The 51,093-nt window shown below is 73.2% G+C and carries 31 protein-coding genes; 14 read left to right on the forward strand and 17 right to left on the reverse strand.

The features are described 5' to 3' along the window. The first annotated feature begins 99 nt into the window (after positions 1-99). On the forward strand, positions 100-1,707 hold the full coding sequence (locus ACFWEE_RS10975) for an MFS transporter (protein ID WP_386888283.1): 1,608 nt from the start codon (positions 100-102) through the stop codon (positions 1,705-1,707). Between the two features lie 480 nt (positions 1,708-2,187). Here ACFWEE_RS10975 and ACFWEE_RS10980 read toward each other — a convergent pair whose 3' ends face one another. Further along, positions 2,188-2,553, reverse strand: a complete 366-nt coding sequence (locus ACFWEE_RS10980; RefSeq protein ID WP_386888284.1) for a YybH family protein — start codon at positions 2,551-2,553, stop codon at positions 2,188-2,190. 100 nt (positions 2,554-2,653) lie between these two features. Between ACFWEE_RS10980 and ACFWEE_RS10985 the strand changes: the two genes are divergently transcribed. From ACFWEE_RS10985 to ACFWEE_RS10995, 3 genes are all read left to right on the forward strand, one after another. Continuing rightward, entirely contained in the window at positions 2,654-3,625 is a 972-nt protein-coding gene (locus ACFWEE_RS10985) for a LysR family transcriptional regulator (protein ID WP_386888285.1), read from the forward strand. Between the two features lie 355 nt (positions 3,626-3,980). Further along, a complete protein-coding gene (locus ACFWEE_RS10990; RefSeq protein WP_386888286.1) occupies positions 3,981-6,038 on the forward strand; it encodes a phosphocholine-specific phospholipase C in 2,058 nt (685 codons plus the stop codon). Between the two features lie 336 nt (positions 6,039-6,374). Next, positions 6,375-7,319 (forward strand): endonuclease/exonuclease/phosphatase family protein, encoded by a 945-nt coding sequence (locus ACFWEE_RS10995; RefSeq protein ID WP_386888287.1) that lies wholly within the window; start codon positions 6,375-6,377, stop codon positions 7,317-7,319. Positions 7,320-7,404: 85 nt separating this feature from the next. On the opposite strand, the gene ACFWEE_RS11000 is transcribed toward ACFWEE_RS10995, so the two are convergent. From ACFWEE_RS11000 to ACFWEE_RS11010, 3 genes are read right to left on the reverse strand one after another with little or no spacing between them, the layout of a single operon-like run. After that, positions 7,405-8,094 carry a hypothetical protein gene (locus ACFWEE_RS11000; RefSeq protein WP_386888288.1) on the reverse strand — a complete coding sequence of 230 codons (690 nt, stop codon included), beginning with the start codon at positions 8,092-8,094 and terminating at the stop codon, positions 7,405-7,407. 29 nt (positions 8,095-8,123) lie between these two features. After that, on the reverse strand, positions 8,124-10,454 hold the full coding sequence (locus ACFWEE_RS11005) for a hypothetical protein (protein ID WP_386888289.1): 2,331 nt from the start codon (positions 10,452-10,454) through the stop codon (positions 8,124-8,126). 19 nt (positions 10,455-10,473) lie between these two features. Beyond that, positions 10,474-10,905 carry a hypothetical protein gene (locus ACFWEE_RS11010; protein ID WP_386888290.1) on the reverse strand — a complete coding sequence of 144 codons (432 nt, stop codon included), beginning with the start codon at positions 10,903-10,905 and terminating at the stop codon, positions 10,474-10,476. Between the two features lie 537 nt (positions 10,906-11,442). On the opposite strand from ACFWEE_RS11010, the gene ACFWEE_RS11015 reads away from it, so the two are divergent. Then, complete coding sequence (locus ACFWEE_RS11015; protein ID WP_386888291.1) at positions 11,443-18,153, forward strand: DUF3320 domain-containing protein; 6,711 nt, start codon at positions 11,443-11,445, stop codon at positions 18,151-18,153. A gap of 128 nt (positions 18,154-18,281) precedes the next feature. Here the strand turns inward: ACFWEE_RS11015 and ACFWEE_RS11020 are convergent, their stop codons facing one another. Both ACFWEE_RS11020 and ACFWEE_RS11025 read right to left on the reverse strand, forming a co-directional pair. Next, a complete protein-coding gene (locus tag ACFWEE_RS11020; RefSeq protein ID WP_386888292.1) occupies positions 18,282-19,598 on the reverse strand; it encodes an MFS transporter in 1,317 nt (438 codons plus the stop codon). 3 nt (positions 19,599-19,601) lie between these two features. Next, positions 19,602-20,705: a GNAT family N-acetyltransferase gene (locus ACFWEE_RS11025; protein ID WP_386888293.1), complete on the reverse strand. Its 1,104-nt coding sequence runs from the start codon at positions 20,703-20,705 to the stop codon at positions 19,602-19,604. Between the two features lie 380 nt (positions 20,706-21,085). Between ACFWEE_RS11025 and ACFWEE_RS11030 the strand changes: the two genes are divergently transcribed. From ACFWEE_RS11030 to ACFWEE_RS11065, 8 genes are read left to right on the forward strand one after another with little or no spacing between them, the layout of a single operon-like run. Then, entirely contained in the window at positions 21,086-22,438 is a 1,353-nt protein-coding gene (locus ACFWEE_RS11030; RefSeq protein ID WP_386888294.1) for a DegT/DnrJ/EryC1/StrS family aminotransferase, read from the forward strand. Beyond that, positions 22,435-23,364, forward strand: coding sequence for a transketolase (locus ACFWEE_RS11035; protein ID WP_386888295.1), 930 nt, complete (start codon positions 22,435-22,437; stop codon positions 23,362-23,364). Before ACFWEE_RS11030 ends, ACFWEE_RS11035 begins: the two co-directional genes overlap by 4 nt. Before the next feature lie 5 nt (positions 23,365-23,369). After that, complete coding sequence (locus tag ACFWEE_RS11040) at positions 23,370-24,467, forward strand: transketolase family protein (RefSeq protein WP_386888296.1); 1,098 nt, start codon at positions 23,370-23,372, stop codon at positions 24,465-24,467. Further along, positions 24,464-24,643, forward strand: coding sequence for a lysine biosynthesis protein LysW (locus tag ACFWEE_RS11045; RefSeq protein WP_386888297.1), 180 nt, complete (start codon positions 24,464-24,466; stop codon positions 24,641-24,643). Before ACFWEE_RS11040 ends, ACFWEE_RS11045 begins: the two co-directional genes overlap by 4 nt. Beyond that, positions 24,640-25,533 (forward strand): lysine biosynthesis protein LysX, encoded by an 894-nt coding sequence (lysX, locus tag ACFWEE_RS11050; RefSeq protein WP_386888298.1) that lies wholly within the window; start codon positions 24,640-24,642, stop codon positions 25,531-25,533. The genes ACFWEE_RS11045 and lysX overlap by 4 nt, the downstream gene beginning before the upstream one ends. Then, positions 25,530-26,552: an N-acetyl-gamma-glutamyl-phosphate reductase gene (gene argC / locus ACFWEE_RS11055; protein WP_386888299.1), complete on the forward strand. Its 1,023-nt coding sequence runs from the start codon at positions 25,530-25,532 to the stop codon at positions 26,550-26,552. The genes lysX and argC overlap by 4 nt, the downstream gene beginning before the upstream one ends. Further along, positions 26,473-27,483 carry a [LysW]-aminoadipate kinase gene (locus ACFWEE_RS11060; protein WP_386888300.1) on the forward strand — a complete coding sequence of 337 codons (1,011 nt, stop codon included), beginning with the start codon at positions 26,473-26,475 and terminating at the stop codon, positions 27,481-27,483. Before argC ends, ACFWEE_RS11060 begins: the two co-directional genes overlap by 80 nt. Beyond that, the gene (locus ACFWEE_RS11065) at positions 27,480-28,574 is read left to right on the forward strand and encodes a M20/M25/M40 family metallo-hydrolase (protein ID WP_386888301.1); all 1,095 of its coding nucleotides are present in this window, start codon (positions 27,480-27,482) and stop codon (positions 28,572-28,574) included. The genes ACFWEE_RS11060 and ACFWEE_RS11065 overlap by 4 nt, the downstream gene beginning before the upstream one ends. Positions 28,575-28,663: 89 nt before the next feature. Here ACFWEE_RS11065 and ACFWEE_RS11070 read toward each other — a convergent pair whose 3' ends face one another. The 4 genes from ACFWEE_RS11070 to ACFWEE_RS11085 all read right to left on the reverse strand — a co-directional run bounded on the left by ACFWEE_RS11070 (position 28,664) and on the right by ACFWEE_RS11085 (position 32,288). Further along, on the reverse strand, positions 28,664-29,533 hold the full coding sequence (locus tag ACFWEE_RS11070) for a BTAD domain-containing putative transcriptional regulator (RefSeq protein WP_386888302.1): 870 nt from the start codon (positions 29,531-29,533) through the stop codon (positions 28,664-28,666). A gap of 193 nt (positions 29,534-29,726) precedes the next feature. After that, positions 29,727-30,197: a cupin domain-containing protein gene (locus ACFWEE_RS11075; RefSeq protein ID WP_386888303.1), complete on the reverse strand. Its 471-nt coding sequence runs from the start codon at positions 30,195-30,197 to the stop codon at positions 29,727-29,729. Positions 30,198-30,290: 93 nt separating this feature from the next. Then, entirely contained in the window at positions 30,291-31,730 is a 1,440-nt protein-coding gene (locus tag ACFWEE_RS11080) for an MFS transporter (protein ID WP_386888304.1), read from the reverse strand. Positions 31,731-31,832: 102 nt separating this feature from the next. Further along, a complete protein-coding gene (locus ACFWEE_RS11085) occupies positions 31,833-32,288 on the reverse strand; it encodes a DUF3291 domain-containing protein (protein WP_386888305.1) in 456 nt (151 codons plus the stop codon). A 128-nt stretch (positions 32,289-32,416) separates the two neighbouring features. Here ACFWEE_RS11085 and ACFWEE_RS11090 point away from each other — a divergent pair, with 128 nt between their 5' ends. Continuing rightward, positions 32,417-33,097, forward strand: a complete 681-nt coding sequence (locus ACFWEE_RS11090; RefSeq protein ID WP_386888306.1) for a MerR family transcriptional regulator — start codon at positions 32,417-32,419, stop codon at positions 33,095-33,097. 61 nt (positions 33,098-33,158) lie between these two features. On the opposite strand, the gene ACFWEE_RS11095 is transcribed toward ACFWEE_RS11090, so the two are convergent. The 7 genes from ACFWEE_RS11095 to ACFWEE_RS11125 form a co-directional block, all read right to left on the reverse strand. Next, positions 33,159-34,460, reverse strand: coding sequence for an NAD(P)/FAD-dependent oxidoreductase (locus ACFWEE_RS11095; protein WP_386888307.1), 1,302 nt, complete (start codon positions 34,458-34,460; stop codon positions 33,159-33,161). Positions 34,461-34,580: 120 nt separating this feature from the next. Further along, a complete protein-coding gene (locus tag ACFWEE_RS11100; RefSeq protein ID WP_386888308.1) occupies positions 34,581-35,387 on the reverse strand; it encodes a 4'-phosphopantetheinyl transferase family protein in 807 nt (268 codons plus the stop codon). A 155-nt stretch (positions 35,388-35,542) separates the two neighbouring features. Then, a complete protein-coding gene (locus ACFWEE_RS11105) occupies positions 35,543-37,339 on the reverse strand; it encodes an acyl-CoA dehydrogenase family protein (protein ID WP_386888309.1) in 1,797 nt (598 codons plus the stop codon). Further along, on the reverse strand, positions 37,326-39,071 hold the full coding sequence (locus tag ACFWEE_RS11110) for an acyl-CoA dehydrogenase family protein (RefSeq protein WP_386888310.1): 1,746 nt from the start codon (positions 39,069-39,071) through the stop codon (positions 37,326-37,328). The genes ACFWEE_RS11105 and ACFWEE_RS11110 overlap by 14 nt, the downstream gene beginning before the upstream one ends. Further along, positions 39,068-40,717: a PfaD family polyunsaturated fatty acid/polyketide biosynthesis protein gene (locus ACFWEE_RS11115; RefSeq protein ID WP_386888311.1), complete on the reverse strand. Its 1,650-nt coding sequence runs from the start codon at positions 40,715-40,717 to the stop codon at positions 39,068-39,070. Before ACFWEE_RS11115 ends, ACFWEE_RS11110 begins: the two co-directional genes overlap by 4 nt. 23 nt (positions 40,718-40,740) lie before the next feature. Further along, complete coding sequence (locus tag ACFWEE_RS11120; protein ID WP_386888312.1) at positions 40,741-48,357, reverse strand: beta-ketoacyl synthase N-terminal-like domain-containing protein; 7,617 nt, start codon at positions 48,355-48,357, stop codon at positions 40,741-40,743. Between the two features lie 76 nt (positions 48,358-48,433). Continuing rightward, on the reverse strand, positions 48,434-51,093 hold a 2,660-nt coding region (locus ACFWEE_RS11125; protein WP_386888313.1), incomplete at its 5' end, for an SDR family NAD(P)-dependent oxidoreductase.

Consider the following 51,093-nt stretch of genomic DNA (forward strand, 5'->3'; position numbering starts at 1 on the left):
TCTGACTCCCCGCTCGCGAGCATGAACGGGGGACGAGAGAGCGCCGCCGAATTCCTTCCGGCGGCGCTTTCGTCCGCCCGACGAGCAGAAGGAGCGCCGATGCAGAAGAAGTGGTGGACGCTGCTGGGGGTGTGCGGCGGGACGTTCATGCTCCTGCTGGACACCACCGTCGTCTACGTCGTCATGCCCGACGTGCAGGAGGACCTGCACGCCGGGTTCTCGGACCTCCAGTGGGTGGTCGACGGATACGCCCTCGCGCTCGCGGCCCTGCTGCTGACGAGCGGGACCCTCGCCGACAGGTTCGGGCGTCGGCGCCTCTACGCCCTCGGTGTCGTCCTCTTCACGCTCGCCTCCCTGCTGTGCGGCCTGGCGCAGTCCCCGCTGACGCTGGTCCTCGCCCGGATCTTCCAGGGCATGGGCGGATCGGTGATGTTCGCGACGGGGCTCGCCCTGATCGCGGGCAGTTTCGAGGGCCGGGAGCGCGGCACGGCGTTCGGCGTGTGGGGCATGGTCACCGGCCTCGCCTCCGCGATCGGCCCGGTGGCCGGCGGCCTGATCTCCAGCGGCGTCAGCTGGCGAGGCGTCTTCCTGGTCAACGTGCAGATCGGCGCCCTGGTCGCACTGATCGTCGTGCTGCGGGTGGACGAGTCCCGCGCGCCGTTCGCCCGCCGCCTCGACTGGCCCGGCTTCGCCCTGCTGACCTCGGGTCTCGCCACCCTCGTCCTCGGTCTGATCCGGGCGGGCGAGGACGGCTGGGGCGAGAGCGCCGCACTCGCCTTCCTCTCCGTGGGCGGCGTGCTGCTGACGGCCTTCCTCCTCGTCGAAGCGCGGGTCGCGGAGCCGATGTTCGAGCTGCGGCTGTTCCGTATTCCGACCTTCGTCGGCGGGTCCGTCGCGGCGTTCGCGATGAACGGTTCACTGTTCGCGATGTTCCTCTTCCTCGCCGTCCACTTCCAGGAGGTCCTCCGCTACTCCTCGCTGGAGACGGGCGTGCGTCTCCTGGCCTCCTCGCTGGCGATGCTCCTCGCCTCGCTGCTCACGGGCCGTCTCGGCGCCAGGGTCCAGCCCCGTTTCCTGATCGGCGTGGGGCTGCTCCTGGTCGCGGCCGGTCTCCTGCTGATGGGCGGGGTCGACGCACGCTCCGGCTGGGAACACTTCCTCCCCGGGCTGGTGCTGGGCGGATTCGGCGCCGGGCTGGTGAACCCGCCGCTCGCCTCCACCGCCGTGGGTGTCGTGGACCTCTCCCGCTCCGGCACGGCCTCGGGCATCAGCGGTACGTTCCGGCAGCTCGGGGTGAGCGCGGGGGTCGCGGTGCTGGGTTCCACCTTCGCCGTCATCGTCGGCAACCGGGTGCGCGACGGTCTGGCGGCCGTACCGGGTGCGGCCGGCCGTACGGACAGGATCGTCTTCCTGGTCCGGGGAGGAGAAATCGACCGGGCCGCCTCACTGGTCCCCGAGGCGCGGCGGGGGACCGTCGAACGGCTCGCCGTGGACGGGTACGTCGACGGGCTGAACACCCTCCTCACCCTCTCGGCCGGCCTCGCGCTGGCGGGCGGCCTGGCGTCCCTGCTGCTGATCAGAGCGGCCGACTTCCGGGCCGCGCAGCCGCCGAAGGCCCCTGCCCCGGCCCCGGAGAGTCCCGAGCCGAACCACGGGCGGGCGAGCGGCGGTTGGCGGTCCTCCGGGACCGGCCGTACACGGGGGTGACGCTGCTCAACGCGGTCATGCTGCTCCACATGCCGTTGCTGAGCGTGGCGTTGCCGCTCTGGATCGTGGGGCGCACCGCGGCGCCGGGGCCGCCGTCGCGCGCCTGATCGGGCCGCTGCTGCTCACCACGTTGATCCTGTCCTGGGGCTTCACCGGCTGGCTGGTGCTAGGGCGTGTGTCGAAAGTGGCGCCGTCCGCCCGGAGGGCGGGTCCGGCGGCGTTCGGTGCGTGCGATCGCAAGGCGGAGGGTCGCCCCGATACTGGATGTATCGGGGCGATCCCGACAACGCGGCGAGCGTGCGTGCCGGACGCCGCCGGACAGGCGGGACTTTCGACACACGCCCTAGGCGGGCTCTTCCTGGCCGCCGGTACGGCGACGGGCCCGGCGGTACGCCGGGCCCGCGCTCGTACGGCACACCGGGCCCTTGGCACCGCCGCGGTGGTGGAGGGGAGTTGACCTCGCTCCCTCGCACATGCCCCTCAGCCGGCGGGCGGACGGAACTCCGGCTGGTCGATGAGGCGCAGCCAGCTTCCGTCCGCCTGGCGCCGGACCACCTGGGCACGGGCGCCGGAACCGTCCTTGGGCGGGGTGGAGGTCAGTGCGACATCACCGATGATCAACGTCGGAAGCGGCTCCTCCGCCTCGAACGTGGGTGCGTGGGACAGCACTTGCTCCCACAGCTGCCGGATGGCCTCCCGGCCGACCGTGGTGCTGCCGGGCGGGTACGCCATCACCGCGTCCTCCTCGTAGAGCGCCGCGAGTCCGGCGGCGTCGCCCGCGTTGGCGCGCTCCACGAAGAGGCGCGTGAGGTCCTCCGGCTTCAGGGCCTTCTCGTTTTCGGGCACGACGTTCCTTTCCGGTAGGCGATCACTGCCCTCTCATGCTCCTTCGCGGGCGCGGAAGAAGTCCAATCAATCGCCTCAACCATCCCTATAATCAGAGGTTATGGAACTCAGGCAGCTGAAGTACTTTCTCGCCGTGGCCGAAGAGTCCAACTTCACCCGGGCCGCCGAACGCGTGCACATCAGCCAGCCCGGGATCAGTGCCCAGATCCGCCAGCTGGAGCACGGACTCGGCGCCACCCTCATCGACCGGTCGGGCCGCGGCGCCGGGCTGACCGCCGTGGGCGAGGTGGCCTTCGAGCACGCGCGTGCGGTACTCGACGCGGTGGAGGCGCTGCGGCACGCGGTGGACGAGATGAACGGACTGGTCCGGGGCCGGCTGGTCGTCGGCATGGTGACGGCATGCACGGTGGAGCCGCTCTTCGAGGCGCTGTCCACCTTCCATCTGGCGCACCCGGGCGTCGAGATCGGCCTCGTCGAGGACGACTCCGCGCGGCTGGTCGAACGGGTCCGCGCGGGGGACGTCGATCTCGCGCTGATCGGCGCGGCGGGCCGGGCGCCGGATGACCTGGACGGGCACGAGGTGATCAGCGAGCCGATCGTCGCGGCCGTACCGCCCGGGCATCCGCTCGCCGCCCGGGCGGCCGGCGGGGTCACCCTCGCCGAGCTGTGCGCCCACCCCCTCGTCTGCCTGCCCCCGGGCACCGGCATCCGGACCGTTCTGGACCAGGTCTCGGCCGCCCGGGGCCTGACACCCACGGTGTCCCTGGGCGCCACCGCACCGGACGCGGTGATGCGGCTCGCGGAGCGGGGGCTGGGGGCAGCGGTGCTCTCCGCGTCCATGGTGGCCCGGCGGCCGGGGCTGGTGACCGTACCCCTCACCGACGCGGACACCCCTGCCGTACTGGCCCTGGTCTCCGCGCCCACCAAGAGCCCGGCACTGCGCGAACTCCTCGCGCACTGCCGGGAGTCGTTCGCGGCACCGGACGGCGACGCGCGGAACGACGACGCGCCGGACGACGCGTCGGGCGGGCGCTCGCCGGGCCGGCGTCCGAGACAGGCGAACCTCAGGTGACGGGGTACGACATCGTGAGACGTTCCGCAGCTCACGATGGCGGGGGTATCTCCGCCGGAGCAGGCTGACCACATGCCCTCGACGGTCACCTTGAGCTCAAAGCGAACCTCGGAATCGGCGAGCGGCAGCCGGGCGGCGGTTCGAAAACGGTGAACCTCGCACCTCCGGTGGGTACTTGGCGGACACCGGGGCGGACGGTCCTGCGGCCACGGCGATCCGCCCCGCGACGACGGGCCTCTTGCGTTCGCCAGGTGTACGCCGTCACGTCACGAACCCGCCCCCGCCTCGTCAAGGGGGACCGCTGTCCTTGGGGCGCCCCTCACCTCATCCCCCCTCACCCCCGAGGTCGTCACCCATGACTGAGCTGGACCGTCGCAGGTTTCTGCGGATCGCCGGAGGTACCGCGGCCTTCACGATGCTGAACGAGAGCATCGCGAGGGCCGCCGCCATACCGGCGCAGGGCAGGACCGGAACCATCCAGGACGTCGAGCACATCGTCGTACTGATGCAGGAGAACCGCTCCTTCGATCACTACTTCGGGGCGATGAAGGGGGTACGGGGCTTCGGCGACCCGCGGCCGGTGCTCCAGGACAACGGCACGTCCGTCTTCCACCAGTCCGACGGGACCAGGGACGTCCTTCCGTTCAACCCGCAGGTGGACGACCTCGGGATGCAGTTCCTGGAGGGGCTGAACCACGACTGGGCGGGCGGCCAGCAGGCGTACAACAAGGGCAAGTACGACAAGTGGGTGCCGGCGAAGACGGCCACCACCATGTCGCACATGACCCGGAACGACATCCCGTTCCACTACGCGCTCGCCGACGCCTTCACCGTGTGCGACGCCTACCACTGCTCCTTCATCGGAGCCACCGACCCCAACCGCTACTACCTGTGGTCGGGCCACACCGGCAACGACGGCACGGGCGGCGGCCCGGTCCTCGGCAACCAGGAGGCCGGTTACGGCTGGAAGACCTATCCCGAGCGGCTGGAGCAGGCCGGGGTCTCCTGGAGGATCTACCAGGACATCGGCGACGGCCTCGACGCCGCCGGGTCCTGGGGCTGGATCAACGACGCCTTCCGCGGCAACTACGGTGACAACTCCCTTCTGTACTTCAACAGTTATCGCGACGCCCAGCCCGGAAGCCCCCTCTACGAGAAGGCCCGCACCGGCACCGACGTCAAGTCGGGCGGCACGTACTTCGACCAGTTGCGCGCGGACGTGACCGCCGGGACCCTCCCGAAGGTGTCCTGGATCGCCGCCCCCGAAGCCTTCAGCGAGCACGCGAACTGGCCCACGAACTTCGGCGCCTGGTACATCTCGCAGGTCCTGGACGCGCTGACCGCGAACCCCGCGGTGTGGGCGAGGACCGCCCTGTTCATCACCTACGACGAGAACGACGGCTTCTTCGACCACGTAGTCCCCCCGATCCCGCCGTCGTCCGCCGCCCAGGGCCTCTCCACGGCGGATGTGTCGAAGGATCTGTACGCGGGCGGCGCGGACTACGCGGCGGGCCCGTTCGGGCTCGGTCCGCGCGTGCCGATGATCGTGGTCTCGCCGTGGAGCAAGGGCGGTTACGTCTGCTCCGAGACCTTCGACCACACCTCGGTGATCCGCTTCATGGAGAAGCGCTTCGGGGTGCGCGAGCCCAACATCTCACCGTGGCGCCGCGCCGTCTGCGGCGACCTGACCTCCGCCTTCGACTTCACCCGGGCGGACAAGGCCCCCGCCGCGCTTCCCTCCACGGACGGATACGTGCCGGCGGACAAGAACCGTCACCCGTCCTTCCACCCGACCCCGCCGTCCACGGGCACCCTCCCGGGTCAGGAGCCGGGCTCCAAGCCGACCCGCGCCCTCGGTTACAGCCCGTACGTGGACGGCCGGGCCACGGTCTCCACCGGCACGTTCACCCTGACCTTCTCTGGCGGCCCCACCCTCGGCGCCCATTTCCACAGCACCTCGGGCAACCGCACGGACGGCCCCTGGCCCTACACCGTCGAGGCGGGCAAGACCCTCTCGGACACCTGGAGCACCAGCGGCACCGGCAACCGGGTCGATCTCACGGTCTGGGGCCCCAACGGCTTCCTGCGCACCTGGCGCGGCCCCACGACGAAGCCCGGCCCCGAGGTCACCGCACGCCATGTGACGCCGGGCGGCAACCTGAAGCTCAGCATGACCAACTCCGGCCCGAACGCCGTGCACCTGACGGTCACCAACGCCTACGGCGGGGCGGCCCAGACCTTCAAGGTCAAGGCGGGCGCGACCGTCACCCACACGCTCGACCTGCGGGCGGCCTCCCGCTGGTACGACGTCACGGTCGTCTCGGACGCCGACGCCACCTTCCTGCGCCGGTTCGCCGGTCACGTGGAGAACGGCGAACCGGGTGTCTCCGACCCGGCGATCAGGACGGTGTGACGCGCCCCTTACGACACCACCCCTTCCAACGCCCCCCTGACGCCGCTCCTCCGGCGCCACTCCTCCGGCGCCACTTCTTCAGCGCCACTCCTCCGGCGCCACTTCCTCAGCGCCACTTCTCCGGGTGCGCGGCAGCCGCCGTCCCGGGACCGGCAGGTCCCCGGGCGGCGGCTGCGGGCGGCGGCTGCGGGCAGACCCCCGAGGCCGGGCTTCACCATTCCTCCACCCCTCGTTCACGTGCGTGTACCTGCCACGTACGATCATCCCGCGCCGACGCGGTGTTGCGGCATCCCGCCGCCGAGCGGTCGGTGCCAGGAACTGGGAGGGGAACCGACGATGCGACTTCACGGCATCCGACGACGTGGTGTCCGGCTCGCGCTGGCGGGGGTGCTGGCGGGGGTGCTGCTGCCGGTGACGGCGGCACAGGCCGGTGCGGCGACGTCCCACACGTACAACGTGTGGCAGTGGAACGTGGCGGGGGACACGATCCACGAGGGCTCCACGACCGACGGTCTGATCGACCAGGCGGCTGCCTCGATCGTGAACCGCTCGGCGGACTTCGCCTCGTTCAACGAGCTGTGCCGGGGACAGTACGACGCCCTCGTGACCGCGCTGCGCGCCAAGGACTGGCCCACGGACACGCAGAACTTCGCCCGCTTCGAACCGAGCCGCGAGGCCGGCAACTCCTCGGTGTGCAAGGGCGAGGCGTTCGGCAACGCGCTGTTCAGCAAGCGGGCGCTCGGCACGGCCGACCGGATCACGCTGCCGGACGACGGCACGGCCGAGAAGCGCAACCTGCTGTGCGCACCGCTGACCGACGGCTCCGGGACCCGGTTCTGCACGACCCACATCACCACCCAGGGGACGTACAACGTCGCCCAGCTGGAGGCGGTACGGGCGAAGCTGGAGGCCTACCACGCCGCGGGCGAGACGGTCCTCATCGCGGGCGACTTCAACGCGCAGCCGAGCTACGGCCGGCTGAACTCCTTCTACGCGCCCAGCCTCGACGTGCCGAACAATGGCAACAACACCGGCGCGTACCGGGAGCTGGACGACAACGACTCGGGCAACTGCCTCGGCTACGGGGAGTGGACCGCGGAAGGCACCCCCGGCTCGGAACCGCCGTGCGGGGGCAACGCGAAGCTCGACCTCATCTTCGTCCGCGAGAGCACGCTGGCCGGATCGTACAGCGGGGACTCGCTGGGCATCTCGACGTCCTGCACGGGCGTCACGGCCTGCTCGGACCACCGGATCACCATCGGCACGGTGACCGTCGGCTGAAGCGCTGCCGGTCGTCAGACGGCGGCCCCTCCTGCGGACAGGAAGGGCCGCCCCCGATCATGGCCGTTTCCGCGTACGGCAGCGGCTACGCCCGGTCCAGCACGACCTTCGCGGGGAGCCCGCCGTTCTCCGCGCAACCCAGCTCCTCGGCCATGGCCACGGAGATGGAGTGGGCCACGGTCGCGTAGGCGTCCTTCAACGCCCCGCTCTCGTCGTCGATGTCCTTCGGCATGCCCCAGCGCATCACTTCGACGCCGATGTGGGCAGGATTCGAACCGGCGAGCTTGTCGCTCCGGCACGCGAACTCGACGAGCGCCTTGTCGGGCGTGGTCCAGGCCGTCTCGCCCATCTTCAACTCGGTGTACTCCGGACCCATCGGGTCCGTCGAGGTCGGGGCATCGCGTGCCAGATCCCAGGTGATCCTGAGCTGGATCTCAGGCGTACCGACGGGTGTGAAGACCCGGCAGATGTCCCCCGTGCCGACGCTCTCGGTGATGAACTTCTTCCGCAGGGCGCTCGCGGCCTTCGTGATCGAGTACTCCTTCGCCGAAGCCTCCAGCCGCGACTCCCCCGTGATCACCTTCAGCGCCTCGGCCGCGTCGGCGGACACGGCGTCGCCGCCGCAGAGTTCCGTCCCCGCCACCGCCTTGTCGGCCGCTTTCGCGGCCGGGTCCTCGTCTCCTCCACAGCCGGTGGCCCCGAGAAACAACGGGCCGGCCATGGCCACCGCGAGGAGCCCCCCGCGTGCTGACCTACGACTGATCACTATCCGCATCCTTCTGTGTACTCGGCCGTCCAGCGACCTCAGTCGGTCTCCGGGTCGTTGCCCTGCTGGTTCTCCCGGTCGTTGCCGACCCCGTAACCGATCAGCATCGATTCCTTCAGGTCCTGCCTGAAGGTGTCCCGGTCTCCCACGCCGTGCCGATCCAGGAACTCCTCCGTCGGGGACTCGGCCATGCTCTCACCGCCGGCGTAGATCTTGGTCTTCTCCTCCCGGGTGAGGTCGTCCAGCTTGTCCGCGTTCGCGTCCACCGAGTTGTCGGAGAAGTCGCCGACCATCTGGCCCATGACCTGCTCGACAGCGCCGCTGGCGGTGTCGGTCGCCAGCGGGATGAGCACCGCGGCTGCGCCGACGGCCGCCGTCGCGGGCAGGAAGGCGACGCCCGCTGCGACACCGGCCGCGGCCCCGAACTCGACCCAGCCCGAACGCTTTTCGACCGCCTTCTCGTACTCCTCGTGGGTCTTGAGGTTCGTCGCCTCGACCTGGTCGGCCCGGGACTGGTCGAGCATGCCCTGCACTTCGGCACCCACGCGCACGGTCGCCCGGGCCGCGCCCTCGTCGATCTTTCCGTCCGGCCCCACCGTGTTCTCCAGGGCGCTGCTCGTGTAGGCCTGCTCCGCCGTCGAAACCGTCGCGTAGGCGTCCGGGTGCTGGCCCAGGGTGCTGAGGAAGCTCCGGGCGATGCTCCGCCCGTTCCCGTCCGCGGTGTCCGCGAAGTCGAGGTGCGCGCCCTTGCCGTCACCGGGCGCGAACACGCTGCCCGGGTCGTTCTTGTCCAGCGCCCAGTTGATGTCGTTGATGTAGCCGGCGCCCATGGTGCCCAGGCTGTCGGACATCGCCCCGTTGTCCTTGAGCAGCTTCGGGTCCGCGCCGTACTTCTCCATGACCTTTTCCATGACCGCGACGTTGTCCTCGTCGCGCACCACACCGGCGTCCGGCTGCCCGTCCGGATAACCGAGCGTCGCCGCCTCCAGGGCATGGCCGAGCGCGTCGGGCATCTGGTCGAGCGACGCCTTGAGCTCCTTGTCGTCCAGCGAGTTGACGTCGGGGAAGGACTCCCACTTCTCGTTGCCGAAGAAGTCGAGATAATTGTCGATGCCCTTGCCGAGGTTGGCCGTGGCGCCGGTGTTGACCGTGCCGTCCTCGTTGTACGCGGTCGGGGTGTCGGTGAAGAACTTCTTCGCCGCGTCCGGGCTGTTGCCGAGCGCCTCCAGCATGGCGGAGACCGGGTCGTATCCCGCCCCGTTCACGCCGGAGGGGTTGAACGGGTTCTTGAACGGGCTGTTCACCACCTTGTTGTCGGCGAACATGTACGGGTCCTTCTGGTGGAGCTGCGCCACGTGTTCGGCGATCGGGTTGAGGAACTTCGCGTCGTAGTTCCCGTACCGCATGATTCCGCCGAGCAACTGGTAGCCGTACGGGCCGTTGTAGTCACCCTTGGCCAGCGGAATACGCTCCGTACCCAGCTTGCGGAGTTCCGGGCCCCACTTCTCGGTGAAGTCCTTGTCGTGCGAGGCGGTGGCCAGGTTGAGGCCGAGGTTCTTCTGGAGTTCCTGGACGTCCTTGAGGCGCTCCGGGTCGACCTTGCCGTACTCGTACGTGTCCGTGGAGAGCTGGCCGAAGAACGCGAGCGACTTCTCGGGGCCGAGCTTCTGGTAGAAGTCCTTGGAGAACTCGACCGACGAACTGTTGTCCTTCAGCAGCTCGTTGAGCTGCTGGAGCTCGGTGTGCGTGATGTCGCGGCCCTTGGCGGCCAGGGCGGCGGCGCGGTCCGCCTCCTCCTGGTCAAGCTTCGTGTACTTGGGGGCGCTGAAGTCCTTGCGGTCGCCGACGTTGGCCTGGAGGGAGTTCTTGAAGGCGAGGTCGTCGTCGTTGCAGTTGTCGACGATGAGGTCGATCTTCTTCTGCCACGACGCGATGTTCTCCCGCTCCTGGTGAAGCAGGTCGGGATAGTCGGGGTCGTGCCGAGCCGCGTTGCTCTCGGACAACGGGTGCCGCGCCGAGACCTTGCCGGTCCCGTCCACCTTGACACCGGCCGCCGGGCCGTCGTGGTCCCGGATGGCGACCAGCTCGTCCTTGGCCTTCTTGATGGCCGTGCAACCGTCTTCGAGGATCGCCTTGATGCCCTTGGCCTCGGCCGCGGCGTCCGAGAACTCCTTGACCGTCTTGCCGATGAACTCCTTGGTGACCCCCGCGTTGACGCCCGCCCAGGACGCTCCGTCCGCCTTGGCCTTCATCCCGCTCGCGGCGTCGGCGGCGAGCTTGTCCAGCTTTCCCGCCATCTGAGACCAGTCGTCGGCGGCGGCCTTCAGCTTCGCCACCGGGGCGTCGACTATGTCCTCGTACTTCAGCATGTGCGTGCTCCCCCGAGCCCTAGTTCATGTATTCCGTGAGCACGGATATCTTCGTCAGATCCCCGTCGACCTTCACCTCGTCCTTGGCGTGCTGCGCCTTGGTGTAATCGAGGTGGTTCGAGATCTGCGCACAGGAATCCAGCAGCGTCTTCAGGTGGGTCTGCCAGGAGTCGTGCACCTTCAGCACGGCCGCACCACTCGTGAAGTTCCCGCTGGTCAGCGCGGTCGCCGCGTCGGCCGTCGAGTCACGGGCGATGTTGCCCTCCTTCGTCAGCCGATTCCGCAGCCCGAAAGCCTCATTGCCGATGGCACCGAGTTCGTCGTCATTGACGACCAGATCACCGTCACCACCGCCACCGCTGCCGCCGTCGGCCGGGATGTGGTCGATCTGCATGGCGGTCCGCTTGGCTGCCGCCGCGCGCAGTTCGGCCCATTCTTGCTCGAACGTCACGAATTCCCCCAAGTCCCTCCGGGCAGGCCGCTCCACCGTATTCGCGCGGCCACCGACGCAATCACCGTATCGTCTGAGTCCGCGCCCGCGCCCGGGCGGCTGGTGAGGATTCTCCGAATTCCGGACGAAAGCATCGACTCCTGCGCCGCCGGGCCCACTTCCACTCCTCCTTCCCGTCGGCCGGGACCCGCACCGCGTCGCCTCACCCCCTCGGGCCCACGGGACCGGCGCCCGCGACGGTCCCGGCCACCACTGGCTGTCCCTCCCGCCTCCGCCCGCACGGGCGGTGAACCGGCGAGTCCGGGAGAGCACATGCCGGAGCCGACGGTGGCCGTGGAGCCAGGAGGGGACAGAAGCCGCTCTTCACGCCGTCCGGCCCCAGCCCATAGAATTCTCGGTCAGGGGGGAACGGCGGGGCTGAAGCAGCAGGAGAACACCACTCTCCCAGGGCGGTTTCGCCTTGGGCGTGTGCGGCTTCATCAGGGCACGTCGCTTCTCGTATGCCTCAATGAGAGAACACGAGCAGCTAGGACGAGTGTGGCAAACCCGAGTGCTTTTGGCGGCGGCGGAGAACTGGAACTGTTCAAAGCGATTCTGGCCAACTGGCGGACATCGCTCGTGGACCTGAGTGGCCGCAATCGGCTTCTCAACTTCAGGCACACCAAAGCGGCCACCCTGGAGATCACGCATCCGCCCGCCGAGGAACTCGTCAAGGGTCTGGAACGCGGCTGGGACTTCGCACCGCTGCCCGACGAGGAACCCGGTGCCGAGGACTCCGACGAGGCCCGGCCGCGATCACGCTCCGTCGAACGGCTCGGCGCCGCGCACGGGATCGTCACCCAGAAGACGACGGGCCCGGCGCTCCTGCGCGCGCTGACGAGCCTGCGCGGCAAGTCCACCCAGCTCTTCAACGACTACGGTCTGTGGACCCTCCAGTTGGGCGTCGGCATCCTGCGCTGGCGTGAGGACGGCGCGACGACCAGCAGCGACGCACCGGTTCTCCTCCTTCCCGTACGCGTCGAACGGCTGGCCGGCGGACGTGTCCGTCTGGTGGCCAACGACGACGAGGAGCCGCGTCTCAACCCCGCGCTCAGGGTCAAGCTGGAGCAGTTCCACATCGACTGGGCGCCCGTCACGGAACAGGACCCGACGGACCTCGGTGCCGTGTTCGACGCGGTCACCGCGGCGGTGGCGGGGAAGTCGGGCTGGGAGGTGTCGAACCGCGTCGTGCTGGCGCTCTTCGCCTCCCACAAGGAGTCGATGTACCAGGACCTGCTGGACAACGAAGCGCGCATTCTGGACAGCGACCTCGTACGGGCGGTGGCGCTCGGTCCCAAGGCGGGGCTGGCGCCGGACCGCTTCGACTTCGAGGAAATCGGCACCGACCGGATCGACGAGCTGAGCCCGCCCGAGGACAGCCCGCTCGTCCTCGACGCCGACGCGTCGCAGCGCCAGGCCGTCGCCGCCGCTGTCGCCGGTCGGTCCTTCGTGCTCGACGGTCCCCCGGGTACGGGCAAGAGCCAGACGATCACCAACATGATCGCCGGGCTGATGCACGCGGGCCGCAGCGTTCTGTTCGTCAGCGAGAAGGCCGCCGCCCTCGACGTGGTGCTGGACCGGCTGAAGTCCGTCGGACTCGACTCGTACGCGCTTCCTCTGCACAGCCACAACACCAGCCGCCGAGCCGTCGCCCAGGAGCTGGGAAGGGCCCTGGAGGAGGAGCCGCGGGCCCTGCGGCTTTCCCCGGAGGCGGTCGCCCGGGCCCGCGAGGCACGCGAGGCCCTCAGCGCCTACGCGGAGGCGATGAACGAGATCAGCCGGCCGCTCGGCCGAAGCCTGCACGATGTGATCGGCAGGGTCGGGCAGCTGTCCGACGCGGACGTGGCGTTCCTGGCGTCGGAGGCGGACGGCGGCGCCCGGAAACAGAAGGTGTTCGACGCCGCCGCGATGAGCGGACAGGATCTGCACCTCGTCATCGAGGCGACGAAGGCCATTTCCGGTGCCTGGCAGGCGGTCGCCGATCCTTCGTTCCCCTGGCGGAACCTGCGGGCCGGAAGTCCCCACCCCCGCCCGGCACTCGATCAGGCCATGGCCGCGCGGGACGGGCTCGCCACGGCGGTGGCGCGCTACCAGGACCTCTCGGAGGACGGCACGCCTGTCGAGGCGGAGGACGGCGTCCGCAGGCTCGTCCAGCTCCTGGCTCTGATCGGGTCCCGCCTCCCGGTGCCCGAACCCTGGCTCACCACCGCCGACTTCGCCGACACGGTGGAGAGCCCGGTCGACGCGTTCGCGTCCGCGCTGAAGAAGGTCGTGCGGGCACGGGCCGCGGCCCGCTCCGCGGCGGGGGACCGCTGGGAGGAACTCTCGTCGCGGCTCGCTCCCGAGCCGGGCGAAGCCGAGAACGCCCTGGCTTCGCTCTCTCCGGCCGGTATCGATCCCTCCGAGCTGACGGAGGCGCGCGCGGACGAGCTGGCCCACGTGTTCGAGACGACCGCGGACGGTCTTGAGCGCACGCACCGCGGTCTTGCCGACATCGCGCAGCAACTGGGGCTGGACGTCCCGGGCAGCGCCTCGGCGGCGGAGGACCTCTGCGACGTCGTCGCGCTGGCAGGAGCCGGCCACCGCCCCCTCGCACAGTGGCTCGTGCCCCGAGGAGCAGCCGAGGCGGACCGGGCGGCGGTCGCCGTCGTGGCCGACCACCTGTGCGCTTTCTTCGCCCGCCGTGACACGGTGCTGTCCGCACAGGCGCGCGCGACCGTGGAGGCCGGACCCGGCTGGGCCTCGATTCCTGAGGCACTCGGCACGGAGCCGCCGGCGTCCGAGCGGGACCTCGCCGGGCTGGAGCCGGCCGGCCTGGACCTGGGCTCCCTGACGCGTACGCAGGCCGAGGAGGTCTCCGACCGGTTCGCGTCACTGGCGGCGACCCTCGAATCAGCCGAGCAGCACGCCGCGGCCACGGCCACGCTCCTCGGACGCGACCAGCCGAAGAGCACGCAGGAGGCCGAGGAGCTGTTCGCCCTCGGGCAGTTGGCCACCAACTCCCACCGGATGCTGGAGGCGTGGCTCGATCCGCAGGTCGTGTCCCGGGTGCGGGAGGCCTGCGCGGAGATCACCGAGGCCGCGGGCCGGCTCGCCGACGCCGAGCGGGCCGCGCGAGACGTGTTCCTGCCCGAGACCGCCGTCGCCCCCGGGCTGCCGGAACTGATCGGCCGCCTGTCCGAGGGCTCGCGCGGCATCGGCGGCCTGCTGTCCGGCGCGGTTCGCGCGGACCGCAAGGCACTCGGTGCGCTGACCGTCGCGCGCTCGTGGCGCGGCGAGCTGTACGACCGGCTGCCGCTCGCCCTCGCCTGGTACACGGCCCACGACCACCTGCGGTCCCTCGCCCGTACGCACACCGCGCTCCTCGGACGATACGCGGGGACGGAACTGCCCGACGCGCACGCGCTGGAAGCGGCCCTCGCGCACGCCGAGTCCGTCCACCGGCTCGCGCCGGACACGGTCCTGGACCCGCACCGTCGTGGCCTGCTGGCCGCCCAGGTCGCGGATGGCCGCACCCCTGCCCCGGAACTCCTCGAACACAGCGGTGCCCTGAGCGAAAAGCTCGGCATCTGGCGGAGGGATCTGGCAGGCCCTCTCCTGACGGCCGTCGCGGACAGGCTCGCGAAGCTCTCTCCGGCCGAAGCCGCCCGCTGGCTGCGCGCCCATCCGGATCCCCTCACCCGGGCCGCCGACGTCATCGGCACGGTCGCCGCCACCGGCCGTCGCGACGACGGAGGCGACTTCGCGTACACGCTTGCGGGGGCCCGGACGGCGATCGGCGCCGCCCGGGAGGCGCGGCGCGAGACCGCCGGGTTCGCGGCCGAGGAGGGCGCCCACCGTCGCCTCTGCGGCGCCTGGTACCAGGGGCTGGACACCGACCCCGCCGAACTGCGGGCCGCTTCCTCCGACGCGGCGGAAGGGGGCGACATCCCCGGCCTCCTGCGCCGGGCCTGGGGCACCCGCACGTCCGCCCCGGGGGCCCGCGCCGACGAGGGGCAGCGCACGCTGCTCGGCCGGTACGCGCCTGAGGGCGGGGTCGACACCGCCGCGCTGCAGGAGGCGCTGGAAGCCGCGCACACCGTGGAGCGGCTGGCGCCGGAGACACTCGCCGATCCCGTACGCCGGGCACGCCTCGCCGGATTCCTCGCGGACGGGGGTCCCGTTCCTCACGCGACTGTGCTGCGGCTGGAGCCGGGTCTCAGGACCGAGGTGCGCGCCTGGCGGGAGTTCGCCGGTCAGCCGCTTCCGGCGGCCTCGGGCGCGCACCTGCTCGACGGCCCGCTGGACGAGGCCGCCCGCTGGCTGCACGCGCACGTCGATCCCTTCGAGGAGGCGGCCGACCTGGTCCGTGCCGTGGCGCGCGTCGCCGACGCCGACAGCGGGCTGTCCCTCTCGCAGGCCCGCCGGGCCGTGGCGGCGGTGCGGGACGCGCGGGCTGCCGAGGCGCGGTTCACCGCGGATGCCGCAGCCCACGAGGCGCTGCTCGGCGACCTGTACCAGGGGGCGGCGACCGACAAGGGCGCTGTGCTCGACGCCCTGGAGTGGGCCCGGCGGGTACGCCGGGCGGCACACGGACGGCACGGAGCCCCTCTCAGTGCCCCGGCGGCCCGGCTGATGCTGGATGCCCCCGCCGACACGTCCGTGGCCGACCGCCACGAGGACTGGCAGCGCCAACTGGACACCCTCGTGGACCACTTCGAGGTACAGCGCGGCCGTCTTCTGCGGCGCGAGCTCCAGGAGTCACTGCCCGCCGCCGCAGCCTGCCTGTCCCGGCTGGACGACGACCCCTTCGGCCCCGAGGCGTGGACCACATGCTCCGGAGCGCTCCAGCAGTTGCGGCGGTACGGCCTGGACGGGCTGCCCTCCCAGCTCGCGCAGCGCGGCGTGTCCGCAGCCGATTTCCCCGCCTCCGTCGAACGTGCGGTCCTCACTTCGTGGATCGAACGGCGCCTCGCACTCGACGCCCGGCTCAGGCCCCTGCGCGCCGCGGACCGCGATCAGCTCGTCGAGCGGTTCCGGGACGCGGACCGCGCCCTCGTGGAAGCCGCCCACGCCGAAGTCATCGCGGCGTGCAACACCCGCCGCCCGCGCCGGACCAACATCGGCCCGGCGGCCGAGCTGCGTCGGCAGGCGCAGCTGAAGCGCCGCCACAAGCCGGTACGTCAGCTGCTGGGCGAGACCCGCGAGGTCGTGCGGCTCATCAAACCCTGCTTCATGATGAGTCCTCTGACGGTCAGTCAATTTTTGCCGCCGGACTTCCACTTCGACGTCGTCATCTTCGACGAGGCATCCCAGGTGCTGCCGCAGGACGCGGTGAACTCCGTCTACCGCGGCAGCTCGCTCATCGTCGCGGGCGACCAGAAGCAGCTCCCTCCGACCTCGTTCTTCAGCGCCGGAGGAAGCGACGACGGCGACGACGAGTGGGACGAGGAAGGCGCGGACAACTTCGAGTCGGTGCTCGACGCCTGCAAGGCCAGCGGTGTGCTGCGCGGACTGCCGCTGCGCTGGCACTACCGGAGCCGCCACGAGAACCTCATCGCCTTCAGCAACCACGACTTCTACGACAACACCATGGTGACCTTCCCGGGCGCGTACGAGCAGAGCCCGGACCTCGGTGTCGAGTTCTTCAAGGCCGACGGCGTCTACGACCGGGGCGGCCGGAGCAACAATCCGGGCGAGGCCGCGGCAGTCGCGCATCGCGTGATCCACCACTTCACCACCAGGCCGGGACTCAGCCTGGGCGTGGTCGCCCTGTCCAAGGCTCAGGCCGAGGCCATCGAGGAAGCCGTCCAGAAGGCGCGGACCGCCCGGCCGGACCTCGACGGCTTCTTCACCGAGGACCGCCTCGACGGCTTCTTCGTCAAGAACCTGGAGACCGTCCAGGGCGACGAGCGCGACGTCGTCATCCTGTCCGTCGGCTACGGCCGGGACCAACGGGGCAAGCTGCTCTCGTCCTTCGGCCCCATCAACAGGGACGGCGGCTGGCGCCGTCTCAACGTCGCAGTGACCCGCGCCCGGCGGCGCATGGAGGTCGTCGCCTCCTTCCACGGCTCCGAGCTGCCCGACAACTCCAACAAGAGCGTCCAGCACCTGAAGCGCTACCTCCAGTACGCCGAGCACGGCCCCCGCATCCTGGAGACGGCCGCGGCCGACCCGAACGCCGTGCCGGAGAGCCCCTTCGAGGAAGAGGTCCTGGACGTCCTGCGTGACTGGGGCTACTCCGTCCAGCCCCAGGTCGGCGTCGCCGGTTTCCGCGTCGACATGGCGGTTCGGCACCCCGCCGCCCCGGGCAGCTACGCCCTCGGCATCGAATGCGACGGCGTCATGTACCACTCCTCGCGTGCGGCCCGTGACCGCGACCGGCTGCGGGAGGCCGTACTGAGCGACCTCGGCTGGAAGCTGCACCGCATCTGGGGAACGGACTGGTACCGCAACCGCCGGGACGCGATGGCGCGCCTGCGCGCCGCGGTGGAGGAGGCGTGTGCGCGCGACCCGTTCCAGGTGGCGCCGCAGGAGCCTTCCGGTGAGGCGGCTCCCGCCGGAGACCCTGTCCTGCCGGAGCCCGCGGCGGACTCGGGGCCCGCGGTGACGTTCGTTGCGGTGGACGGCGGGCCCCCGGCGTGGAGCCGGGCCTACGAGGAAGCCGTCGACGCTCAACTGGTCCTCCTGCGGGTCGCGTCCGCCGAGCGTCGCGGCATGCGGAACGCGGAGCTGCAGGACCCGGACGCCGTGGGGCTCGTCGCAGAAGTCGCCCTCCACGTGATCAAGGCCGAGGGCCCGGTCACGGAGGACCTGATCCTCACCCGGGTCCGTTCGGCGTGGGGCATCGCGAGGGCGGGCGCGGTGGTCCGGGACTCGGTGCGTCGAGCGCTGCGGAAGACCGAGTCCGCGGGCCGGATCGTGCGGGTCGGCGAGGCGTACGACCTTCCCGGCCGGGAGACGGTCTTCGCCCGCACGCCGACACCGACGGTGGCACGCAAGGTCGGGCAGGTCCCGTCGGTCGAGCGGCGGCTCGTCGTACGGCACGTGATCGAGGAGAGTCCGGGCGTCGACCGTGAGGAGCTGCTCCGCGAGGTCGCGCGCTTCTTCGGGTGGACCCGGCTGGGCCCCGACATCAGGAACGCGCTCACGAGCGACCTGGACGATCTCGTCGCGACCGGAGTGGTCCGTGAGGCGGACGGCTTCCTGATGCCCGCGGACGGCGACTGACGAGTCGCGCACCGGTGGCCCCGGGGGGGGGGAGGGCCACCGGAGACGCGGCCGGCGAAGCCGGGACGGATCACCGCCGTGGCGTCGCACGGGTCGGGGCGGGGCGGCGGACGGCCCGCCCGGTGGGCTCAGGGCGCGGTGCCCGCGACGGTCGCCGGGGTGCGGGAGGGGCCGCCCTGGGCGGCGACTCGGCCGGGGAGCAGCCCCGGGCGGCGCAGCACGACCGCCACCGCCAGCAGCGCCACCCCGCTCGCCGCCCCCAGCAGGACGAACGTGAACCGGCCGGTCGTCTCGTACAGGGCCACGCCGATCAGCGGGCCGACGACGTTGCCGAGGTCGGAGACGAAGCCGAACAGGCCGTACGCCTTGCCGTCGTCGGCGTTGGCCGCCTTCAGCTCCACCACGCCCCGCCGCGCCGCCAGGAACAGCGTGGCGTAGCCGGCCATGTAGACGAGGAAGCAGGCGGCGACGACCTGGACGGAGGTGCCGGCGGCCAGCGCGCACAGGCCGACGGCGCTGAGCACCAGGCCCGTCACGGTCAGGCGCCGCAGCGACGGTGAGAAGCGGCCCATCAGCCACATGACGAACGCGGACACCGCCAGCCCCCCGACGAGGACGGCGGAGATCGCGGAGCGGGAGGAGGCGGCGTCGTCGACGGCGCGCAGGTGCATGGGGAGCAGCGGCTCCAGGGCCGAGTAGACGATGAAGGTGAACATGTCCATCAGGCCCAGCAGCAGCGCCCACACGTACCAGCGGGACGGGGAGGCGGGGGCGCCCGCGGCAGCGGCGGGCTCCGTCGGCGCGGGTGCGTCGGTCGCTGCCGCCGCACCGAGGGCGCCGGGGTCACCGGTGGCATCGGCGGCGCCGGTGTCCGCGGTCTTCCCGGCGTCGGGTCCGGGGATCGCCAGGACCAGGCCGACCGCCGTCACGGCCGTCACCGCCGCTCCGGCGAGGAACAGCCCGGTGAGTCCCGCCGGTCCCGCCACGCCCGCGACGAGCGGGCCGAGGAGGAACCCGGCGATGGCGGCGGCGCCGAAGGAGCCCATCATGCGGCCCGTCGGCACGTCGTAGCGACGGCACAGGGCGGTCATCCCGGCGTAGAGGGCGGGGCTGACCAGACCCTCGCCCACGCCCCACACGACCCGGGCGGTGAGCAGGGTCACCCCGTCGGTGGCGAGGGCGGTGGCGGCGATGCCCACGGCGGCGAGCAGCATCGACAGCATGGCCACCCGGTCGGCGCGCCACCGGTCGACCCACCAGCCGCCGACGGGCTGCGCCAGCGCCTTCGCCGCCGCGAACAGCGCGAAGGTGAGCGCCACCACCAGCGGGCCCGCGTCGACGCGGTGCTCCAGGTCCGGCACGAACGGGATCATGACGGTGTAGGAGGCGTTCACGCTGACGACGGCCGCCAGCAGCAGCGCCGCGCGACGCCGGGCCGCTCCCATCGGCTACTCCCCCTCGATGTAGGCGGACAGTTCCGCGTGCATGCGCCGCAGCTCCGGGACCAGGTCCGGGCGCGGGCCGGGCGCGTAGACCAGGGCGTACAGGTCCGTTCCCGTCAGCGCGTGCCGTTCCTTGAAGCGGTAGTTGTCCCGGCCCCATTCCAGGCGCCGCACACCGTTCGCGTAGGCCCACTCGGTGCCGCGGTACATCAGCGCCACGTACGTGCTCAGGTCGTGCAGGGTGGCGTAGCTGACGCCGCCGCACATGAAGGTGACCTCGGTGCCGCGGCGGAAGGCGAAGAACGCGCCGACGAGCCGGCCGTCGACCTCCGCGACGAGGAGGAACGCCCCCTCGATCTCCAGCAGGGCGGTGAGCGACGCCTCGTCGAAGAGCGGCGGCCAGTCGTTCTTGTCGCTGGTGTCGACCGTCAGCGGGTAGACGGCGGGCACCAGGGCGCGCGCCTCCTCCCCTTCCACGACCCGTACCGTCAGGCCGCGTTCGTCGGCACGGCGCAGGCGCCGTGCCACGTCGCGGCGGATCTTGTTGGTGGTGCGGTGGAGCTGGGTGTCGAGGTCGTCGGCGAGGTCGGTGGCGTAGGTGCGTTCCAGCAGCAGGCTTCCCACGGGCTCACCGGCCACCCGCAGCCAGTCCGCCACGCCCTCCTCGGTGAGGTTGGGGACGACGAGGAGTTCCCCGACGCCCTCGGCGATCCACTCCATGGCGGTGGTGTGGGCCCCCTCGACGAGGGCGTCGGGCACGTGGCCGCGCCGGGTGTACATGGAGTAGGGCGAGCCGGCGAAGACGACGGGGTCGCCGAAGCGGCCGACGAGGTCCACCTGCCGTTCGTAGCCGTCCCAGAAGGGGCTTTCGTGCAGGGCGTACAGGGGCAGCACCGACACTCCGTCGTCGGGACCGGTGCCGCCGGGGGCGCCGGGGTCGGTGTGCACGTACGCCGTGCGGGCGCGGTGTTCCACGGTGACCCGTTCCCAGCCGCGCAGCCAGGACTCCGAGTCGTACAGGCAGCTGGGCACCACCCGCTCGGGCACCGTCGGTGAGATGCGCCAGGTGGGGGCGGTCACGACGCCCCGCCCGGTTCGCGTGACGTCCATCCCGCAACCTCCTGCTCGGCCGTCCTGGTCACACCCGGGCCACGGTAGGAGCGAGCGCTCTCACGGCGCTCTCACCGGGTGGTCCCACAACGCTCTCACCTGGCGGTCTCGCCGCGCTCTCACCGGGTGGTCTCACCACGCTCTCACCGGACGGTCTCGCCACGTTCCCACCCGGCGGTCTCGCCGCGCTCTCACCGGGGGTCCCTCGGCGGTCTCGTGAGCGCGGAGCGGGGTGAGAGGGGCGGGAGAACGGCGGACCGTAGCGTCCCAGCCGGGCCGTGGCCCACGGCGCCCGGCCGGCACCGGGCAGGACGAAAGAACAGTCAGGCTGCACGACGAAAGAACAGTCAGGCTCCGCCTCAGCTCACCTGGAGAGAGATATGACGGCACAGCTGGCGATGTTCGGTAACAAGCCCGTGGTGGAACCGGAGCACCGGCGGCTGGAGTGGCCGGTGGTGACGCAGGCCGACAGGGACGCCGTGCTGCGGGTCCTGGAGAGCCGCAAGTTCACCGTCGGCGCGAAGAACGAGCCGGAGATCAGCGGCCTGGAGAGCGAGTGGGCCGAGTTCTGCGGCACCCGCCACGCGGTGGCCGTCAACAGCGGCACGGTGGCACTGGAGTTGGCGCTGACCGCGCTGGGCATCCAGCCCGGTGACGAGGTGATCGTGCCGGCGCTGAGCTACGTGGCGACCGCGATGGCGCCGCTGTACCAGCTGGCGGTGCCGGTGTTCGTCGACATCGACCCGGTCACCTTCAACATCGACGTCACCCGCATCGAGGAGAAGATCACCGACCGGACGCGCGCCATCATCCCGGTCCACCTGGGCGGGCTGCCCGCCGACATGGACGAGATCCGGGCCCTGGCGCGGCGCCACAACCTGCTGGTGATCGAGGACGCCGTGCAGGCGCAGGGCGGCAAGTACCGGGGTGAGACGGCCGGTTCGATGGGCGCCGCGTCGGTGTTCAGCCTCAACGTGGAGAAGTCGATCCCGACGTGCGGCGAGGGCGGGCTGATCGTCACCGACGACGAGGAGGTCGCCACGCGCTGCCGCAGCCTGCGCGTGCTGGGCGAGGACCTGAGCACCGACGAGCGGCTGTACGTGTCCGCCACGCGCGGCTCCAACCTCAAGCTGTCCTCCGTGCTGGCGGCGTTCACCCGGGCGCAGCTGGAGCGGTTCTGGGACTACCAGGAGCGGCGGGACAAGAACATCCCGGTGTTCCTGGACCGGCTGGCGGCGCTGCCCGGCATCGTCGTCCCCACGGTGCCGGAGGACCGCACCCACATGTGGCACATGCTGCGGTTCCGCTTCGACCCGAGCGCGGCGGGCCTGGAGGGTGTGGAGGCCGGTCCGTTCCGGCAGGCTCTGCGGCGGGCGCTGCTCGCCGAGGGAGTGCCGCTGACCCACTACCAGATCATCCCGCTGCCCGGTCAGCCGGTGTTCCAGAAGCAGGACGCCTACGGCAAGGGCTACCCGTGGTCGCTGCCGGGCGTCAACCCGCAGCGGTACGACCTGGCGGACTACCCCGTCACCTGCCAGGTCATCGAGGACTCGCTGTGCCTGCGCCGGATGCACCTCAACCCGGACGCCGGCCCGGCGCTGGACGCCTACGCCACCGCGTTCGAGCGGGTGTGGGAGAACCTGGACGTCGTCGGGCGCATCGCCCGGTCGCTGGACTACGCGCCGCCGTGGGCGGTCGTGCCGGGTCACGAGGCCGCCGGGAAGACCGCGTGAGCGTGCCGCTGGCGCGCCCGGTGTCCGAGCGGGCGGCGTCCGCTCCCCCGTCTCCGTCCGCGCCGGAGCTGGTCCCCGGCGCGGCCCCGGAGCTCGCCGGGGGGTTGCCCACCGACCCCCACGACGACCTGCGGGAGAAGGCGCTGGCGGTGCGGGAGCACGTGCTGCGGATGGCGGCCGGCACGGCCGGCGCGCACGTCGGCGGCTGCCTGTCGGCGACCGACGTGCTGGTGGCGCTGCACTTCCGGGTGCTGCGGATCAGGCCCGAGGAGCCCCGGTGGGAGGGGCGCGACCGCTTCGTGCTGAGCAAGGGCCACGCGGGGGCGGCGCTGTACGCCACCCTCGCCGAGCGGGGCTTCTTCCCGACGGCGGACCTGGACACCTACGGCACGCCCGCCGGGCATCTGGGGGCGCACCCGACCCCGGCGGTGCCGGGGGTGGAGTTCGCCACCGGGTCCCTCGGTCACGGCCTGTCACTGGCCACCGGGCTGGCGCTGGCCGCGCACCGGGCGGGGGCGGACACCCGCGTCTACACCCTGCTGGGCGACGGGGAGTTGCAGGAGGGGTCCAACTGGGAGGCGGCGATGTCCGCCGCGCACCTGGGGCTGGACAACCTCACCGCCGTCGTCGACCGGAACCGGCTGCAGATCAGCGGCGGTACGGAGGAACGCATGGGGCTGGAGCCGCTGGCCGACAAGTGGCGCGCCTTCGGGTGGCGGGTGACGGAGACCGACGGGCACGACTTCACCCGGCTGCTGCCGGCGCTGGAGCAGTCCCCGGAGCCGGGCCGCCCGTCGGTGGTCATCGCCGACACCGTCAAGGGCCGGGGGGTGCGGCACCTGGAGCACCGTAAGCAGGGGCACTTCGCGAAGCTGTCGGCGTCCGCGTACGACAGGGCGCTGGCCGCGCTGCGGGCCGGGCGGTGAGCGGCGTGCCGGTACCGGCCACCCCCGCGGCGCCCCCCGCCCCCTCGCCCGTGCAGGACGCCGTGGCCGCCCACGCGCCGTCGTGGGACGGCTCGGACCGTACGGCCTACCGGATCACGCTGCTGGAACTCGCCCTGTCCGACGGGCGGATCTGGTGCCTGGACTCCGACATGGGCGGCCTGGAGAAGTCGTTCCAGGCAGCGCTGCCCGACCGGTACGTGGACCTGGGCATAGCCGAGGCGAACATGGTGTCGGTCGCGGCGGGCCTGGCGGCGACGGGCGTGCGGCCGTTCGTCAACACCATGGCCGCGTTCGCCTCCGCGCGGGCCCTGGAGCAGGTGAAGACGGACATCGCCTATCCCGGTCTGCCGGTACGGATCGTCGCCACCCACTCCGGGCTGTCCGCCGGGCACCTGGGGCCGACCCACCACGCCACGCAGGACCTCGCGGCCCTGCGGACGCTGCCCGGGATGACGGTGATGACGCCCGCCGACGCCGACGAGACGGTGCGGATGGTGCGGGCGGCGGCCGACCTGCCGGGGCCGGTGTACATCCGGCTGGGCCGGGCGGCGACGGAGTCGGTGGGCGGTCCGGCGGAGTTCACCGTCGGGCGGGCGCGGCGGCTGCGGGAGGGCGGGGACGTGACGATCGTCGCGGCCGGCTCCCTCCCGGTGCTCTTCGCGCTGCGGGCCGCGCGGACGCTGGCCGCCGAGGGCGTCCAGGCCGCCGTCCTGGACATGCACACGATCAAGCCGTTGGACGTGGCGGCGCTGGTGGAGGCGGCCCGCGCCGGCGCCGGCCTCGTCACCGTCGAGGACCACTCGGTGCTCGGCGGTCTCGGCGGCGCCGTCGCCGAGACGCTCTCCGCGCACGCTCCGGCGCGGGTGGTGGCGTTGGGGATCCCCGACGTCTTCGCCACCCGGCCGGGCGGGCACCAGGAGCAGCTGGCCGGCGCGGGCGTCACCGCCGAGGCCGTGCACCGCGCCGCGCGGGCCGTCGTCGACGGCCGCCCCTACGACCACCATCCGCACCACCCGCACCACCACCGGTACGACCAGCACCACGCCCCGCACCACCCGACCGAAGAGGAGAACGTGTCATGACCACCGCCGTCACCAGCGCCTGCCCCGAGTGCGCGCAGCAGGTCCCCGCACCCGCCGACGTCCGCGTCTCGTCCATCGTCGTCTGCCCGTCCTGCTCCGTGGAGCTGGAAGTCATCATCGCGAACCCGGTCGAGTACGCGCTCGCGCCGGAGATCGAAGAAGACTTCGGGGAGTGACCGTGCAGACGAGTGCGTCACCGGACGGCACCCTCGCCGTCCTCACCACACGGATCCGCCTGGAGGAACGGCTGATCCTGGAGGCCCTGGAACACCGGGGCGTGCCGCACGAGTCCGTGGATGACCGCACCCTGGTCCGCGACCTCGCGTCGCGGACCGGGGTGCGCCACCGCGGCGTGCTGAACCGGATCATGTCCCACACCCGCAGCCTCTACGCCGCCCGCCTGTACGAGGCGGCGGGCCACACGGTGTTCAACACCGCCGACGTCATCGACGTGTGCGGCGACAAGCTCCGTACCTCTCTCGCCCTCGTCGACGCCGGTGTCCCCACCCCCCGCACGGTCGTCGCCCTCACCCCCGACGCCGCCCTGCGCGCCGTCGAGGAGATCGGGTACCCGGCGGTGCTCAAACCGCTCGTCGGGTCGTGGGGGCGGCTGCTGTCGAAGGTCAACGACCGGGACGCCGCCGAGACCGTCATCGAACACCGGCAGTCGTTGCGCTCCCCCCAGCACTCGGTCTTCTACGTCCAGGAGTTCATCGACACGCCCGGCCGGGACATCCGCGCGCTGGTGCTGGGCGACCGGGTCGTGGCGGCGGTGTACCGCACCTCCGACCACTGGATCACCAACACCGCGCGGGGCGCCGCCACGCAGGTGTGCGAGGTGACGCCGGAGCTGGCGAAGCTCGCCCTCGCGGCAGCGGAGGCGGTCGGCGGCGGCATGCTCGCCGTCGACCTCATCGAACGCCGCGACGGCGAGGTACTGGTGACGGAGGTCAACCACACGATGGAGTTCCACGGCCTGATGGCCGCGACCGGTCTGGACGTCGCGGGCCTCGTCGTCGACCACGTCCTGGACGCCCTGCGCGACGAGGAGGTGACAGCGGCGTGAAGGCCACCGTGGTCGGCGCCGGCGGCTACATCGGCGGCGAACTGCTGCGCCTGCTGCTGGGCCACCCCCACCTGGAGCTGGCGCAGGCCACCTCCACCCGGCTGCGCGGCCGTCCCCTCCACACCGCGCACCCCAACCTCCGCGGGGCGAACGCACCGACGTTCGTCGCCGCGGAGGACGCGGGCGAGTCCGACGTGGTGTTCCTCGCCGTGCCCCACGGGGCGTCGGCCGGGGAGGTGGAGCGCTGGTCGGCCCTGGCGCCCACCGTCGTCGACCTCAGCGCCGACCACCGCGTCCACGACGACGCCCTGCGCGCACGCCACTACCCGAAGTCCACCGCCACCCGCGAGTGGCTGGACCGCTTCCAGCCGGGCGTACCGGAGTTGTACCGGGAACGGCTGCGGGGCGCCTCGCACATCGCGGTGGCCGGGTGCATGGCCGGGGCGGGCATCCTGGCCCTGCACCCGCTGGCCGCCGCCGGTCTGGTGGCGGGGCCGGCGCTGGTGGACGCCCGTACGGGCTCCAGCGGCGGCGGCCGGGTGCCCGACGAGGGCAGCCACCATCCGGAGCGGGCGGGCGCGCTGCGCATGGCGAAACCGCACGGACACCGGCACACCGCGGAGATCGAGCAGGCCTGCGGGGTGCCGGTACGGATGACGGTCACCGCCGTCGACGCCGTCCGCGGCATCCAGGTGGCGGTGCACATCACCCCGTCCCGGCCCGTCACCGAACGGGAGGTGTGGGCGCTGTACCGCGACGCCTACGGCGGCGAGCCCTTCGTCCGGCTGGTGCGGGAGCGGTCCGCGCTGCGCCGCATGCCCGACCCGAAGATCCTCAGCGGGACGAACTTCTGCGACATCGGCCTCTCCCTCAACTCCGAGGGAGACCACCTGATCGTGGTGGCGGCCATGGACAACCTGGTGAAAGGTGGTGCCGGCAATGCCGTCCAGTGCGTCAACATCGCGGCCGGATTCGAGGAGTCGGCGGGGCTTTCCTTCGCCGGGCTCCACCCGGCCTGAGCGGATCGTCGTCAAGCTCGGAGGTTCGCTGCAGGAGCGGATCGGCGACGCCGGAGCCGACATCGCCCGCCTGAGCGCCGCCGGCCACCACGTGGTCGTGGTGCACGGCGGGGGCGCCGAGGCGGACCGGCTCGCCGCCGAACTCGGGCGTCCCACGAGGCGGTTGACCGCCCCCGGCGGCCGACAGAGCCGCTACACCGACGGCCCCGCCCTCGACGTGCTCGCCATGGCGATGCTGGGCCGGGTCAAGCCGACGCTGCTGGCCGCCCTCAGCGGCTCGGGGCTGTGGCCGGTGGGGCTCTCGGGGCTGGACGGGACGCTCGTCACCGCGCGGCGCAACCCGCCGACGCGGGCCGTCGTGGACGGGGTGGAGCGCGTCGTGCGCGACGACCACTCCGGCCGCGTCGGCGAGGTCGACCCGACGCTGCTGCTGACGCTGCTCGGCGGCGGGTTCACCCCGGTCGTCTCCCCGCCGGCGCTGGACGCGGAGGAGGGCATGGTCAACGTCGACGCCGACCGGCTCGCCGCCCGCCTGGCCGTCGCGGTGGGGGCCGACTGGCTCATCCTGCTGTCGGACGTACCCGGGCTGCTGCGCGACGGCGCGGACGCGACCAGCCTCGTGGAACGGCTGCCGCACGACGAGTTGGACGCCCACCTGCTCATGGCGTCCGGACGGATGCGGGTGAAGGTCCGCAGCGCCGCCGAGGCGTTCGCCGGCGGAGTGCCGCACGTGGTCCTCGGTGACGGGCGGCTGGAGTCGCCCGTCACCGCGGCGCGCGCGGGCGCGGGCACGACGTTCGTCGCCGCCGCGCCCCCCGCACCGGTCGGCCGGGGGACGCGCGGGAGGACGGCGGCCTCGTCGTCCGCCGCGTCCGCGCGGTCGTCCTCGCGGGGCGAGGTCGCGTCCGCCGCTCCGGGGCCGGGCCGATGAGCGCCGCCGAGGCCGAGCGCGCCACGGCGCTGCTGCGACGCATGGTGGAGATCCCCTCCCCCTCCGGTTCCGAACAGGACCTCTCCGCCCACCTGGAGCGGGAGTTGCCGGCGTGGGGATTCCGCACCCGGCGGGACGAGGTGGGGAACGTCCTGGCGGAGAGGGGCCCCGCCGACGGGCCCGTCATCATGCTGGTCGGCCACATGGACACCGTCCCCGACCCGGTGCCGGTGCGGGTGGAGGGGGACCTGCTGTACGGGCGGGGCACCGTCGACGCCAAGGGGCCGCTGGCCACGATGGTGTGCGCCGCGGCGAGCGCGCGGACGGGACCGGTGCGGATCGTGGTCGCCGGGGTGGTGGAGGAGGAGACGTTCGGCCGTGGTGCCACCCACCTCGCGCTCGGGCCCCGGCCGGACGCGTTGATCGTCGGCGAGCCCAACGGGTGGGCCGGTGTGGGCATCGGCTACAAGGGCCGGGTGGTGGTGCGCTACGAGGTACGGCGCCCCGCGGTGCACACCGCGTCGCCCGAGGAGAAGGCGTCGGAGGCGGCGGTCGCGTTCCACCGGGCGGTGGTCGGCTACTGCGAGGAGCACGTCACCGGGCCGCGCGCCTTCGACCAGCCGCTGACGACGCTGCTGCACGTGGAAGGCACCATCGAGCACGCCCGCCTGACGCTGGCCGTACGCACCCCGCCCGGCTTCGACCTGCCGCGCTTCGAGACGTTCCTCACCGGGGCGGCCCGGGACGGGCAGTTGTGGATCGACGACCGCACCCCGGCGGTGCGCGTGGACCACCGCGGCGCGGCCGTACGGGCGTTGTGCGCCGGTATCCGCGCCCAGGGGGGACGTCCCACGCTGAAGCTGAAGACGGGGACGGCGGACCTGAACATCCTGGAGCCCGCCTGGGGTTGTCCGGCGGCGGTGTACGGGCCCGGGGACTCCGCGCTGGACCACACCGACCACGAACACATCGACCTGCGCGAGTACGCCACCGCGATCGAGGTGCTGCGGCACGGCCTGGAGGCGTTGGCGGCGGAGCTCGCCGCCGATGCAGCGCCGGAGGCGGCGGAGGCGGTGGTGGCGGGCCGGTGAGCCCCGGACCGACCGGCGCCTCCGCCGCCCGGACTCTCCGGGCGGCGGAGGCGGCGGTCGGCGTGACCGCAGGGATTCCCGGCGCACTGCTACACGGTCACCGGGTGCCCGTCGATGATCCGCTGGTGCAGGTCCTGGAGGCGGGCGCACGGGTCGAGGCCGACGTGGCTGACGAGGGCGGCGCGCCCGGCACGGTAGGTGGCGAGGGCGTCGGCGCGCCGGTCGGAGAGGTACAGCGCCGTCATCAGGCGGGCCCGCAGCTGTTCCCGCAGGGGGTGTTCGTCGACGAGGAGACTGAGTTCGCCGACGAGTTCCCGGTGGCGGCCCAGGCCGAGTTCGGCGTCGAAGCACTCCTCCAGCAGCGTCAGGCGGCGCTCCGCCCAGTACGCGGCGACGGGTGCCAGTCCCCGGCTGGTGAGACCGGCGAGAGGTTCGCCGCGGAAGAGGGCCAGAGCGGCGCGGTAGTGCTCGACGGCCCCCTCCAGGTCGTCGGCGGCCCGGCCGCGCTCTCGGTGTCTCTCGAACTGACGGGTGTCCAGACCGTCGTCGGAGACCCGTAGCAGGTAGCCCCCGCGGACGGTCTCTATGAGGTCGGGCGGACCGCCGGCCTCCGTCCACGCCTTGCGCAGGCGCCACACGCACGTCTGGATCTGTTTGTCGGCGGTCGCGGGCGGCGTGCCGCCCCATACCGCGTCCACCAGACGGCTCACCGGGACGACCCGGTCGGCCTCCGTCAGCAGCACGGCCAGCACCGTCAGCTGGCGGCTCTCGGGAAGGGGCACGTCACGGCCGTCGACGCGGACGCGCAGAGGCCCGAGGAGGGCGAAGGACACCTCGGGGACGCGCCGCCCGCTCGGACGGGGTGCCGGCACGGGCGAAGGCGCGGTGGCGGTTGCGGAGAAGGTGCGGGAGGTGCGCGGGGTGCGGGGGGTGGTGCCGGAGGAAGGTGCCAGACGCATGGGATTCTCCGGTTCTGCAGAAGGACGGGCCCACGGCGGTGCGCCCGGCGTGGGTTGGCGCGACAGAGCGGGAAGCAGCGGAGGCGGTACGGCCCCGGGGCGGGGCGGGCGGCGGGGCCGCCGTCCGGTGGGTCGCCGCGGGGCGCTGCCCCGGGGCGGCGGGACCGGGCGGGGCCGGGCGTCGCCGAAACGGTCAGCCGGCCCCGCCGTCCTGCGGCATCTTGAAGACGGAGAGGTAGCGCAGCGCCGTGCGGGCCTGGAAATGGGTGTGGTGCGATCCGACGGCGGCGGCGAACACGTCCCCGGTGGTCATCGTCACGCCCTGGTTCACGCAGGTGCCCTCGATGACGTAGAGGAACTCGGTGTGGGTGTGGACGTGCGGGTCGGTGACGTACCCGGGCTCCGCCTCGACGAGGGCCATGACGTAGCCGTCGGCCCGGGCGGTGAGGCGGGCGCGGGCCTTGCCGTCGGCCCCCCAGGGGATCCACGGCACCGAGTCGTCGACGTGGACGATGGACCAGCCCTCCAGGGAGGGGGTGCCGGGCAGGGGGGCGAGAGGGGCGTCCGAGGTGGTGTCCGGTGCGGTGGCGCTCGTGGTGTCCGGTGCGGTGTCCGGTGTCGTGGCGGGGTCGGTGGTCGTCGCGGATGCGGGGACGGCGGGCATGGCGCTCCTGGGAGGCGGCCCCACGCCCCCGGGGCGCCGGGGCCGCCGGGGGCAGGGACCGCGAGGTCGGTGAGGTGGTGCGGGAAGGGAAGGTCAGAGGGTGGCCGCGGCGCGCTCGGCGTCGGGGACGCCCTCGCCGGGGGACGCGTCCGGGGCGGGCGTCTGGCGCGGGATGCCGAGGGCGCACACCGCGCCGGCCAGCACCACCCCGACGCCCACCCACACCGCCGGGTGCAGGCCGTCGACGAACGCCTGCGGGGACACGGCGGAACCGGCACCGGCGAACACGGTGCTCAGCACGGCGATGCCCAGCGCCCCGCCGACCTCGCGGACGGTGGTGTTGGCGCCCGACGCCTTCCCCACGTGCTGCGGGCCCACCGAGCCCATCACCACGGCGGCGGTCGGCGCGAAGACGAAGCCCATGCCGATACCGGCGACGGCCATCGGCGCGACGAGGGTGCCGTAGGGGGTGTCGACGTCGGCGACGAGGTTGATCCAGGCCAGGCCCGCACCCTGCAGGAACAGCCCCAGCGCCATCAGGCGCCCGCCGCCCACCTTGTTGGTCAGCAGGCCCGCCACCGGGGCGACGAACATCGGCATCAGCGTCCAGGAGAGGGTGCGCACACCGGCCTCCAGCGGGGAGCGCGGCGGGGCGATCTGCAGGTACTGGGCGAGCAGGAAGAGCGAGCCGAAGACGCCGAAGTACATGGCGGCGGAGACGACGTTGGTGAGGGTGAACGCCCGCACCTTGTAGAACGACAGCGGCAGCATCGGCTGCGGGGTGCGGCGCTCCCACAGCAGGAACACCACCAGCAGGACCACGGCGCCCGCGAAGGAGCCGATGACGGTGGTGGAGGTCCAGCCGTCGGTCTCCCCGTGCACGATGCCCCACACGGCGGCGAACAGCGCGGCGGAGGCCAGCACCATGCCGGGCAGGTCCAGGCTCACCCCGTCCTGGCGGCTCTCCCGCAGCACGAAACGGATCAGCGGGAGGGCGACGATACCGACGGGCACGTTCACCCAGAAGATCCACTGCCAGTCGAGCCCCTCGACGACGGCGCCGCCGACGACCGGGCCCAGGGCGACGGCCAGGCCGCTGATCCCGGACCACAGGCCCAGAGCCAGGCCGCGCATCCGGCTGGGCACCGCCTGCGACAGCAGCGTCAGCGACAGCGGCATGACCGCGGCACCGCCGACGCCCTGCACGGCGCGTGCCGCGATCAGCTCACCGCTGGTGTCGGCCAGGCCGCAGAAGACGGACGCGACGGTGAACAGGACGATGCCCAGCATGAACACCCGCCGCCGTCCGAACCGGTCGCCGAGGGCGGCGCCGGTCAGGAGCAGACAGGCGAAGCTCAGCACGTAGGCGTTGACGAACCACTGCAACGCCTGGGTGTCGGCGTTCAGTTCGCCGGCGAGGGTGTGCAGGGCGGTCGAGACGACCAGGTTGTCCAACGCGACCATGAACATCGGAACGCTGCACGCCACGATCGACAGCCACAAGGGCACCGACCGGGGTTCGGGCTTGGTCATGGTGAGGCTCTCCAACGGAACGGTCCGCCGCGGGGCGGACGGGCGGGATCGGGCGGGATCGGATGGTGCCAAGGCCGTACGGGGCGGGTGCGGGGCGCGGTGTCAGGAAGCGGACGGGCCGGGCTCGCCGGCCCCGGGCGCTCCGGCGTCCTGCGCGTCCTGTTCGGCCATCCGCTGCGCCAGGCGCGCCTTGGCGTCCGCCCAGGTGATGGGCAGTTCACCGACCGGGACCTCCCAGAAGGTGAAGTCCGAGCGGCGCATGGTGGGCCGCAGCCCGTTCATGATCGACTTGTGGGGTTCGGTCTTGGCGTAGTCGTACAGCAGCTCGCGGCTCTCCCAGGCCGACAGCGTCCAGAAGGTGCGGCGCAGCGGGTCGGCGATGAGGGAGGCGCCGAGTGCCCCCTTCGCGCCGCGCACCTGCTTCCAGGCGGTCAGCGAGCGCAGGAAGAACTTCGGCACGTCCTTGAGGGACCGCACTTCCAGGCGGGAGGCCATGACGAGTGCGCTGGTCAGACCGGTGCTCGGAGGGTTCGGGGTGGTCCAGGGGAGGGTGGGCACAGCGGTGCTCCCGACGTGGAGGGCCCCTCGCGCGACCCCTCGCGGACCCCGCTCGCGACCTATTGGACAGTGACACTACCCATGATAGACAGTAGGACTATCGAGTGGCCAGAAGGAAGGTGAACATCGTGCGAATCTCCGAACTCAGCAAGCACAGCGGCGTCTCCGTGCCCACGATCAAGTACTACATTCGTGAGGACCTGCTGCCACCCGGCCGCCTCGTCTCCGCGACCCAGGCCGAGTACGACGATCAGCACCTGCGCCGGCTGCGGCTGCTGCGGGCACTGATCGGCACGCGCGGTCTGTCCGTGGAGGCCACCCGCCAGGTCCTCCTCGCCCTCGGCGAACGCAGCTCCTCCCCGCACCACGTCCTCGGTCTGGCCCTGGGCGTCATCCGGGTGGGCAGGGAAGGGGCCGAGCAGGCTCCGTCCGCACCCCCCGGGGCGTCCGGGGACACGGGCGACGCGGGGGACGCGGAGGAGACGGACGGCGCCGAACAGTCCGTCGTCGAGCTGCTGGACGAACTGGACTGGAACGTCAGCAAGAACGCCCCGGCCCGGGAGGCGCTCGCCGACACCCTCACCGCCCTGCGGCGGTTCGGCGTCGCCGACGACTGGCGCGCGCTTCTCCCGTACGCGCGGCTGGCCGCCGACACGGCCCGCCTGGACCTCAACCAGCTGGACGGGCTGAGCGATCCGCTGGAGATGGCGGAGCGGGCCGTCGTCGTCACGACCCTCCTGGAACCGGCCCTGCTGGCGCTGCGCCGCCTCGCGCAGGAGCACGAGTCGGCGCGGCGCCACGAGTGGTGAGCGGCGCGGGACCCGGGGCTCCCGCGCCGCCTCACGCGCCGCCCGGCCCCGGGCCCCGCGCTCAGCCGTCCAGTTCGGCCAGCAGCCGCACCGCGGCCTGCTTGCCCGACGCCCACGCCGCCTCGTGCGAGCCGATCTGGTCCACGCCCAGCTTCGGGGAGTGGAAGTAGGAACCGGCCAGCTTCACGCGGGTGTTCTCGTTGACCCGGTAAATGTCCTTCTGCATCGCCCGGACCGCGCCGTCGAGGATGGGATGGGTGTAGCGGAAGCGGGCGATGACCTTCTCCGGGTCCAGCTCGCGCGGGTAGTCGAGGGTGACGAAGTAGTCGCTGCGGGAGGTGAAGTCGTGCAGCTTGTTGAGGTAGTACACGACGTAGGTGCGCGGCGCGCCGTCCACCTCCACCTTGCCGTAGTTCCACGACTCCCAGCGCTCGCGGCCACCGGAGATGACGGAGGCGTCGGTGCTCAGCGCCACGTCGGAGGCGTTGTAGCGGACGGTGGACAGCACGGAGCGCTGGTGGTCGGTCGGGTTGCCCAGCAGGGCCAGTGACTGGTCGGCGTGCGCGGCGAGGATGACGTGGTCGTAGCGCTCGCGGCCCTTGGCGGTGACCACGATGGCGTGGTCCTCGCCCTGCTCGACGGCGGTCACCGGGTCACCGGTGCGGATCTCCGGGCCGATGGCCGCGATGGCCTTGCGCACGTAACTGATGGAACCCCCGCCCACCGTGCGCCAGTCGACGCGGCTGCCGCCCAGGCCGCCCTCGTCGTGGCCCATGAAGAAGGCGATGACGGTGGCGGCCGGCATCTCCCAGATCTGCTCGGCCGGCACCGACCACACCGCGGAGCACAGCAGGATGAGGTAGGAGTGGCGGAACTCGGCGCTGTAGCCGCCCGCGTCGAGGTACTCCTGCATCGGCATCTCGGCGCGTCCGCGCAGGAAGTCGCGGCGGCCCTCGGTGTGGAAGCGGCGCACCTCCCGCCACACGGGCAGGAACTCCGGCGTCGCCGCGTACCGGGCGGTGATCTCCTCCTCGGGGAGGTCCAGCTCCCGCGTGCCGTACTCCAGTCCCGAGTCCAGGTCGAAGAAGTTGAAGCCGCCGGGGTGGTCGACCATCTCCACGCCCAGTTCGTCGAAGACGGGCGTCATGGTGGGGTAGGCGAGGCGGTTGAAGACGATGAAGGCGGTGTCCAGGCCCAGGGTGCGGCCGTCGTCCTCCACCTCGACGGTGTTGGCGTGGCCGCCCAGCCGGTCGTCCTTCTCGTAGAGGGTGATGTGGGCGCGCTCGCGCAGGTGGTAGGCGGCGGAGATGCCGGACGGGCCGGCACCGACGACGGCGATACGGGGCGTGCGGGGCTGCGACATGATCTCTCCACGGTCGGGTGGTGCGGGGGCTGACGGACGGGGGGTGGCTCGGGTGAAGGTCGTTCGGGTGACGGGTGGCTCAGGTGGCCGGTGGCCCGGGTGGGCGCGCCGGTCCGGGCGTTACGGCGGCGGGTCCTGGAGGGCCAGCCCCAGGACGTGACCGGGGCCGGGGCGCATCAGGCGCAGGCGCCAGGCCGCGGCCTCGGCGACCGGCAGCCGCGGATCGTCGACGCCGAGGGGCACGCCGCCGGGGTCGTCGGGGCCGGCGGGGCAGGTAGGGCTGGTGGGGTCATGGGGAGCGGTGGGGCCGGCGTCGCGGAACGTGAAGGAGGCCAGGGGCCGGGTCAGGCCGGTGCCGAGTGCCTTGAGGTACGCCTCCTTCAGCACCCACAGCTCCGCCAGCCGCACCGCGCGGGCCTCACCGTCCAGGGCGGCGAGAGCGGCGCGTTCCGCGGGCGCGAGGTGCGGCGGCAGGTGGACGACGGCGTCGGGGCGGGCGGGGACGCTCTCCACGTCCACCCCGCAGCCGCCGTGCCGGGTGACGACGCAGGCGAGGAGCCCCTCGGTGTGCGAGACGTTGAACCGCAGCCCGTCGTCCGGGGACGGCAGCTCGGGGCGGCCCCACGGTCCGGTGGTGAAGCGCCACCGGTCCGCGGGACGGCCGTCGGCGGCGCTGAGGGCGTGCCGGACGAGCAGGCGCGCGCCGAGGTAGCGGCGGCGCGCCCCCGGTCCCCGCAGGCGCGCCCACCGGGTGCGCTCCGCCTCGCTCAGCACGTCCGCACCGCCCGCCCGCGCGGCGAAGGCGTCCACCGCCGTCTCCGGCAGCAGGTGCAGCGCCGCGGGACCCGGGGCGAGGTGGTGGACGACCGGGTCCGGCCGGGTACCGGCGTCCGGGGGGAGGAGGTCGGTGGGGCGTGGCGGGGGCACGGGGGCTGCTCCTCTCGAGGAAGGCGTACGGGACGGACGTACGGGCGGTACGGGCGGGGCGGGCGGGGCGGGGTGGGGCGGGCGGGGCGGGGTGGAGCGGGGTGGAGCGGGCGGGGCGGGGTGGAGCGGCGGGCCGGACCGCTCCGCCCCGCCCGTCAGCGCCGCACTCGCTCCGCGTCCAGCTCCCGTCGCGCCAGCGGGAACTGCCAGTGCGAGAACAGCTGGTCGGCGCTGTGGAAGTGCCGCAGCACCCGCATCACCTCGTCGATCACCGCCGGGTCGGTGACCGACTCGTGGGGGGCCAGGCAGCGCCGCAGCCGCTCCAGTTGCAGCAGCAGCAGCGCACCGTTGGGCAGCGGCTCCTCCATCACCTCGTGGGAGTGGACGAAGGTGTGCACGCAGGCGGCGGCGGCGTGCACCAGGCAGTACTCCTTCGCGAGGTCGAACAGCTCCGCGCTGTTGCCGAAGGCGCGGCCCAGCTCCCCGCGCAGCCGCTCGGAGCGCTCCCGCAAGGAGGCGGTGCGGCCGAGGAGTTCCTCCGCGGTGGCCGCCGCCCGGCGCAGCCACCCGCGCTGGTCGTCCTCCTTGGCCTCCTCCGCCAGGGCCCGCAGCGCGGCCAGCGAACCCGGGGCGGCCAGCAGGGTGTCGTCACGGCCCCGCGCGAACAGCTCCTGCCGCCACGGCTCGTACGTCGGCAGGCCGGTGCCCATGCCGTACAGCACCGCCACGTTCGCCTCCGCGGCCTCCCGGTCGGCGGCGGTGGCCTCGGCGACGCGGGTCAGCAGCGGCTGCAGCTGGCCGGCGAGGTTGCGCAGGTTGACCACCGTGTTGCCGTCGGCGAAGTTCGCCACCGGCAGGTCGCGCAGCATCTTCTGGAACACCCCGTAGTGCGGGTGGTCGCGCAGGAAGTAGCGGGCGCCCAGGACGACCGCCAGCTGCGACATGGCGCGTTCCATCATGGTCGGCACCAGGTACTTCGCCACCGACGAGTGCACGCTGGCCTGCTCCGGTGCCTGCTGCAGGCCCCGGACGGCACCCAGGCTCACGGCGTCGGCGACCATCAGGTCGGCGAACACCTCCGTCAACTGGCGGCGGCTGTAGGGAATGTCGCTGACCGTCTTCCCGAGGATGACGCGGCCCTCGGTGAAGTCCAGCGTCACGCGCAGGCCGGTGTCGACGGCGGAGATCGCCATGCCGGAGATCTGCGCCCTGGCGGCCTGCGCCGCCTTGAGCGCGATCTCCAGGCCCTGCCCCTCGCGCCCGATGAGGGCGGAGCTCGGCACGAACACGTCGTCCAGCCGCACCCCGCTCAGGTCCATCCCGCGGATGCCGTGCAGGCGCTCCCCCGGCAGCTCCACCACCGAACCGGCGGGGGCGGCGCGCTTGTCGAGGACCAGGACCGAGAAGTCGCCGCTGCCGCCGCGCTCTCCCGTACGGGCGAACACGACCATCGCGTCGGCGCGGGTGGCGTTGCCGATCAGCCACTTCTCGCCGCTGAGCAGGTACCCGCCCTCGACGGGACGCGCCCGCATGGCGTTGGCCAGCAGATCGCTGCCGTAGCCGCGTTCGGACAGGCCCCAGGAGAGGCGGTAGCCGTTCTTGACCGCGGCGACGAACTCCGCCTGCTGCTCGGGGCTCCCGCCCGTCCAGACGGTCATGAAGGCGAGGTTGGTGATGATGAGGGCGGTGGCGGTGGTGGAGTCGCGGCGGGCGATGAGCCGCACCAGGTTGAACTCCGCCTCCACGTCGCCCGCCCGTCCCCCGTGCTCGCCGGGCAGGGCGTACTCGGGCACCCCCCAGGCACGCAGGGGGTTGACGAACTCGTACGGGTAGGACTCGCGTTCGTCCAGTTCCAGGAGGCGGCGGAAGGGCATCGCGGAGGACTCGTCGTGCGGGCAGCCCAGGAACTCCTCCAGGCGGGCGGCGAGCGCGGTCAGGTCAGCCCTGGGCATGGGTGGTCTCCTGCGGGGCGGCGAGCGGGACGGGCAGGGCGGTGAAGAGCGCGTGGGCGGTGTGGAGCGCGCCGACGGTGGTGCGGGCCGGTTCCAGGTCCGCGGCGCGGCGGCGCGGGTCGGTGCCGGCGGCGCGTGACAGGAGGTAGGCGAGGACGGCGCGCAGCCAGCCGGTGTCGCCCGGCTCGGCCCCGTACAGGCCCGTGGTGCGGGAGGCGGCCCACAGCTGGACGCAGGCGGCGGCGCCGTGCAGCCAGGCGTAGCTCTCGCCGAGGTCGGCGAGGGCGTGCGGGTCGGCGTCCGCGCCGCGGGTGCGGGCGGCGAGGGCCGGCAGCGCCGCGACGGCGTCCGTCAGCTCCGCCAGCAGCGCCGCGGTCTCCGGGTCCGTCTCCTGGGCCAGGTCCGCCGTGGCGGCGGGCAGGGCGGCCAGGACCGGGTCGGCGCCGCGTACCAGGAGGTCCAGCCGGGCCGGTTCGTAGGCGGGCAGGGGCGCGTCGAGGGCGAAGACGGCGTCGACGGACGGCGCCGGCCCGCCCGCCGCGGTGGCGGTGACGAGCGTGGGCAACTGGGCGGCGTAGGAGCGGAGGTTGGCGTACGGGCTGGCGTCGATGACGCGGACCACCGCCGCGTCGCGGCGCAGCTTCTGGAACACGCCGTCCCCCGGGGCCTGGCCCCGCAGGACGGAGCGGGTGGCCAGCACGGTGGAGCAGTGCCGCAGCACGTCCTGGGTGGCCTCGGCGACGAGGTGCTTGGCGGCGGGCCCCCACACGCTGCACGCCTGCGGCGCCACGTGCGCCCCGCGGGCCGCCGCCAGCGCCACCGCGTCGGCGGCCAGCAGCGCGGCGCTCGCGGTCGCGCACTCGCGTCGGGCGTAGGGCGTGGCGTCCAGGGTCGTGCGGCCGAAGCGGCGGGTGGCGACGAAGTCCAGGGTCAGGCGCAGCGCCGTGTCGGCGATGCCCAGCGACCCCGCCATGCTCATCAGCCGTACCGCCTGCTGGGCGCGCAGGGCGACCTCCAGGCCCTCGCCCTCCTTGCCGACCTGCGCGTCGGGCGGGACCGTCAGTCCGTCGAAGCGCAGGGTGGCGAGGTCCACCCCGCGCATGCCGTCGGTGCGGGGGGCCGGCAGGCGGGTCAGGCCCTCCGGGTCGGCGCCGCGCGGGGTGTCGATCAGGTAGGCGGTGAACGCGCCGGGGCCGCGCTCGCCGGTGCGTACCACCACGTACACCGCCTCGCAGCGGGTCCCGTTGCCGACCAGCCACTTCTCGCCCCGCAGCCGGCCCTGCGCGTCCAGGTGCAGCGCGCCGGAGACCAGGTCGCTGCCGTGGGCGGCCTCGGTCATGGCGAACGCCACGGCACCGCCCTCGCGCAGCACGCGCGCCACCTTCTCGCGCTGCCCGACCGAACCGTGCACCTGCAGGCAGGTCGCGGCGATGATGCTGAACATGGTGCCGGGCATCACCGTCACGTCGCGGCGGGCGGCGGCCCGTACGAGGGTGAGGCTCCGGTCGAAGGACTCGAAGGTGCCTCCCCACTCGCGGGGCAGATAGGCGAGGTGGAAGCCCGCCTCGAAGAGCAGGCCGCACAGTTCCTCGGGGAAGGCGTCGGCCTCGTCGCGGGCGACGGCCGCCGCGTAGCCGTACACGTTGGCGGGGTCGGCGGGGTCGCCGAGGATGAGTTCCACCTCCTCGGGGGTGAGGGCGGTGGCGAGGGCGGGGGTCCGGGCGGCGCTCATGACGCACCCGCCGTGGGGGCCAGGGGCAGCGGGCCCTCCTGCGGCACCGGCAGGTAGCCGACCGCACCGGCGGGCACCCGTACGCCCGCCAGGCGCAGTTGGGCGAGGCGGGTGTGGAACGCGGCGCCGCGCATGAGGTGGTGGGCGACGTCGGCGACGCGCCGGTTGCTGGGGTTCTTCAGGTAGCTGCCGGTCACCCAGTCGTTGAAGGAGCCCATCGCCGGTCCGCACCAGATCTGGTAGTCGGCGGTGCGCCCGCCGTCGCCGGTGACGGCCCAGCGGGAGGCCATGCCCAGGTACCAGCGGAACACCAGCGCCATGCGGCGGCGCGGGTTGTCGGCGGCGCGGGTGAGCTGTTCGGGGTCGCGGCGGGTGAAGTAGGTGACGCAGTCCGCCCAGACCTCCTCCAGAGGGCGGCGGAAGATCTGTTTCTCCAGCCGCTCGCGCTCCTCGGCGGGCAGCGCCTCCAGCCCGTCGTACGCCTGGTAGAGCTGGTAGAGGCGGCGGGCGCGCATCGGGAAGAGGGTGCCCTTCTTCAGCACCTGCAGGTCGACGCCCATCTCGAACATGTCGGCGGCCGGTGCCATCTCGCAGTCGGCGATGCCCGCCTCGGCGAGCATGGCCCGCACCTGCGGGGAGGTGCCCGCCTCCAGGCAGGACTGGTTCACCGAGCCCGTCACGACGTAGTCGGCGCCCATCGCGAACGCGGCGGCCAGCGAGGCGGGCGTGCCCAGGCCCCCGGCGGCGCCGAGGCGGATGGGGGCCTGGTAGCGGTGCTCGCGCTGCACGGCGTCCCGCAGCCGCGCCAGGACGGGGAAGAGGGCGGGCAGGGGACGGCGGTCGGTGTGGCCGCCGGAGTCCGCCTCGACGGTGATGTCGTCGGCGAGCGGCACGTGGTGGGCGAGCGACGCCTGTTCGGCGGTGATCAGGCCCTGCTCCAGCAGGACGGCGACGGTGGCGGCGGGCGCCGGCCGCATGAAACGGGTCGCGGTCTCGGGGCGGGAGACCTTGGCGATGAGCCGGTTGCCGGTGATGACGCGGCCGTCGGGTCCGCGCCGCAGCCCGGCCAGCCGGTAGCGGACGATGTGCGGGGTGAGGTCCATGTACGCGGACGCCTCCACGCAGCGCACACCGTGCCGCAGGGCCAGCTCCACGGTCTCCCGCTCCAGGCGGTCCTCGCTGGGGCTGTGGATGACGTTGATCGCGTAGGGCCGGCCGGGGATCTCCCGCTCGAAGCGGCGCAGGCTGTCCTCCACGACGGACGGCAGCAGTCCGGCCGCGCCGAAGGAGGCGAGGAGGTTCTCGCGGGCCATGGCGACGACGAGGTCGGCGGAGGCGATACCGCCCGCCATGGCGCCCGCCATGTACGGCAGGCGCACGCCGTGGGCGGCGGTGAACGCCGCGGAGCCGAGACGGTGCGGGGGCAGCGGCGCGGCGGCGGCGAGCACCCCGGGGCCGTGCCCGCCCGGGGCGGCGGCGCCGCCGGAGACGGCGCCGGGCCCCGCGGGGGTCGCGACGACGAAGCAGGGGTTCTCCAGGTCGGCGAGCGCCTGGTAGACGCCGGAGGGGTCGGTGGCGGGGAAGCCGTCGCCGTACCAGCGCAAGGGGGTGTCGGCCGGGGGTGGGGTGGAGTGCGGGGTGGACATGGGGAACGTGGCTCCTCGGCTGGTCAGGCGGGGTCGTTGGCGGAGCGGACTTCGATGGCCGCGTCGGTGAGCTGGTAGATGCGCAGGCCCGGCTTCCACAGTTCGGCGTCGGCGATCACCAGCAGCCGGTCCCCTTCGCGCCGCACCTCCTTGACGTGGACGTCGAAGCGCAGTTCGCGGTCGTGGCGCAGGATCTGGCCGCGGTACTTCCAGCTCATCTCCACGCCGGTGGCCATCGCGAAGCGCGGGGCTTCGATGCCGGCGGCCAGGCCCCGCTCCATCACGAACAGGCGCAGCGCCTGCAGGACGGCCTCCACGCCGAGGGAACCGGGCATCACCGGGTCGCGGTGGAAGTGGCAGGAGAAGTACCACTCGTCGGGCCGCACCGCGCGGTAGCCGTGCAGGTAGCCGTTGCCGAACCGGCCGCCGTCGGCCACCAGGTCGACGTGGTCCACCAGGTTGAAGTGGTCGGCGGGCAGCCGCAGGTGGCCGCCTTCGGGGTCGGTGAACCAGGGTGCGTCGGCGGTGAGTTCGAGCCGGCGCACCCGGTCGGCCGCGGGCTTCTCCTGTTCGATCCAGGGGGCCGTCCAGCCGCCGTTGTCGAGGCCCACCTGGTTGGCCAGGGCGGCGTCGGAGAAGTAGCCGAAGAGGGATTCGCCGGTGTAGAACACCTCGCCGTCGGCGGAGAGTTCGTAGGAGAAGTTCTGCAGGACGGCGCCGGAGATGGCGGAGGTCATCAGCAGCTTGGAGTGGTGGCGGACGGTCTTGCCGCGCAGGTCGATGTCGCGCACGAGGGTGGCGCGGCCGTCGAGGTTGCGGATGGCGTACTGCTGCTCGGGGTCCTTGAGGGTGGCGCCGAGGTAGTAGCCGAGGAAGATCGCCGCCTGGAGGGAGGACTCCATGTAGACGCAGTTCGGCATGTGCGGGTGGGAGTTCTGGCGGTAGTACCAGGCGTCGTCCGGCGAGTCGTACTCGGTGACCATCTCCGAACCGGGGCTGAGGTCGCCGCGGGTGCCCTTGAGGGACATGACGCGGTCGACGAACCGGAAGTCGCCGTTGGGGATGTAGGGGGCGCGGCTGTCGCGGTACACCTCGAACTCCGGGCCCATCGCCATGTCGAGCAGGCCCTTCGCGGCGTGCGCCAGGTGCAGCTCGTTGATCATGGCGGGTTCGCCCGAGCGGTTGCGGCGCCCGAGGAAGACGGGCACCCCGCCGGGCCCCGGGCGGTAGGGCGCGCCGTCCTTCTCCTGCACCTGGAGGCCCAGGTTGCGCATCCGGATGGCCGGCTTGTCGCCGAGGTGGACGATGATGTCGGCCCGCACCGTGGGGCGCGGCAGCAGGGTGACGTCGGTGATCTCCACCTCGTAGCGGATCTCCCGGTGCTCGGGGGTGATCTGACCGCGTACCTGCACGTCGATGCGTTCGTCGGTGACGGTCTGGAAGCGGGCGTCCGGCAGTGTCAGGTGCATGCCCAGGTACAGCAGGTGGATCTGCAGGAGCTGCACCGCGCCCTCGGCGACGAGGGAGCCGGCGAGGACCGGGTCGTCGGGGAAGTGGCAGGCGAAGTACCAGGCGTCGGGGGTGAGGCGCTTGACGGCGGTGAGCTTGCCCAGGCCCCGCGGCCCGCCGAGGCGGTCGATGGTGACCTCGTCGACCATGCGCAGCATCGGGTCGGGCAGGCGCAGCGCCGGGTTCAGGCCCTCGTCCTGGACGTGTTCGGGGCCGAAGACGTCTCCGGGGCGTCCCTGGGCGAGCAGTTCGAGGTCGTCGCCGGTCAGGTGCGTGACGTCGGTGCGGGCCAGGGGCTTGAAGTAACCGGGGGTGAGAGCGGCCCGTTCGGCGCGGTCGCGGTCGCTGATGACGACGCCGAGGGAGGCGTCGAGCTCCTCCTGGGTGAAGAACCCGGCGCAGGCGTCGCGCAGTTGCAGGATCAGCCGGTCGTCGGCGAAGCAGTCGTAGCTGAAGAAGAAGAGGGTGGTGTCGCCGTTGTGGACGAACCGGTCGATGGAGATCTCGTAGCGCAGCGTCTGTCCGGCCAGCGGCAGCGGGCCCTTGAAGATGAGCGAGGAGTCCAGCAGCCGGTAGACCCGCTCGCCCTTGTTGCGGAAGTCGATGCCGAGGTAGCTGACGAGCAGCAGGTCGCACTGGCCCGCCTCGACGGTGACGGCGGGCGGGGCTGCCCCGTCCACCAGGTACCAGGCGTCGTGGGGGATGTCGTACTCGGTGGTGATGCGGGCCGGCCCGAGCTTGCCGGGGGTGGCCTCCAGCCGGGTCACGCGGGTGGCGAAGTGGTACGGGGGTGCGGGCAGCCGGACCCGCTTGGCGTAGGAGTCGAGGACGGCGAACTCGGGGCCGAAGACGTTCGAGACCTTCCCGGTGGCGAACTCCAGCAGGGCGGCCTCGTCCCAGATGACGCCGGGGGTGGTGGAGGGCAGGTGGGACGGCTGGGGAGGGGTGGTCGCGGTGGGCCCGGTGGCCGTGGGCGTGGCGTCGGCGGACGGGCCGGCCGGGAGAGGCAGGGGCGCGGCGGGGACCGGGGCCTGCGGAAGCTCCTCGGCCCGCGGGAGCGCCGGGGCGGGCGACGGGGCGGGCACCGGCCCGGTCGGCTGCGCGGTGGGCGCGGGGGCCGGGGCGGTGCCCGCGTCGAGAAGGGACTCGGCGCGGGCGAGGGTGGCGTCCTGGAGGATGCGCTGCGTCTCCATCACCACGGCGTGCGTGGCGAGGATCTGGTGGCGCAGCTCCCGCACGGTGTCGGCCGCCGGGTGACCGGCCGGGCGTGCCGGGTCGGCCGCGGGGGCCTGCGGGCCCGCGGGTGCGTGGTGCGCGGGGGCCGGGGCGGGGGCGGCGGGCTCGGGGAGACCGGCGCGCTCCGCGGCGAGGGTGTCGGGGGCGGCGGGGACGGCGGCGGGCTGCGCGCCGGGCGTGGCCCAGGGCAGGAAGGCGATCGGGTCCCCGTCGAAGACGATGACCTCGGGGTCCGCGAGGGTCGGGTCGGCGGGCATGGGATCGGGCTCCTCGGATGCGGTGGGGGGTACGGCGGGCGGCTGGGGTACGGCGCCGGGCGCCGCGGCGGAAGATGCTGACGGGAGGGACGGGGCGGGGGTGGCGGAAGCGGTGGAGGCGGCCGGAACGGGGACGTCGGCGGAGGCGCCCGCACCGGGGACACCGGCGGAGACGGTGGCCACCGCGGGCGCCGCGGACACGACCGCGTCGAGGCGTCCGTTCGCGGCACCGCCGTCGGCGGACACACGGGCGCCGTCGGGGCCGCTCGCCGCGACGGCGGGCGCGGCCAGGACGGCCCGCACCCCCGCCGCCACCTTCTCCGGCACCGGGTCGCCCCCACCCACCCGGAACCTCGGGCGGGGGCGGGCGGCGGGCGCGGCGGCGTTCGACGCGCCGGCCGCCGAGGAGGTGTCCGCGCCGCCGAGCAGCGCGGCCAGGTCCACCGGCAGGCCGTTGCCGACGAGCCGGGCGACGAGCTGGGCCACCGACTTCGCCGCCGGCACCCCGCGTCGGTCCACGCACACCGCGGTGTGCGGCAGGTCGCCGAGGGTGTCCTTCACCCAGCGGGTGCAGGTGGCGCCGGGGCCGACCTCCAGGAAGTAGCGGTAACCGCGCTCGTAGGCGGTGTGCACCAGGCGGGGGAAGTCGATGGGTGAGCGCAGGGTGTGCGCGATGCGCTCGGCCACCCGTCGCCGCTCCAGGCCGGGCACCTCCTGGTAGTCGTAGGCCGACAGCAGTTCCAGGCCGCCGAGGGAGCCGGTCGGGTAGTCGTTCAGGTCGGCGAGCGCGTCGACGTCGGCGTCCACCACCGGGCAGTGCATGACGACGCTGACCGGGGAACGCGCCGCCTGACAGCCCAGTTCGGCGATGAGCGCCCGGCACTGGGCCGGGTCTCCGGCGACGACGAGCTCGCCGGGGGTGTTGACGTGGGTGAGGAAGACCCGGTCGTAGGAGGCGAGGGCCTTCTCGACGGTGTCCCGGTCGGTGAGCAGCACGTGCGAGGCCCACAGGTCCTTGTCGGGCGTGCCGTCCGGCACGTTCCACAGCTCCCGCACCGTGCGGCGGCGCCCCACGAGACGGTCCTTGAAGACGGGCGTGTCGCTGATGAGGTCGTCGCGGCGGCCCTCGGCGCTCCACCCGCCGGTGGCGAACAGCATGCTGGACTCGCCCAGGCTGTAGCCGAATCCGCCGTGCGCGGTGACGCCCAGCACCCGGCGCACCAGGTGGGTGTAGAGGATGGCGAAGGAGGTGCCGGTGGCGAGCATGAACGGCACGTCCTGGGAGAGGGTGTCCTCCAGCCGCATCAGCTCCCGGCGTCCCGGCGTGCGCAGGGTCCGCGGGTACAGCAGCGGGGCGCGCAGTTGCCGGGCCGGTTCGTCGGCCTGCTCCTCGAAGTGCTCCAGCAGGCCGGGGAAGGCCCGGAAGAGGTCCTGGCCGAGCCCCGGATAGGAGTTGAAGGCGCCCGGGTAGACGAGGGCGACCTTGCCGTCGGGTCCGAGCGGACGGGCGGTGGCGTAGGAACCGGCGGGGGTGGCCCACTCGCCGCCGGACGCGAACACCCCCGGCAGGTCCCTCGCGGCCGACTCCGCCTGCAGCAGCAGCTCTTGGCGGTCACGTCCGGTGAGAACGACCCGCAACGGGCGTCCGGGCAGGGCGTCGGCCGCCGCGCGGGCCAGGGCCAGCGGGTCGGCGCCGTCGCGGAGGGCGTCGATGTGCGTGTCGACGGCGGCGAGCAGGTCACCGACGGTGGTGGCGGACAGCGCCAGCAGGACGGGCCCGCGGGCGCGCCCGAAACCGGTGGCTCCGGTGCGGCCGGCGGTGGCGTCGCCGGAGAGCACCAGGTGGGCGTGGGCGCCGTGCGCACCGAGCATGCTGACGGCGGCGTGCCGCCGCTCCCCCGACCGCTCGCGCAGCCACGGCCGGGACCGGTCGGGGACGTACAGGGCGGACGGGTCGAGGGCGTCGGTGAACGTCTGCGCGGGGCCGCTCCAGCCGGCGGTGCCGGGCAGGTAGCCGTGGTGCAGGCTCAGTACGGTGCGCAGCAGGCCGGCCATCCCGGCGGCGCTGCCCGCCGACCCGAACTGGGCCGCGGCGGAGCCCAGCGCGGTGGTGCGCCGCTCGTGCTCGGGCCGCGCCTCCCCGTCCTGGGCCCGGTACACCTCGCCCAGGGCGGTGACTTCGGCGAGGTCCTCGGGGAGGAGCCCTCCGGCGTGCGCCTCGACGTAGCCGACGGCGTCGGCCCCGATCCCCGCCTCGGCGAGGGCGGTACGGGCGGTGGCGGCGAGGGTGCCGGCGTCGGGCGCGGGGCGCTGTCCGTCGCGGGCGGGGGCGACGCCGGTGGCGAGGGCGTCCAGGCGGGCGTAGACGCGGCGGCCGTGCCGGGAGTCCGAGCGGGTGAGGACGACGGCCCCGGCCCCCTCGCCCAGGCGCGGGCCGTGGGGGCCGTCGGCGAACGCCAGGCCCGCCTCGCTGAGGGCGTCCGGCCGCAGCAGGGCGTGTTCGGCGCTGCCGGTGAGGTCGACGGCGCCGACGACGACGGCCTCCAGCCCTTCGTCGAGCAGCAGCAGCCGCGCCGCCTGGAGGGCCTCGGCGGTGCCGGAGCCCTCGGCGGAGACCGTGAAGGACGGTCCGGTGAAGTTCCACAGGGAGGAGATCCGGCTGGCCATGACGTTGCCGATGTAGCTGAGGACCTCGTTGGCGACGATCGGCGGCACCACCGCGTCCCGCGCGACCTCGCTGAGGGCCGCCAGCACGTCGCCGGTGACCTCGACGCCGGCCGCCTCGCACTGGGCGCGCAGGAAGGTTCCCATGGTGTGGCGGGTGAGGCGGGCGCTGGTGTAGGGCTCCAGCTCCATCGCGACGATCACGCCGACCCGGCGTGCGGGCGGCGCACCGGCACCGGGCGGCACGGCGCGGCTGTACCCGGCGTTCCGCAGCGCCTCGTCGGCGACCTGCGTGGCCAGGGCGTGCTGGAGGTTGTAGGTACGCAGGTCGGACGGGGGGATCTTCTGGTCGACGGGGTCGACGTCGACCCCGTCGACGTAACCTCCGGCGGGCGCGTCGTCACCGGCGAGACCCGCGGCGGCGAGGGTGCCGCCGGTGGTCTGCTCCAGTCCTCGCCAGCGGCGCGGCGGGAGCGGCCGGAGGGTGTCGGCGCCCTCGTACACGGCCCGTTCCACGGCGTCCACGTCGCCCAGCGCACCGAAGTGCGCGCCGAGGCCGACGATGTCGAGCGGGGGCAGGGGCACGAAGCCGGCGCTCTCCACGGGGGCGGTGTCGGCGGCTTCGGGGGCGGAGAGGACGACGTGGGCGTTGGTGCCGCCGAAACCGAAGGCGGACACGGCGGCGCGCAGCGGTCCGGGCTCCCGCGGCCAGGGCCGCAGTTCACGCACCAGCCGGCCGGGGCCGACCTGTCCGTCGGCGCTCGTCACGGGGCGTTCCACGCCGATGGTGGCGGGGATGCGGCCCTTGTCGATGGCGAGGATGACCTTGAGCATGCTGCTGAGCCCGGCGACGGTCAGCAGGTGGCCGATGTTGCCCTTGACGGAGCCCAGCAGCGGCACCTTGCCGTGCCCGCCGAAGAACGCGGCGACGGACTCGGCCTCGGTGGTGTCGCCGAGGGGGGTGCCGGTGGCGTGGCACTCGAGGTAGTCGACGGCCGCCGGGTCCACGCCCGCTTCCGCGTAGGCCAGTTCGTAGCAGGCGAGCTGGCCGTTGCCCTGGGGGACGAGGAGGTGGCGTCCGCTGCCGTCGTTGGTGAGTCCGATGCCGTCGATGACGGCGTGCACCCGGTCCCCGTCCCGGACGGCGTCGGCGAGGCGTTTGACGGCGACCATCCCGGCGCCCTGCCCGGTGAGGATGCCGCCGGAGCGGTCGTCGAAGGGCTGGCTGAAACCGTCCTCGGGGTAGGCCTGGAGGTCTCCGAAGGACAGGTGGATGAGGGTGGGGTCGGGGGCGCAGACCCCACCGGCGAGGACGAGGTCGGCCTGACCGGAGGCGAGGTGCGCGCAGGCCAGCTTCAGGGCGTACAGGGCGGAGGAGCAGGCCGCGTCGAGGGTGTAGCGGGGTCCGCCCAGGCCCAGGGCGTTGGCGGTGACGGCCGCCGGGGAGCCGCTGACGCGCAGGTTCTCCTCCCGCAGCAGCTCGGGGTCGACGAGCGGCCGGCCGTCGGGGAGGGCGGCGAGGGCGGGGACGCCGGAGCGGCGCAGACCCTCCAGGACGGCCTCCTGGGCGAGGGGGACGCTGAGGGCGGCGGAGGTCGGGGTGGGGAAGGAGTAGTTGCCGAGGATGAGGGCGGTGCGCTCCAGGATGCCGGGGTCGTCCTGGTGGCCGCTGTCGCGCAGCGCCTCCCGCGCGGTGTACATCGACCAGTGGTGGATGCGGTCGAGGCCGGTGAGGGTGTCGGCGTCGAGGTGGTAGCCGGTGGGGTCGAAGCTGAAGTCGGTGATGAAGCCGCCGCGGCGGAGGCGGAGGCGGTGCCGGGGGTCGAGGTCGGCTTCCGCGGGCTGGTCCGTGAAGACCTCCGCTCCACCCTCGTGGCGGCAGTCACGGCCGTCGCGGAGGTTCTCCCAGTACCGCTCGGGGGTGGGGGCGCCGGGGAAGAGGCAGGACAGGCCGACGATGGCGTACTTGCTCATGCGAGCGGGGTCCCTTCGTGGACGGTCGGCCCGCCGGGTGCGCGGGGGCACCCGGCGGGCCGACCGGGTCAGGTCGTCAGGCGGTTTCGGTGGCCGGTCGGACGACGAACTTGGCCGTGAGCTGCGGAGCCGAGATCACGGATACCTCGTCCCAGACGGTGAGGACCTGGCCGTCGGGGGTGCAGGCGGTGACGGTGAGACGGGACGGTCCGCCGGTGGCGGCCCCGGCGGGCTCCACCACGACGAGGAACGGCTCGCCGTCGGGCAGCGGGTGGTGCAGGGCGGCGCGGCCGACGGAGAGCGGCAGCCCGGCCGTGCCGCGGAAGCGCCGCACCCACACCAGGGCGGCCTGCAGCAGCAGGTCGGCGGCGCCCGGCGTGTACCGGTGTCCGCTGAACGCCCCGTCGCCGAGCTGCGGTTCGGGCAGGGAGCACTCCAGCACGAGGCGCGTCTCCTCGTCGGCGAGGACGCGTCGCAGGCCGCGCAGGGACGGGCCGTGGAAGAGGGTGCCGTCCCGGTAGAGGCCGTCGGCCGCCTCACCGCCGCCGAGGGCCGGCAGTCCGGTCAGGGGCGCCGGGGTCGGGGCGGCGGCGGTGTCCAGGACGGCCGCGTAGTGCGGGCGGAGCGCGCCGTCGGCGGTGTGGGAGCGCAGGGCGGCCGTCACCGTGCCGTCACCCTGCTGCGCGGGGGTGAGGGTCACGTCGAGGGCGGCGGGCTCGGAGCCGTCGAAGACGATGCCCTTGTGCACCGCGAAGTCCCGTACGGTGCGCACCTCCTGGCCGGTGACGCGTTCGGAGACACCGATCGCGAGGCCCAGGGCGAGGGCCGCGGGCAGCACGGGGGCGTCCCCGATGACGTGGTCGGTGAGGAAGGCCTCCCCGGTCAGCGGCGCGAGGGCGCGGCGGACCGTGACGGGCGTCGCGGGCGTCTCGTCCGGTTCGGACAGGGGCGTGGTGGGGCCGAGGACGGTGACGACGTCGTCGGCGTGTTCGGTGGTGAACTGGTCGGCGAACAGCTGGGCGCCGAGGTCCTGCGGGATGAGGGTGATGCCGCGTTCGGCGAACACCGCCTTGATCTGCGGGGAGACCATGCCGCTGTCCCAGGCGCCCCAGTTGAGGGAGGTGACGCGAGCCCCGGAGTGGCGGCGCTTGAACGCGGACGCCCAGGCGTTGAGGGTCTCGTTGGCCATGGCGTAGTCGGACTGGCCGCGGTTGCCGAAGAAGCCGGCGACGGACGAGAAGAGCACCACGTGGCGGAGCGTGTCCTCGTCGAGGGCGGCGGTCACCGCGCGCAGGCCGGTGAGCTTCGGTGCGAAGACACGCTCGATCTCGCTGGCCTTCTTCTGCGCGATGAGCTGGTCCGCGAGGACCCCCGCGCCGTGCACCAGGCCGGTGACGCGGTCCCGGTAGGGGGCGAGGGCGGCGGCGACGGCCTGCGGGTCGGTGATGTCGACGGCCAGGTACTGGGCGTCGGATCCGGCTGCGCGCAGCCCCTCCAGCGTCTCGCGGATCTCCCGGCAGCCGGTGACGGCCCGGTAGGCGTCCTCGATGCGCTTGGGGGTGGGCTTCTCCCCGGCCGCCTTCAGGTCGGCGACCGCGGCGGCCTTCAGCGCGGCGGCGTCCTGCAGACCGTGCGCCCAGGCGGGCTCGTCCACGAGGGGGGTGCGGCCCAGCAGGAGCAGGCCCACCTGGTGGCGTCTGGCGAGTTCGGCGACGCAGACGGCGGTGATGCCGCGGGCGCCACCGGTGACGACCAGCAGGTCCTCGGGCCCGACGGGGGGCACCTCGGCCCCGGCGGGGTGCGGGGCGCGCTCGCCGAGGGTGAGGGTGACGCGGCGGGTGCCGTCGTGACCGGCCTGGACGGGGGTGGTGGCGGCGTCGCGTGTCTCGGCGAGGACCAGGCCGGCGGCGGTGTCCGCGTCGAGGTGCGGGGCCAGGTCGACGGCCCGGCAGAACACCCGGGGCGCCTCCACGGCGAGGGTCTTCACCAGGCCGGCGACTCCGCCGAAGGGGGTGAGGGCCTCGTCGACGCCGGTGACGCCGAACGCGCCGTCGAGGCGGGTGACGGTGGTGTAGGCGGTGCGGCCGTTGGCGGCGCCCGCGCTCAGCGGTTCCACCAGGTGCTTCGCGGTGAGCAGGGTGTGCGCCAGGCGGCGGACCGCCTCGGCCCAGTCGGTGGGCTCCTTCGTGCACAGGTCCAGGACGAGGCTGACGCCCTCGGTGACGATCTCCCCGGTGCGGGCGGCGAGTTCGGTGACGCCCCATCCGGTCAGGGCGTGGTCGACCACGCCGTCCACCCGCTGCGGGACACCCGGCAGGCGCAGCACGTGCACCTTCCAGCCCTGGCCCTGCAGTCGTGCGGCGAGCGCGGGGGCGAGCTCACCGCCGTCGTCGACCAGCAGGGCGGCCGACGACTCGGGGTAGGCGGTGAGGAGTTCGTCCGGTGCGGGGAGAGCGACGACGGCGGCCCGGGCCCGGCCTATGCGGGGCGGCTCGGGTGTGGCGGGAGCGGCAGCCGCAGGGGCGGCGTCGGCCGGGGTGGCGGGGGCGGCGTCGGCCGGGGCGCCGGTGAGGAAGCTGACGATGTCCTGCAGAGACCGCAGCTCGCCCAGCTGCTCCGGACCGGCGGCGGGAGCACCGGCGGCGAACCGCTCGTGCAACACACCCATGATCTCCACCCGCTTGATGGAGTCGATCCCGAGATCCGCCTCCACATCCATCCCGAGCTCCAGCATCT

Source organism: Streptomyces sp. NPDC060184, assembly GCF_042728795.1.
Taxonomy (GTDB): domain Bacteria; phylum Actinomycetota; class Actinomycetes; order Streptomycetales; family Streptomycetaceae; genus Streptomyces.

Coding starts and splice junctions, on each gene's coding strand:
- ACFWEE_RS11065 (WP_386888301.1), top strand. CDS start 27,480: ATGAGCGCCGCCGAGGCCGAGCGCGCCACGGCGCTGCTGCGACGCATG.
- ACFWEE_RS10990 (WP_386888286.1), top strand. CDS start 3,981: ATGACTGAGCTGGACCGTCGCAGGTTTCTGCGGATCGCCGGAGGTACC.
- ACFWEE_RS11030 (WP_386888294.1), top strand. CDS start 21,086: ATGACGGCACAGCTGGCGATGTTCGGTAACAAGCCCGTGGTGGAACCG.
- ACFWEE_RS11005 (WP_386888289.1), bottom strand. CDS start 10,454: ATGCTGAAGTACGAGGACATAGTCGACGCCCCGGTGGCGAAGCTGAAG.
- ACFWEE_RS11115 (WP_386888311.1), bottom strand. CDS start 40,717: ATGTCCACCCCGCACTCCACCCCACCCCCGGCCGACACCCCCTTGCGC.
- ACFWEE_RS11075 (WP_386888303.1), bottom strand. CDS start 30,197: ATGCCCGCCGTCCCCGCATCCGCGACGACCACCGACCCCGCCACGACA.
- ACFWEE_RS10985 (WP_386888285.1), top strand. CDS start 2,654: ATGGAACTCAGGCAGCTGAAGTACTTTCTCGCCGTGGCCGAAGAGTCC.
- ACFWEE_RS11070 (WP_386888302.1), bottom strand. CDS start 29,533: ATGCGTCTGGCACCTTCCTCCGGCACCACCCCCCGCACCCCGCGCACC.
- ACFWEE_RS11060 (WP_386888300.1), top strand. CDS start 26,473: ATGCCGTCCAGTGCGTCAACATCGCGGCCGGATTCGAGGAGTCGGCGG.
- ACFWEE_RS11025 (WP_386888293.1), bottom strand. CDS start 20,705: ATGGACGTCACGCGAACCGGGCGGGGCGTCGTGACCGCCCCCACCTGG.
- ACFWEE_RS11020 (WP_386888292.1), bottom strand. CDS start 19,598: ATGGGAGCGGCCCGGCGTCGCGCGGCGCTGCTGCTGGCGGCCGTCGTC.
- ACFWEE_RS11000 (WP_386888288.1), bottom strand. CDS start 8,094: ATGCGGATAGTGATCAGTCGTAGGTCAGCACGCGGGGGGCTCCTCGCG.
- ACFWEE_RS10975 (WP_386888283.1), top strand. CDS start 100: ATGCAGAAGAAGTGGTGGACGCTGCTGGGGGTGTGCGGCGGGACGTTC.
- ACFWEE_RS11080 (WP_386888304.1), bottom strand. CDS start 31,730: ATGACCAAGCCCGAACCCCGGTCGGTGCCCTTGTGGCTGTCGATCGTG.
- ACFWEE_RS11110 (WP_386888310.1), bottom strand. CDS start 39,071: ATGAGCGCCGCCCGGACCCCCGCCCTCGCCACCGCCCTCACCCCCGAG.
- ACFWEE_RS11105 (WP_386888309.1), bottom strand. CDS start 37,339: ATGCCCAGGGCTGACCTGACCGCGCTCGCCGCCCGCCTGGAGGAGTTC.
- ACFWEE_RS11095 (WP_386888307.1), bottom strand. CDS start 34,460: ATGTCGCAGCCCCGCACGCCCCGTATCGCCGTCGTCGGTGCCGGCCCG.
- ACFWEE_RS11045 (WP_386888297.1), top strand. CDS start 24,464: ATGACCACCGCCGTCACCAGCGCCTGCCCCGAGTGCGCGCAGCAGGTC.
- ACFWEE_RS10995 (WP_386888287.1), top strand. CDS start 6,375: ATGCGACTTCACGGCATCCGACGACGTGGTGTCCGGCTCGCGCTGGCG.
- ACFWEE_RS11120 (WP_386888312.1), bottom strand. CDS start 48,357: ATGAGCAAGTACGCCATCGTCGGCCTGTCCTGCCTCTTCCCCGGCGCC.